At 64.2% G+C, this 55,591-nt stretch carries 54 protein-coding genes and 1 riboswitch (1 of these 55 only partly in view); of the genes, 20 read left to right on the forward strand and 34 right to left on the reverse strand.

Annotated elements, in window-relative coordinates; translation table 11 throughout:
- Positions 1-1,078, reverse strand: partial view of a 2'-deoxycytidine 5'-triphosphate deaminase gene (locus tag IC761_RS34495; protein WP_438265070.1) — the 5' portion only. The gene continues 59 nt to the left of window position 1, outside the view; the window shows 1,078 of its 1,137 coding nt (coding positions 1-1,078); the start codon lies at positions 1,076-1,078; the stop codon falls past the left edge of the window.
- A gap of 80 nt (positions 1,079-1,158) precedes the next feature.
- Positions 1,159-1,238: riboswitch (SAM riboswitch) on the forward strand.
- A 68-nt stretch (positions 1,239-1,306) separates the two neighbouring features.
- On the opposite strand from IC761_RS34495, the gene IC761_RS34500 reads away from it, so the two are divergent.
- Entirely contained in the window at positions 1,307-2,497 is a 1,191-nt protein-coding gene (locus IC761_RS34500; protein WP_195801060.1) for an O-succinylhomoserine sulfhydrylase, read from the forward strand.
- A 67-nt stretch (positions 2,498-2,564) separates the two neighbouring features.
- Here IC761_RS34500 and IC761_RS34505 read toward each other — a convergent pair whose 3' ends face one another.
- The 3 genes from IC761_RS34505 to IC761_RS34515 are packed head-to-tail and all read right to left on the reverse strand — an operon-like array spanning position 2,565 to position 5,608.
- The gene (locus IC761_RS34505; RefSeq protein WP_195801061.1) at positions 2,565-3,560 is read right to left on the reverse strand and encodes an SGNH/GDSL hydrolase family protein; all 996 of its coding nucleotides are present in this window, start codon (positions 3,558-3,560) and stop codon (positions 2,565-2,567) included.
- Between the two features lie 12 nt (positions 3,561-3,572).
- Positions 3,573-4,352: an SGNH/GDSL hydrolase family protein gene (locus IC761_RS34510; RefSeq protein WP_195801062.1), complete on the reverse strand. Its 780-nt coding sequence runs from the start codon at positions 4,350-4,352 to the stop codon at positions 3,573-3,575.
- Positions 4,352-5,608: an OpgC domain-containing protein gene (locus tag IC761_RS34515; RefSeq protein ID WP_195801063.1), complete on the reverse strand. Its 1,257-nt coding sequence runs from the start codon at positions 5,606-5,608 to the stop codon at positions 4,352-4,354. Before IC761_RS34515 ends, IC761_RS34510 begins: the two co-directional genes overlap by 1 nt.
- Positions 5,609-5,803: 195 nt before the next feature.
- Between IC761_RS34515 and apaG the strand changes: the two genes are divergently transcribed.
- Entirely contained in the window at positions 5,804-6,196 is a 393-nt protein-coding gene (apaG, locus tag IC761_RS34520) for a Co2+/Mg2+ efflux facilitator ApaG/CorD (RefSeq protein WP_195804872.1), read from the forward strand.
- Between the two features lie 938 nt (positions 6,197-7,134).
- Here apaG and IC761_RS34525 read toward each other — a convergent pair.
- From IC761_RS34525 to IC761_RS34535, 3 genes are all read right to left on the reverse strand, one after another.
- Entirely contained in the window at positions 7,135-8,154 is a 1,020-nt protein-coding gene (locus IC761_RS34525; RefSeq protein WP_195801064.1) for an Hsp33 family molecular chaperone, read from the reverse strand.
- Between the two features lie 235 nt (positions 8,155-8,389).
- Positions 8,390-9,313, reverse strand: coding sequence for an ornithine carbamoyltransferase (gene argF, locus IC761_RS34530; protein ID WP_195801065.1), 924 nt, complete (start codon positions 9,311-9,313; stop codon positions 8,390-8,392).
- Positions 9,313-10,515: an aspartate aminotransferase family protein gene (locus IC761_RS34535; protein ID WP_195801066.1), complete on the reverse strand. Its 1,203-nt coding sequence runs from the start codon at positions 10,513-10,515 to the stop codon at positions 9,313-9,315. Before IC761_RS34535 ends, argF begins: the two co-directional genes overlap by 1 nt.
- A 467-nt stretch (positions 10,516-10,982) precedes the next feature.
- Here IC761_RS34535 and IC761_RS34540 point away from each other — a divergent pair, with 467 nt between their 5' ends.
- The gene (locus IC761_RS34540; protein ID WP_195801067.1) at positions 10,983-11,492 is read left to right on the forward strand and encodes a GcrA family cell cycle regulator; all 510 of its coding nucleotides are present in this window, start codon (positions 10,983-10,985) and stop codon (positions 11,490-11,492) included.
- A gap of 313 nt (positions 11,493-11,805) precedes the next feature.
- On the opposite strand, the gene phoB is transcribed toward IC761_RS34540, so the two are convergent.
- From phoB to IC761_RS34590, 10 genes are all read right to left on the reverse strand, one after another.
- Entirely contained in the window at positions 11,806-12,513 is a 708-nt protein-coding gene (gene phoB, locus IC761_RS34545; RefSeq protein ID WP_195801068.1) for a phosphate regulon transcriptional regulator PhoB, read from the reverse strand.
- A 14-nt stretch (positions 12,514-12,527) separates the two neighbouring features.
- Positions 12,528-13,244, reverse strand: a complete 717-nt coding sequence (phoU, locus tag IC761_RS34550; protein WP_195801069.1) for a phosphate signaling complex protein PhoU — start codon at positions 13,242-13,244, stop codon at positions 12,528-12,530.
- Positions 13,245-13,255: 11 nt separating this feature from the next.
- Positions 13,256-14,077 carry a phosphate ABC transporter ATP-binding protein PstB gene (pstB, locus tag IC761_RS34555; RefSeq protein ID WP_195801070.1) on the reverse strand — a complete coding sequence of 274 codons (822 nt, stop codon included), beginning with the start codon at positions 14,075-14,077 and terminating at the stop codon, positions 13,256-13,258.
- Positions 14,074-14,919 (reverse strand): phosphate ABC transporter permease PstA, encoded by an 846-nt coding sequence (gene pstA, locus IC761_RS34560; protein WP_195801071.1) that lies wholly within the window; start codon positions 14,917-14,919, stop codon positions 14,074-14,076. Before pstA ends, pstB begins: the two co-directional genes overlap by 4 nt.
- 1 nt (position 14,920) lies before the next feature.
- Positions 14,921-15,910: a phosphate ABC transporter permease subunit PstC gene (gene pstC / locus IC761_RS34565; RefSeq protein WP_195804873.1), complete on the reverse strand. Its 990-nt coding sequence runs from the start codon at positions 15,908-15,910 to the stop codon at positions 14,921-14,923.
- Between the two features lie 141 nt (positions 15,911-16,051).
- Positions 16,052-17,065, reverse strand: a complete 1,014-nt coding sequence (gene pstS / locus IC761_RS34570; protein ID WP_195801072.1) for a phosphate ABC transporter substrate-binding protein PstS — start codon at positions 17,063-17,065, stop codon at positions 16,052-16,054.
- A 145-nt stretch (positions 17,066-17,210) separates the two neighbouring features.
- Positions 17,211-18,509 (reverse strand): ATP-binding protein, encoded by a 1,299-nt coding sequence (locus IC761_RS34575; RefSeq protein WP_195801073.1) that lies wholly within the window; start codon positions 18,507-18,509, stop codon positions 17,211-17,213.
- 35 nt (positions 18,510-18,544) lie between these two features.
- Positions 18,545-19,600: a lysylphosphatidylglycerol synthase domain-containing protein gene (locus IC761_RS34580; RefSeq protein WP_195801074.1), complete on the reverse strand. Its 1,056-nt coding sequence runs from the start codon at positions 19,598-19,600 to the stop codon at positions 18,545-18,547.
- 416 nt (positions 19,601-20,016) lie between these two features.
- A complete protein-coding gene (locus IC761_RS34585; protein WP_195801075.1) occupies positions 20,017-20,313 on the reverse strand; it encodes a hypothetical protein in 297 nt (98 codons plus the stop codon).
- A gap of 2 nt (positions 20,314-20,315) precedes the next feature.
- Positions 20,316-21,710 (reverse strand): OmpA family protein, encoded by a 1,395-nt coding sequence (locus tag IC761_RS34590; RefSeq protein WP_195801076.1) that lies wholly within the window; start codon positions 21,708-21,710, stop codon positions 20,316-20,318.
- A gap of 165 nt (positions 21,711-21,875) precedes the next feature.
- On the opposite strand from IC761_RS34590, the gene IC761_RS34595 reads away from it, so the two are divergent.
- Both IC761_RS34595 and IC761_RS34600 read left to right on the forward strand, forming a co-directional pair.
- On the forward strand, positions 21,876-22,934 hold the full coding sequence (locus IC761_RS34595) for a polysaccharide deacetylase family protein (RefSeq protein ID WP_195801077.1): 1,059 nt from the start codon (positions 21,876-21,878) through the stop codon (positions 22,932-22,934).
- A gap of 98 nt (positions 22,935-23,032) precedes the next feature.
- Positions 23,033-23,833, forward strand: coding sequence for an SDR family oxidoreductase (locus IC761_RS34600; protein WP_195801078.1), 801 nt, complete (start codon positions 23,033-23,035; stop codon positions 23,831-23,833).
- A gap of 78 nt (positions 23,834-23,911) precedes the next feature.
- Here the strand turns inward: IC761_RS34600 and boxB are convergent, their stop codons facing one another.
- From boxB to IC761_RS34625, 5 genes are all read right to left on the reverse strand, one after another.
- Entirely contained in the window at positions 23,912-25,363 is a 1,452-nt protein-coding gene (gene boxB / locus IC761_RS34605; protein WP_195801079.1) for a benzoyl-CoA 2,3-epoxidase subunit BoxB, read from the reverse strand.
- Between the two features lie 97 nt (positions 25,364-25,460).
- On the reverse strand, positions 25,461-27,149 hold the full coding sequence (gene boxC, locus IC761_RS34610; protein WP_195801080.1) for a 2,3-epoxybenzoyl-CoA dihydrolase: 1,689 nt from the start codon (positions 27,147-27,149) through the stop codon (positions 25,461-25,463).
- A 106-nt stretch (positions 27,150-27,255) separates the two neighbouring features.
- The gene (locus IC761_RS34615; RefSeq protein ID WP_195801081.1) at positions 27,256-27,792 is read right to left on the reverse strand and encodes a DUF309 domain-containing protein; all 537 of its coding nucleotides are present in this window, start codon (positions 27,790-27,792) and stop codon (positions 27,256-27,258) included.
- Between the two features lie 18 nt (positions 27,793-27,810).
- Positions 27,811-28,629 carry an alpha/beta fold hydrolase gene (locus tag IC761_RS34620; protein WP_195804874.1) on the reverse strand — a complete coding sequence of 273 codons (819 nt, stop codon included), beginning with the start codon at positions 28,627-28,629 and terminating at the stop codon, positions 27,811-27,813.
- 8 nt (positions 28,630-28,637) lie between these two features.
- Positions 28,638-30,179, reverse strand: coding sequence for a benzoate-CoA ligase family protein (locus IC761_RS34625; protein ID WP_195801082.1), 1,542 nt, complete (start codon positions 30,177-30,179; stop codon positions 28,638-28,640).
- Between the two features lie 138 nt (positions 30,180-30,317).
- Here IC761_RS34625 and IC761_RS34630 point away from each other — a divergent pair, with 138 nt between their 5' ends.
- Together IC761_RS34630 and IC761_RS34635 are read left to right on the forward strand one after the other, a co-directional pair.
- Positions 30,318-31,226 carry a helix-turn-helix transcriptional regulator gene (locus IC761_RS34630; protein ID WP_195801083.1) on the forward strand — a complete coding sequence of 303 codons (909 nt, stop codon included), beginning with the start codon at positions 30,318-30,320 and terminating at the stop codon, positions 31,224-31,226.
- Between the two features lie 15 nt (positions 31,227-31,241).
- Positions 31,242-31,637, forward strand: coding sequence for a group II truncated hemoglobin (locus IC761_RS34635; protein WP_195801084.1), 396 nt, complete (start codon positions 31,242-31,244; stop codon positions 31,635-31,637).
- Positions 31,638-31,679: 42 nt separating this feature from the next.
- On the opposite strand, the gene IC761_RS34640 is transcribed toward IC761_RS34635, so the two are convergent.
- Both IC761_RS34640 and IC761_RS34645 read right to left on the reverse strand, forming a co-directional pair.
- Positions 31,680-32,012 carry a PRC-barrel domain-containing protein gene (locus tag IC761_RS34640; RefSeq protein WP_195801085.1) on the reverse strand — a complete coding sequence of 111 codons (333 nt, stop codon included), beginning with the start codon at positions 32,010-32,012 and terminating at the stop codon, positions 31,680-31,682.
- A 72-nt stretch (positions 32,013-32,084) separates the two neighbouring features.
- Positions 32,085-32,870: an IclR family transcriptional regulator domain-containing protein gene (locus IC761_RS34645; RefSeq protein ID WP_195801086.1), complete on the reverse strand. Its 786-nt coding sequence runs from the start codon at positions 32,868-32,870 to the stop codon at positions 32,085-32,087.
- A 106-nt stretch (positions 32,871-32,976) separates the two neighbouring features.
- Here IC761_RS34645 and IC761_RS34650 point away from each other — a divergent pair, with 106 nt between their 5' ends.
- Together IC761_RS34650 and IC761_RS34655 are read left to right on the forward strand one after the other, a co-directional pair.
- The gene (locus IC761_RS34650; protein WP_195801087.1) at positions 32,977-34,335 is read left to right on the forward strand and encodes an aromatic ring-hydroxylating dioxygenase subunit alpha; all 1,359 of its coding nucleotides are present in this window, start codon (positions 32,977-32,979) and stop codon (positions 34,333-34,335) included.
- A gap of 107 nt (positions 34,336-34,442) precedes the next feature.
- Entirely contained in the window at positions 34,443-35,879 is a 1,437-nt protein-coding gene (locus tag IC761_RS34655) for a glutamine synthetase family protein (protein ID WP_195801088.1), read from the forward strand.
- A gap of 11 nt (positions 35,880-35,890) precedes the next feature.
- Here the strand turns inward: IC761_RS34655 and IC761_RS34660 are convergent, their stop codons facing one another.
- Both IC761_RS34660 and IC761_RS34665 read right to left on the reverse strand, forming a co-directional pair.
- Positions 35,891-37,333, reverse strand: a complete 1,443-nt coding sequence (locus IC761_RS34660) for an MFS transporter (RefSeq protein ID WP_195801089.1) — start codon at positions 37,331-37,333, stop codon at positions 35,891-35,893.
- A gap of 3 nt (positions 37,334-37,336) precedes the next feature.
- The gene (locus tag IC761_RS34665; protein ID WP_246791412.1) at positions 37,337-37,750 is read right to left on the reverse strand and encodes a MarR family winged helix-turn-helix transcriptional regulator; all 414 of its coding nucleotides are present in this window, start codon (positions 37,748-37,750) and stop codon (positions 37,337-37,339) included.
- Positions 37,751-38,203: 453 nt separating this feature from the next.
- On the opposite strand from IC761_RS34665, the gene IC761_RS34670 reads away from it, so the two are divergent.
- Positions 38,204-38,578 carry a hypothetical protein gene (locus IC761_RS34670; RefSeq protein WP_195801090.1) on the forward strand — a complete coding sequence of 125 codons (375 nt, stop codon included), beginning with the start codon at positions 38,204-38,206 and terminating at the stop codon, positions 38,576-38,578.
- Between the two features lie 47 nt (positions 38,579-38,625).
- On the opposite strand, the gene IC761_RS34675 is transcribed toward IC761_RS34670, so the two are convergent.
- The 7 genes from IC761_RS34675 to IC761_RS34705 form a co-directional block, all read right to left on the reverse strand.
- The gene (locus tag IC761_RS34675; RefSeq protein WP_195801091.1) at positions 38,626-39,339 is read right to left on the reverse strand and encodes an ABC transporter ATP-binding protein; all 714 of its coding nucleotides are present in this window, start codon (positions 39,337-39,339) and stop codon (positions 38,626-38,628) included.
- Positions 39,332-40,099, reverse strand: a complete 768-nt coding sequence (locus IC761_RS34680; RefSeq protein WP_195801092.1) for an ABC transporter ATP-binding protein — start codon at positions 40,097-40,099, stop codon at positions 39,332-39,334. Before IC761_RS34680 ends, IC761_RS34675 begins: the two co-directional genes overlap by 8 nt.
- Positions 40,092-41,036, reverse strand: coding sequence for a branched-chain amino acid ABC transporter permease (locus tag IC761_RS34685; RefSeq protein WP_195801093.1), 945 nt, complete (start codon positions 41,034-41,036; stop codon positions 40,092-40,094). The genes IC761_RS34680 and IC761_RS34685 overlap by 8 nt, the downstream gene beginning before the upstream one ends.
- Positions 41,033-41,950: a branched-chain amino acid ABC transporter permease gene (locus tag IC761_RS34690; protein WP_195801094.1), complete on the reverse strand. Its 918-nt coding sequence runs from the start codon at positions 41,948-41,950 to the stop codon at positions 41,033-41,035. Before IC761_RS34690 ends, IC761_RS34685 begins: the two co-directional genes overlap by 4 nt.
- Positions 41,951-42,366: 416 nt before the next feature.
- Positions 42,367-42,585, reverse strand: coding sequence for a hypothetical protein (locus IC761_RS34695; RefSeq protein ID WP_195801095.1), 219 nt, complete (start codon positions 42,583-42,585; stop codon positions 42,367-42,369).
- Between the two features lies 1 nt (position 42,586).
- Positions 42,587-43,246, reverse strand: a complete 660-nt coding sequence (locus IC761_RS34700) for an acyl-homoserine-lactone synthase (protein WP_195801096.1) — start codon at positions 43,244-43,246, stop codon at positions 42,587-42,589.
- A gap of 85 nt (positions 43,247-43,331) precedes the next feature.
- Positions 43,332-44,060, reverse strand: coding sequence for a LuxR family transcriptional regulator (locus IC761_RS34705; protein WP_195801097.1), 729 nt, complete (start codon positions 44,058-44,060; stop codon positions 43,332-43,334).
- A gap of 167 nt (positions 44,061-44,227) precedes the next feature.
- On the opposite strand from IC761_RS34705, the gene IC761_RS34710 reads away from it, so the two are divergent.
- From IC761_RS34710 to IC761_RS34755, 10 genes are all read left to right on the forward strand, one after another.
- Positions 44,228-44,404 (forward strand): hypothetical protein, encoded by a 177-nt coding sequence (locus IC761_RS34710; protein WP_128954487.1) that lies wholly within the window; start codon positions 44,228-44,230, stop codon positions 44,402-44,404.
- 174 nt (positions 44,405-44,578) lie between these two features.
- A complete protein-coding gene (locus IC761_RS34715; RefSeq protein ID WP_195801098.1) occupies positions 44,579-45,517 on the forward strand; it encodes a LysR family transcriptional regulator in 939 nt (312 codons plus the stop codon).
- A gap of 144 nt (positions 45,518-45,661) precedes the next feature.
- Positions 45,662-46,540, forward strand: a complete 879-nt coding sequence (locus IC761_RS34720; protein ID WP_195801099.1) for a shikimate dehydrogenase — start codon at positions 45,662-45,664, stop codon at positions 46,538-46,540.
- A gap of 55 nt (positions 46,541-46,595) precedes the next feature.
- Positions 46,596-47,726, forward strand: coding sequence for an ABC transporter substrate-binding protein (locus IC761_RS34725; protein WP_195801100.1), 1,131 nt, complete (start codon positions 46,596-46,598; stop codon positions 47,724-47,726).
- A gap of 88 nt (positions 47,727-47,814) precedes the next feature.
- Positions 47,815-48,690: a branched-chain amino acid ABC transporter permease gene (locus IC761_RS34730; RefSeq protein WP_195801101.1), complete on the forward strand. Its 876-nt coding sequence runs from the start codon at positions 47,815-47,817 to the stop codon at positions 48,688-48,690.
- The gene (locus tag IC761_RS34735; protein ID WP_195801102.1) at positions 48,687-49,685 is read left to right on the forward strand and encodes a branched-chain amino acid ABC transporter permease; all 999 of its coding nucleotides are present in this window, start codon (positions 48,687-48,689) and stop codon (positions 49,683-49,685) included. Before IC761_RS34730 ends, IC761_RS34735 begins: the two co-directional genes overlap by 4 nt.
- Positions 49,682-50,422, forward strand: a complete 741-nt coding sequence (locus IC761_RS34740) for an ABC transporter ATP-binding protein (protein ID WP_195801103.1) — start codon at positions 49,682-49,684, stop codon at positions 50,420-50,422. Before IC761_RS34735 ends, IC761_RS34740 begins: the two co-directional genes overlap by 4 nt.
- Before the next feature lie 3 nt (positions 50,423-50,425).
- Positions 50,426-51,163, forward strand: a complete 738-nt coding sequence (locus IC761_RS34745) for an ABC transporter ATP-binding protein (RefSeq protein ID WP_195801104.1) — start codon at positions 50,426-50,428, stop codon at positions 51,161-51,163.
- A complete protein-coding gene (locus IC761_RS34750; RefSeq protein WP_195801105.1) occupies positions 51,160-52,218 on the forward strand; it encodes a Gfo/Idh/MocA family protein in 1,059 nt (352 codons plus the stop codon). The genes IC761_RS34745 and IC761_RS34750 overlap by 4 nt, the downstream gene beginning before the upstream one ends.
- A complete protein-coding gene (locus IC761_RS34755) occupies positions 52,215-54,086 on the forward strand; it encodes a bifunctional sugar phosphate isomerase/epimerase/4-hydroxyphenylpyruvate dioxygenase family protein (protein WP_195801106.1) in 1,872 nt (623 codons plus the stop codon). Before IC761_RS34750 ends, IC761_RS34755 begins: the two co-directional genes overlap by 4 nt.
- Positions 54,087-54,202: 116 nt before the next feature.
- Here the strand turns inward: IC761_RS34755 and IC761_RS34760 are convergent, their stop codons facing one another.
- Positions 54,203-55,375 (reverse strand): ABC transporter substrate-binding protein, encoded by a 1,173-nt coding sequence (locus tag IC761_RS34760; RefSeq protein WP_195801107.1) that lies wholly within the window; start codon positions 55,373-55,375, stop codon positions 54,203-54,205.
- Positions 55,376-55,591: the final 216 nt, after the last annotated feature.

Below are 55,591 nucleotides of genomic sequence, written 5' to 3' on the forward strand. Positions count from 1 at the left end.
GCTGGCCGTACATGGCGTCGGGGCGGGCGAGCATCTTCTCGTAGACGAGACGGCCGACGATCTGGCCGTGCTCGAGGATGAACGGCACTTCGCGCGAGCGCACCTCCAACACGGCGCGCGATCCTTGCCCGCCGGCGCCGGCATAGCCGAAGCCGGGATCGAAGAAGCCGGCATAGTGCACGCGGAATTCGCCGACCAGCGGATCGAACGGCACCATCTCCGCGGCGTAGTCTGGCGGCACCTGCACCGCCTCTTTCGACGCGAGGATGTAGAACTCGCCGGGATCGAGGATCAGGCTGCCGTCGGAACGCGCCGAGATCGGCTCCCAGAAGTCTTCCACCGCATAGCCGGAGCGGCGATCGACATCGACGACGCCGGTGTGGCGCTTGGCGCGGTAGCCAACAAATCCATTCGCCTTCTCGCCGGAGAGATCGACGGAAACGGCGACGCCGCCGGCGAGATCGGCATCGTCGACATCGACGAGACGCTCGGACGCATGCAGCGCATCGAGCTCGTCGGCATTGAGGATGGCGTCACCGGTGCGGAAGCGCACCTGCGACAGGCGCGAGCCCTCGCGCACCAGCACCGGAAACGTCTTCGGGCTGATCTCGGCATACAGCGGGCCGTGATAGCCGGCGCCGATCATGTCGAAGCGGCGGGTGCCGTCTGCGATCACGCGGGTGAAGACATCGAGCCTCCCGGTGGAGCTCTTGGGATTTGCGGCCGCGACGATCTCCGGCGGCAGCGCAAGGCTTTCCAGCAGTGGCACGATGTAGACGCAGTTGGTCTCGAGCACCGCACCGTCGGCAAGGCTGAACTCGTGCAGCTTCAACTCGTCGATGCGCTCGGCGACAGTGGCGCCGGGGCCGGGCAGGAAGCTCGCGCGCACGCGATAGGCGATGTCGCCGAGGCGCAAATCGAGGCTTGCCGGCTGGATCTGGCTTTCGACGAAATCGTATTCGGGCAGGATGAGCCCCGCCTCCGCCATCGCCGCGATCATGCGGTCGGGCAGGATACCATTGGCGTCGGCAGCGACCGTGAAGCTCAACCGGGGGTCCTCATCAGGGGTCAAACGCATCCGGACATGCGGAATATGCTGGTCTTTCAGGGCTAGCCGATGGACGCCTTGACGGAAAGGGCATTGCGGAATATGAGCATCACTTATCCCGTGGTGATTTGAGCCGGCCGGCTTGCAGCCACGTTAAATAAATCGCTAAACAGGCCGGGGACCTCTGTGATCCCGGCCAGTGGAGTTATCCAGGCCGGTTTTTTTGTGACCATTTTCGGTGGTCACGCAGGAGGTCCTATGTCGAAGTCGTCCGCCGCATCCTATCGTCCCGAAACCCGCCTGGTCCATTCCGGCACGCTCCGCTCGCAATATGGCGAGACGTCGGAGGCGCTGTTTTTGACCCAGGGCTACGTCTACGCCAGCGCCGAGGAATGCGAGGCGCGGTTCAAGGGCGAGGATCCCGGCTTCATCTATTCGCGCTATTCGAACCCGACGATCGCGATGTTCGAGCGCCGCATGATCGAGCTCGAAGGCGCCGAAGCGGCGCGCTCGGCGGCGACCGGCATGGCCGCAGTGACGACCGCGATCCTGGCGCCGCTGAAAGCCGGCGATCACGTCGTGGCGTCGCGCGCGCTGTTCGGCTCGTGCCTCTACGTCATTCAGGATCTCTTGCCGCGCTACGGCATCGAGACCACGCTGGTCGACGGGCTCGATCTCGACCAGTGGCAGCGTGCGCTGAAGCCCAACACCAAGACGTTCTTCCTCGAGAGCCCGACCAATCCGACGCTCGGCGTGCTCGACATTCCCGGCATCGCCGAGATCGCGCACAGAGGCGGCGCGCGCCTCGTCGTCGACAACGTGTTCGCAACCCCGATCTGGCAGAGCCCGCTCGCACTCGGCGCCGATGTCGTCGTCTACTCCGCGACCAAGCACATCGACGGCCAGGGCCGCTGCCTCGGCGGCATCATCCTGTCGTCGGAAGCCTTCATCGCCGAGCACATCCACAATTTCATGCGCCAGACCGGCCCGTCGATCTCGCCGTTCAACGCCTGGGTCCTGCTCAAGGGCCTGGAGACGCTCGGCGTGCGCGTGCGCGCGCAGACCGATACGGCAGCGCACATCGCCGACGTGCTGGCGAGCCATCCGAAAATTTCGCGACTGGTCTATCCCGGCCGCGCCGATCATCCGCAGGCTTCGCTCGTGAAGAAGCAGATGCGCGGCGGCTCGACGCTGGTCGGCTTCGAGGTGAAGGGCGGCAAGCAGGCCGCATTCCGCGTGCTCAACGCGCTCAAGCTTGCGAAGATCTCCAACAATCTCGGCGACGCCAAGAGTCTGGTGACGCACCCGGCAACGACGACGCATCAGCGTTTGAAGCCCGAGGATCGCGCGACGCTCGGCATCAGCGAGGGCTTCATCCGCTTCTCCGCAGGGCTCGAGCATGTCGATGATCTGATCGAGGATCTGACGGCGGCGCTGGAGAAGGCGTGACGGCGAATGGCGAATAGTGAGTGGCGAATGGATCCTTATTCGCTACTCGCTATTCCCTACTCGCACCTCACATCGGCCGATAGGTCCGCACGTCGGCAGGCACGTTCACCCCGAGCTTGATCTGGCCGACCGAGCGGATGATGTCGTCTCCAAGCAGCTGGGCGAAGCAGGCGTAGCCCCAGTCGTTCATGTGCAGGCCGTCGGCGATGACGAAACTCTCGACCGGGATCGCCTGCTTCTCGTGCCAGTCGCGCATCACCTCGAAGCGCGGGAAGATGCCGACGTGACGGAGCTCGGCGACCTTGCCGAGCAGCTTCACCATCTTGCTGGCGCTTTCGGCGCGCTGCGTCACCTGCGGCGAATATTGCGGATCGACCAGCACGACGTCGGCATCGCCCGCGGCCTGAATGCGGGTGATGCCGTCCTCGACCATCTTGGCGGTGTCGCCGGGATCGAGATTGCGCAGCACGGCGTTGGTGCCGACCTGCCAGATCACGAGATCCGGATGCACGTCGATCACTTCTTTCTGAAGGCGCTTCATCATCTCGGGCGCGTCCTCGCCGCCGATGCCGGCATTGATCACGGTGATGTCGGCGGTCGGATATTTCCGGCGCAGCTGCGCCGCGAGACGGTTCGGATAGTTGAAGTCGGGCGAGCTTGCGCCATAGCCGGCCGTCGACGACGATCCGAACGCGACGATCACGACGGGCTTGCCGGCGACGAGCTTGCCCGCGACATGCGGGAGCGAGCCCATCGTCTTCGAGCCGACCTTCGGCGCCAGACAGGGCACGCGGGCAAAAATGTCGCCGGCGGATTTCGCGACCTGCTTCACCTTGTCGATGGCGCGCGCGGCGATACCGCGCTGCTCAGTCGGCGATGTGGCGGCGACCGTGGTCTGGGACGGCGATGCGGGAGCAGGATTAGCGGCCTGCGCCGGGGCGGGCGCCGCCTGCGCGGCTTGAGCGAGAGCGGGCGTCTGCGAGGCGGGCGTCAGCAACAGCAGGAGAGCCGCTGCGGAGGCAGACAGCGATGTCGACAGCCACAAAGGGCGGAGAGAACTCATTAACGCTAGACCTCAATTTTGCTGCTGGGCCGGTCCCAGATGGGCAGCGTCGATCACAAACTGTGCCAACGCCCGGCCAAGGCAATCATGGACCTGCTTCGCCAGTTCAGGGCCGCGGGACGGGCTGAACAGGTCGAACTGACCCTGATCATTCCACTGCCGCATGATGGCGAAACGGTCGAACAGCGGAACGTCGTGCTCCTGCGCCACCACCCGCATATTGTCGAGATAGGGCGGCGCCGAGATCATGGTTTCGGTACGCGGGCTGTACTGCAAGTTCATCAAGACGACGTCGGCCCCTGCATTTTGCAACGCAGCGACCCCTTCGGTCACGGCGCCGCGAAAATCATCGGGATCGATGGATCGGATAGCATCCACGGTCCCGGTCTGCCAGACGACCAAAGTAGGCGCTTTTGCTTCCATCAGCTTAACGAAGGTGGCAGCGGCCTCCTCCGCGGTTTTCTTGCTCTGTATTTCTACGGAGACGTGCACGGCCTCCGAAGGCGGCAGCTTTTCCTTCAGAATGGCCTGCATTCGCGCCGGATAGGATGCGTCCTCGGAGGCCGGAATCGTGGTCGAACGGCTGCCGATCACAAGGATTTCGAGCGGTTTGCCGGCCTTGACGGCATCGGCGACCTTCGGGAGCTGGCTTTCGCTGGTGAGCAGGTAGGACGGCAATTCGCAGGCGGCAGGCGCGGCCGAGGCCGCAGGCGCAGCATCGTCCGCGCGCGCCGGGGGCGCGGCGACACTACCGCACAGCAGGATCAGGCTCAGGAGAACCTTCGCCTTCATCAGCCCCCTCCCGCCAGATCGGCGTTGCCGACGGCGTTCTTGGTTTTCGCACCGCTCTTGTCAGCCACGCGCTTGTACCACGAAATCACCCATGCAACGCCCCACATGATCAGGATTCCGGAGAGACTAATCAGCGCATGCATGGCGGGGCCGCCGGAGACCTCGGCCAGGATGAAATGTCCGGCGAAGGCCAGGAAGACGCCGAGGCAGAAGATCTCCAGCGAATGCTGGCCGCACAGGATCAGCGGCCGCAGCCAGGGCGATTTCAGGCCCGGCCACTCGCGCGGCAGGAAACGCACGGTGAGCGCGGCCAGCGCCAGGAAATGCGTGAAACGCAACACGTCGAGGTCGGTCTTGTCGATCGGATACATCCACTGCTCGAGCCGCTTCGGCATCAGGTGGGAGAGCTGCGGCACGTACCAGGTCAGCGTCACATAGAACGCCGCGACAATATAGGCGATCGATATCCACATCGTCACGGGCGACGCGAGAATACGCGACATGCGTCGCGCACCTCCGAGCGCGCACCATGCTCCGAACACGAACAGCAATTGCCAGGCCAGCGGATTGAACGCCCAGAAGCCGTTCGGATAGGCCGAGAAGTAGAGATCGTATTCCCAGGTGACGGCGTAAAGCAGGACCGACAGGCCGAGTGTGACGTCGGGCTTCCACTTCATCGACCACAGGATCAGAGGCAGCGCCAGCATCAAGACGATGTACAGCGGCAGCACGTCCATGTTGACGGGACGGAAGCGCAACAAGAGCGCCTGCACGATGGTGACGTCGGGCTGCTTGAGGAAATCCATGATCCCCATCTCTTCGGTGTAGAGCGGGTTTTCGAAGCTGGTCGCGACGTAGGAGATCTCGGCGAGGAAGATCGTGAACAGGAAGACGTGGGCGACATAGATCTGCCAGACCCGGCGCAGGATGCGCGCGGTGGCGATGACGACACCGCTCTCCAGCATCGCGCGGCCGTAGACGAAGGCGGCGGTGTAGCCGGAGATGAAGATGAAGATCTCGGTGGCGTCGCTGAAGCCGTAATTGCGGATCGTGAACCAGGTCAGAAGATTGGGCGGCAAATGATCGATGAAGATCAGCCACAGCGCCAGCCCGCGGAACAGGTCGAGCCTGAGCTCGCGCTCGCCGATGGCGGGCAGCGTGATGGCCGGCGCGGCCACGCGCGGCCTTGCCTCCGCAGGTTTTGCACCCGCGGTTCCCGCAATCGTCGATCCCGTCACTTGATCGGCAATGGTCATCGGGGCCCAAAAACCCTTCCGCAAATCGCGGCGTTGAAACGAGTGTACCGGTCCGGTCGACGCCTCGCAAAGCGGCCGGATCACATCTGGGTGCATTCTTTGGGGTGTACTTCCCTGTCAATTCTGGCGGCACGATGTCGCGAAACCGGTCTCTGGCGTTTGGTTCCCGGCCAGGATTTCGTTATGATGGCAATCATGTACCGCGCCGTGACCCGCCAGATCGAAGTGACCGTCGAGCCGAACTTTGTTCCGGAGCAGTCCTCCGCCGACCGCTCGCGCTATTTCTGGTCCTACACCATCGTCATCACCAATTCCGGCGACGAGACCGTGCAGCTCAAGACGCGGCACTGGATCATCACCGACGCCACCGGCCGGCAGCAGGAGGTCAAGGGCGAAGGCGTGGTCGGTGAGCAGCCGACCTTGGCCCCCGGCGAGCGCTTCGAATACACCTCCGGCGTGCCGCTCTCGACCGCCTCCGGCTTCATGACCGGCCGCTACCAGATGGTCAGCGAAAGCGGCGAACGCTTCGAGATCGACGTTCCGACGTTCTCGCTGGACAGCCCGGATAACAAGCGGGTGTTGAATTAGCGCGGTGCCGTAGTGCCGTAGGGTGGGTTAGCCGAAGGCGTAACCCACCAAGCTTCCGCGTACGCGGTACGAAAGTTGGTGGGTTACGCTTCGCTAACCCACCCTACGATTCCGAGCTACGATTCCGAGCCTGTGGCACGCAGCCTCCCCAACCTCGTCTTTTTGAATCGCAGACGCACCTTCGCGGCCTCGCGGCTGATTTCGCCCGAGCTTTGCTTGATCTCTCCACCCCCTTGTCCAAGAGGGCGCAGGGAAGACCGGGTGCTGACCTCGCACCCGCGGTCTGCTGCGCGAATGTGTAGCGCAAAAAGACCGCACAGCAGCATACAGGTGGTGCCAATCACTCGGCCTTCCCTGCGCGATGGTCGGACGGCTTATGCCGTGCTCTCCCGGGAGCCGAACTTTCCTTCTGGCCTCCCTCGCCCCGCGAATTGGCGGCGCAGTCCACCCGGTTGGGCTCGCTTGCGCCTCCGCGACAGGCTTGACCGTAGCAACGACGGCCAGGACCACACGGTTTTGCCGTACGCACGTTCGTCCGTTGCCACAGGGTCTTCCGGCAGTGTGCACACGCGCCGCAAGAATGTTGGCGAGACGAACTTTCAGCGCCGCTCATCCGCACGCGGTTTCGGGCTCACAGGGACTACCCGCCCTGCCCGCACCTTTTCGTGCCGACGCTGCCGCGTCCACCGCAACCCGGCTCGCAAAACGTGACGACGTACGATCGCCCCTCAAGGTCGAGCCGGGATGGACGACACATACGTCATTTCCGAATTTCGGTAAAGTGGAATATTTTTCCAGTGACGGATTGACAAGCGGACGAAACAGCCGGGGCGGGATCTCGTAGCCGGATGGAGCGCAGCACAATCCGGGAAGGTGCCGCGCCGAAAGAGCCGCCCCGGATTACGCTTGCGCTCCATCCGGGCTGCCGGGCGAGGCGCTTACGCGTCCTCGACGCCGGCCTCATCCGGCGTGAACTGGTACACCGACGAGCAGAACTCGCAGGTCACCACGACCTTGTCGTCCTTGACCATCGCAGCACGATCATCCGACGAGAAGCTCTTCAGCATCGAGGCCACCGCATCGCGCGAGCAGGAGCATTGCGCTTTCAGCACCAGCGGATTGAACACGCGGACGCCGCGTTCGTGGAACAGGCGATACAGCAGCCGTTCGCCGGAGAGATCCGGATCGATCAACTCGACATCCTCGACGGTCTCGATCAGCGAGCGCGCCTCGACCCAGGCATCGTCCTCGGTGACGCTGTGCACCTCGACGCCCTCCGGCGCATCGCCGGGGTGCAGATCGGCCTGGCGCGCGCGCTCCGGCGCCTTCGGCAGGAACTGCATCAGCATGCCGCCGGCGCGCCAGCGATGCTTGCCGCCATCGCTCGAGCGCCACTCCTCGCCGACCGCGATGCGGACGCGGGTCGGGATCTGCTCGGAGCGCAGGAAATATTCGTGGGCCGCATCTTCCAGGCTGCCACCGTCGAGCGCGACGAGGCCCTGATAGCGGCTCATGTCCGGACCCTGGTCGATGGTCATGGCGAGATGGCCGCGGCCGAGCAGCGCGCCGGAATGCGAGCCAGGATTCCTGGTCTCACCGAGCCGCGCCGCGTCGTAGCGGGCATAGGCGCGCAGACGGTCCGGCGCATTGTAATCCACCACCAGGAATGACACCGGGCCGTCGGTCTGGGCCTGGAGGATGAAGCGGCCCTCGAATTTCAGCGCCGAGCCGAGCAGCGTGGTCAGCACGATGGCCTCGCCGAGCAGCTTGCCGACCGGCGCCGGATAATCGTGCTTGGTCAGGATCTCGTCGAGCGCGGGCCCGAGCCGCACCAGCCGCCCGCGCACGTCGAGCGCGTCGACCTCGTAAGGCAGCACGGCATCATCGATCGGAACCGCTGATGGCGCGCGAACCGGGCCTTGAGGCCCGGTTTTCATGTCAGGGGATTGGGAAACCATGGCGCATTATCTGGGGTCGGAGGAGGTGGAATGGAAGAGGGGCGAGTTCCGGATGCAATGATGATCGCATAACGATACCGCACATTCGGTGTCGTCCCGGCGAAGGCCGGGACCCATAACCACAGGCTTTTATTTGGCGAAGATTCGCCGTTCGGTACGCCTGGCTTCGGCAACCGAGAGATCACGCGGTATAGGTCCCGGCTTTCGCCGGGACGACGATCTCTACTTTCCGCGCTTACTTCACCGCGTCAAAACACCAGGCCAGAATGCCCTTCTGCGCGTGCAGGCGGTTTTCGGCCTCGTCGAACACGACCGATTGCGGGCCGTCGATCACCTCGTCGGTGACCTCCTCGCCGCGATGCGCGGGCAGGCAGTGCATGAACAGCGCGTCGGGCTTTGCCAATGACATCAGCTTGGAATTGACCTGGTAGGGCTTGAGCACGTTGTGACGGTGCTCGCCTTCCTTGTCGCCCATCGACACCCAGGTGTCGGTGACGACGCAATCGGCACCCTTCACGGCGGCCTCGGGGTCGGTGCCGAGCACGATCGGCGCGCTGGTCGCCTTGATCCAGTCGCGCATCGCCTTCTTCGGCGCAAGCTCCGGCGGGGTCGCGACATTGAGCTGGAACTTGAAGCGCTCGGCCGCGTGTGCCCAGGACGCCAGCACGTTGTTGTCGTCGCCGGTCCAGGCCACCGTCCTGCCCTCGATCGGGCCGCGATGCTCCTGATAGGTCAGGAGATCGGCCATCACCTGGCAGGGATGCGAGCGCCGCGTCAGTCCGTTGATGACGGGCACCGTCGCGTAGGCCGCAAGCTCGAGCAGCGCATCGTGGTTGAGGATGCGGATCATGATGGCGTCGACATAGCGTGACAGCACGCGCGCGGTGTCGGCGATGGTCTCGCCGCGGCCGAGCTGCATCTCGGCCCCGGTGAGCATGATCGGCTCGCCGCCGAGCTGGCGCATGGCGACGTCGAACGACACGCGCGTCCGCGTCGAGGGACGTTCGAAGATCATCGCCAGCGTCTTGCCTTCGAGCGGTCTGACCGGCTGATGCGCCTTCTGCTTCGCCTTCATGGCCGAAGACGCGGCCAGCATGCTCTTGAGCTCCGACAGCGGAAGCTCGCTGATATCGAGGAAATGTTTGGGCGTACCGCTCATCAGCTTGCCGCCCGCTTGTTGCCGGCAAGCGCCGTGCAGGCGCGTTCGAGCCGCGCGACGCCGTCCTCGAGCTCCGCTTCGGTCACGATCAAGGGCGGTAGGAAACGCACGACATTGTCGCCGGCGCCGACGGTGAGCAGCTTTTCATTGCGTAGCGCTGCGACCAGATCGCCGGAGGGCACCACGGCCTTGATGCCGATCAAGAGCCCCTCGCCGCGCACTTCGCTGACGATGTCGGGATGACGATCGATCACGGAGGCGAGCTTCTGCTTGAGCAGCAGCGACATCTTTTGCACGTGATCGAAGAAGCCGGGCTTGAGCATGACGTCGAGCACGGCGTTCGCCGCCGAAATCGCGAGCGGATTGCCGCCGAAGGTCGAGCCGTGCGAGCCGGGACCCATGCCGGCCGCGGCGTCGGCGGTGGCGAGCACTGCGCCGATCGGGAAGCCGCCGCCGAGCGCCTTGGCGAGCGACATCACGTCGGGTGTGACGCCAGTGCGCCGATGAGCGAAGAGATCGCCGGTGCGGCCCATGCCGGTCTGCACCTCGTCAAACGCGAGCAGCAGGCCCTTCTCGTCGCAAAGCTGGCGCAGCGCCTTGAGGAAGGCGGGCGGCGACGAACGCACGCCGCCTTCGCCCTGGATCGGCTCGATCAGGATGCCGGCGGTCTGCGGACCGATCGCCTTCTTGACGGCCTCGATGTCGCCATGCGGCACCTGGTCGAAGCCATCCATCGGCGGACCAAAGCCTTCGAGATATTTTTCGGAGCCCGTGGCAGCCAGGGTCGCCAGCGTGCGGCCGTGGAAAGCGCCTTCGAAGGTGATGATGCGGTAACGCTCCGGATGGCCCTTGGAGAAGTGATGATGCCGCACCAGCTTGATCACGCCCTCCAGCGCTTCGGCGCCGGAATTGCAGAAGAATACGAAGTCAGCAAAGCTTTCGTTGCAGAGGCGGACAGCGAGCTTCTCGCCGTCCGGGCTCTGAAACAGGTTCGACATGTGCCAGAGTTTTGTGGCCTGCTCCTGCAGCGCCTTGACCAGCGCGGGATGGGCATGACCGAGCGCGTTCACCGCCACGCCCGAGGTGAAATCGAGATAGCGATCGCCATTGGTCGCGATCAGCCAGACGCCCTCGCCGCGCTCGAAGCCGATGTTGGCCCTGGCGAAAACGGGAAGCAGATGCGGCGCGGCGCTGTTGGTCATGACCGTCTCTTTTGGCTGTCATTTGGGCGTTTCGGATGGCCTGAGGCGCCTTACGCAGCGCACCATTGACCGGTCCGGAAAACGAAACGTGCCGCCTTTTAAGGGCGGCACGCGTCACTATCTTATGCTTGGCGCCACGGGTGTCAATGCCACCGGACAGCCTCGCGAAACGCTGAATCCGTAGTCTTGCGGTGGCGAATTTGCGGAGTTTTCGCCACGGAACATGTGGAAGCGAGTCGGCGGACTCTTGCGCGCGAGTCACGCCATATTGTAGCGTTTGGCTTGTCAGATACGACATCTCGTGCGGCAGTTCTGATCCCAAAAGTCCTCATGTACCGGCGTAAACGTTCGGGCGCATTGTTGTGCCCGGCGAGCCTTAAGGGATTCTGGCGGCATGGGTTTTTCGAGGCTTAGGCATTCGTCGTGCCGCCCCAGGATGGCTGGCGCGCGACGAAGGAAAGGGTGCAATGACGGTTTTGACCTGGTCCGACGATCGCGTCGAGCAGTTGAAAAAGCTCTGGGAAGCAGGACTTTCGGCCAGCCAGATCGCGGCCGAGCTCGGCAATGTGACCCGTAACGCCGTGATCGGCAAGGTGCACCGGCTCGGCCTGTCCGGCCGTGCCAAGAGCCCGTCGTCGGCGGCTCCCCGGCCGCGCAAGGCGCGTCCCGCGCAGCATATGATGCGGGTGAGCCGTCCCATTGCGCGCGGCAACACCGCCTTGGCGCAGGCCTTCGAGATCGAGGTCGAGGCCGAACCGGTCACCTACGACAACGTGGTGCCGATGAGCCAGCGGCTGTCGCTGCTGGAGCTGAACGAGGCGACCTGCCACTGGCCGGTCGGCGATCCCTCGAGCCCGGATTTCTTCTTCTGCGGCGGCAAGGCGCTCTCCGGCCTGCCCTATTGCGCCCAGCATTCGCGGGTGGCGTATCAACCGGCCGCGGATCGGCGGCGGGCGCCCGCGAAGCCGCCGCGCTGAGATAGATCTGAGTCAAGTTTAGGAGCCGTCGTGATAACGGCTCAACAAACTCCGCTGTCGTCCCGGCGAAGGCCGGGACCCATAACCACCGGCAGATGTGGTTAAGGAGACTCGGAGTTACCCTCTTCGCGCAACAACTACGCCCTGGGGTTATGGGTCCCGGCCTTCGCCGGGACGGCACCGATTTTGTAGCGGCAGCTCGCTAAAGCATGATCCGGAAAAGTGCGCAGCGGTTTTCCGAAAAGATCATGCTCGAACAACAACCTAAAGCGCGATGACGATTCATCCCAATCTCATCGCGCTTCAGGTCGGCTTACGTCTGCTCGGCCTTCGCGAACCGATCATCCAGCGCATAGCCGGCGCCGCGGACGGTGCGGATCGGGTCCTGCTCGCGGCCGAGATTGAGCAGCTTGCGCAGGCGGCCGATATGCACGTCGACGGTGCGCTCGTCGATATAGATGTCGCGGCCCCAGACGCTGTCGAGCAGCTGCTCGCGCGAGAACACGCGACCGGGATGCTCCAGGAAGAACTCGAGCAGGCGATATTCGGTCGGGCCAAGATCGATCGGCCGGCCCGAGCGCGCCACGCGGCGCTTTTCACGGTCGAGCTCGATGTCGCCGAAAGCGAGCACCGTGGCGAGCCGCTCGGGGCTTGCGCGCCGCAGCAGGCCTTTCACGCGGGCCAAAAGCTCGGGGACCGAGAACGGCTTGACGATGTAGTCGTCGGCGCCGGTCGCGAGCCCGCGAACCCGCTCGCTCTCCTCGCCGCGTGCGGTCAGCATGATGATCGGCAGCTGCTTGGTGTCGGACCGGGCGCGCAGCCGTCGGCACAGCTCGATGCCGGAGAGACCCGGCAGCATCCAGTCGAGCACGATCAGATCGGGGATGTGCTCCTTGAGACGGGTGTCGGCGTCGTCGCCGCGCATCACCGTCTCGACGTCATAGCCGTCGCCTTCGAGGTTGTAACGCAGAAGCTCGGTCAGAGCTTCCTCGTCTTCAACCACCATAATGCGTGCGCCCATGGGGTCGTCGCTCCTTACGTATTCGGGACCGGCGCGGCGAAGGTCGTCATGTCGCCCTTCGGCCGCTTGTCGGTGATGGCCTGACCTTCGATCATGTAGAACACCGTCTCGGCGATGTTGGTGGCATGGTCGCCGATCCGCTCGATGTTCTTGGCGCAGAACATCAGGTGAATGCAGAACGAGATATTGCGCGGATCCTCCATCATGTAGGTGAGGAGCTCGCGGAACAGCGAGGTGCAGATGGCGTCGACTTCCTCGTCGCCCTTCCACACCGCCATCGCCGCCGGCAGATCGTGCGCGGCATAGGCGTCCAGCACCGACTTGACCTGCTGCTGCACGAGATCGGTCATGTGCTCGAGGCCGCGGAACAGCTTCAGCGGATGAAAATCGGTCTCCAGCGCCGCGACGCGCTTGCCCATGTTCTTGGCGAGGTCGCCGATCCGCTCGAGATCGGTCGCAACCCGCATGGCGCCGACGATCTCGCGCAAATCGACCGCCATCGGCTGGCGGCGGGCGATGGTGAGCACGGCGCGTTCCTCGATCTTCTTCTGGAGCGCGTCGATCTCGACGTCGGTTGCGACCACGCGCTGGCCGAGCGCGACGTCGCGCCGGATCAGCGCGTCGACGGAATCGACGATCATGCGCTCGGCGAGGCCGCCCATCTCGGCGACCAGCCGGGTCAGCTCCTGAAGGTCGGAGTCGAAGGCTTTTGCGGTATGTTCCGAACCCATGTCCTGTCTCCTCAGCCGAACCGGCCGGTGATGTAATCCTGCGTGCGCCGGTCGGTCGGCGACGTGAAGATCTTGCTGGTGTCGTCGAACTCGATCAGCTCGCCGAGATACATGAACGCGGTCTTGTCGGAGACGCGCGCCGCCTGCTGCATGTTGTGGGTGACGATCGCGATGGTGTAGTTCTCGCTCAATTCCTGGATCAGCTCCTCGACCTTGGCGGTCGAGATCGGATCGAGCGCCGAGCAGGGCTCGTCGAACAGGATCACCTCGGGCCGCACCGCGACGGTACGGGCGATGCAGAGGCGCTGCTGCTGGCCGCCGGAGAGCGACAGGCCGCTCGCATTCAACTTGTCCTTGACCTCGTTCCACAGCGCGCCGCCGCGCAGCGCCTTCTCGACGCGGTCGTCCATCTCGGACTTCGAGATCTTCTCGTAGAGACGGATGCCGAAGGCGATGTTCTCGTAGATCGTCATCGGGAACGGCGTCGGCTTCTGGAACACCATGCCGACGCGCGCGCGCAGCAGATTGAGGTCGAGCTTGGGGTCGAGGACGTTGGTCTGGTCCAGCATGAGCTGGCCGGTGACGCGCTGGCCCGGATAGAGGTCGTACATCCGGTTGAAGATGCGCAGCAGGGTCGACTTGCCGCAGCCGGAAGGCCCGATGAACGCCGTGACACGGTTGGCGCCGAGCACCAGGTTGATGTTCTTCAGCGCATGGTGCTCGCCGTAATAGAAGTTGAGGTTGCGCACCGTCACCTTGGCGGGGGCTTCGGGCAGCGTGGGGGCCTGGGGCAGTCCACCGGACGCGCTCATCGATACGGAAAGATCACTCATTTTGCGGTCCTTTCGGCGCCAAGGATGCGCGCGCCAATATTCAGGGCAAGCACGGTCAGGGTGATGAGCAGCGCGCCACTCCAGGCGAGCTGCTTCCAATAGGCGTAGGGGCTCTGCACGAAGTTGTTGATGGTGACCGGCAGGTTCGCCATCGTCTTGTTCAGGCTCAGGCTGAAGAACTGGTTCGACAGCGCGGTGAAGAGCAGCGGCGCGGTCTCGCCGGCGACGCGGGCGGTGGCAAGCAGCACGCCGGTGATGAGGCCGGAACGGGCGGCGCGATAGGCGATGCGCTTGATCACCAGCGAGCGCGGCAGGCCGAGCGCGGAGGCCGCCTCGCGCAGCGCGTTCGGCACCAGCAGCAGCATGTCCTCGGTCGTGCGCAGCACCACCGGGATCACGATGACGGCGAGCGCGAGACAGCCGGCGATCGCCGAGAAGCCGCGCATCGGCACCACCACCGCGCCGTAGATGAACAGGCCGATGATGATCGAGGGCGCCGAGAGCAGGATGTCGTTGATGAAGCGGATCACCGAGGTCAGCTTGTCGTTGCGGCCGTACTCGGCGAGGTAGGTGCCGGCGAACATGCCGAGCGGCGCGCCGATGCCGACGCCGATCACGGTCATGATGATCGAACCGACGATCGCGTTGCGCAGGCCGCCTTCGGTCGAGCCCGGAGGCGGAGTGTCGGCGACGAATAACTCTGGGCTGAGACCGGCCACGCCGTTGTAGAGCAGCGTGATCAGGATCAGCGCAAGCCAGGTGACGCCGAAGGCGGCGGCACCGATGCAGAGCCCGCGGATGACGATGTCCTTGCGGCGGCGGCGTACGTAAATCGGGTTCATGTTACTTCCCCGCCTTCTTCTCGAGACGCAGCAGCATCAGCCGCGCGCCGGCGAGCACGAAGAACGTCAGCACGAACAGCAGCAAGCCGAGCAGGATCAGGCCGGACTGGTGCAGACCGTCGCTCTCGGCGAACTCGCTCGCGATCGCCGCCGAGATCGTGGTGCCGGGCGCGAAGATCGAGGACGAGATCCGGAACGAGTTGCCGATGATGAAGGTCACCGCCATGGTCTCGCCGAGCGCGCGGCCGAGCGCCAGCATGACGCCGCCGATGATGCCGACGCGGGTATAGGGGATCACCACGCTGCGGACGACTTCCCAGGTGGTGCAGCCGACGCCGTAGGCGGCCTCTTTCAGCACCGGCGGCACCGTCTTGAACACGTCGACCGAGATCGAGGTGATGAAGGGCAGCACCATGATGGCGAGGATCAGCGCGGCGTTGAACAGGCTGAGATAGGACGGCGGACCGGCGAAGATCGCGCCGAGGACCGGGACGCCGTCGAAGATCTTGATCATGAAGGGCTGGAAGGTGTTGGCCAGGAACGGGCCGAGCACGAAGAAGCCCCACATGCCGTAGATGATCGAGGGGATGCCGGCGAGCAGCTCGACGGCCATGCCGATCGGGCGGCGCAGCCATTGCGGGCAGAGCTCGGTCAGGAAGATCGCGATGCCGAGACCGACCGGGATCGCGATCAGCATCGCGATGAAAGAGGTCACGAGCGTGCCATACATCGGGCCGAGCGCGCCGAGCACGGGCGGATCGGCGGACGGCGCCCAGCGCTGCGTCCACAGGAACGCGAAGCCGTATTCCTTCATCGCCGGGAAGGCGCCGACGATCAGCGACAGGATGATGCCGCCGAGAATGAGAAGCACCGAGATCGCGCTGATGCGCGTGATCCAGTAAAAAGTGAGGTCACCGAGCTTGAACGCGCTCAAGGCCTTGGCGCGATCATACGGTCCGGCGGCGTCAACTACATTGCTCTCGACAGCCATTTCTGCCACGCCGATCCCCTGTACAAACGATACTTGTTTTTGTGTCACCGGTCTCGGCCCCGGATGCAGCACTGGGCTGATCCGGGGCCGAGGTCTTGCGGTCTCTGATGCGGCCGTTGCCGGCCGCACAGACTTAAGAGCTCAGCTCTTGATGTCGGCCGACCAGGTCTTCTCGATCAGGGTCACGACGCTGTCGGGCATCGGGATGTAGTCGAGTTCCTCGGCAGCCTTGGCGCCGTTCTTGAACGCCCAGGCGAAGAACTTGAGGGCTTCCTTCGACGCCGCCTTATCAGCCGGCTCCTTGTGCATCAGGATGAAGGTCGCAGCCGTGATCGGCCAGGACTTGTCGCCGGGCTGGTCGGTCAGGATGACGTAGTAGCCGGGAGCCTTGGCCCAGTCGGCGTTGGAAGCGGCCGCCTGGAACGCCTCGACCGTCGGCTGCACCGTCTTGCCAGCCTTGTTGACGAGGCCGGTATAGGTCAGCTTGTTCTGCTTGGCATAGGCGTACTCGACGTAGCCGATCGAGTTCTTGGTCTGGCTGATGTTGCCCGACACGCCCTCGTTGCCCTTGGCGCCGACGCCAACCGGCCACTCGACGGCGGTGCCCTCACCGACCTTGCTCTTCCAGTCGGCGCTGGCCTTGGAGAGATAGTTGGTGAAGTTGAAGGTGGTGCCCGAACCGTCCGAGCGGCGGACCACGGTGATCGCGTCCGACGGCAGCTTCACGTTCGGATTGAGCTTCTTGATTGCGGCGTCGTCCCACTTGGTGATCTTGCCGAGATAGATGTTGGCGAGCGTCTCGCCATCGAACACCATGTCGCCAGCCTTGACGCCCTCGATGTTGACGACGGGAACGATCGCGCCCATCACCATCGGCCACTGCACCAGGCCGTCCTTCTCGAGCTGCTCGGCCTTGAGCGGCGCGTCGCTGGCGCCGAAGGTCACGGTCTTGGCCTGGATCTGCTTGATGCCGCCGCCGGAACCGATCGACTGGTAATTCAGACCGTTGCCGGTCTCCTTCTTGTAGGCGTCAGCCCACTTCGAATAGACCGGGAAGGGGAAGGTCGCACCGGCACCCGTGATGTCGGCAGCAAAAGCCGCCGTCGTCGTTGCGGCGACCAAGCCAGCAGCGACGATAGTTTTGATGAAATTCATGCTGGTCTCCATACAGGGGAGCGAAGCGCCGTCCGCGCCCGATCGCGCTCCCCGCGCCGCTCGCTTTAGGAGCGGTCGGCTGTGCTTTTACGAAGGTTTCGTGACAGTCGGATGACGCGGTTAAGCTAATGAAATCGCTTAGATTTCAGCTTGCGACGGAAGTCTTCACCTGGGGAAAACAGGCGGTGAAAACGGCGCCCTGCTTGGGCACGCTTTCGATCAAAAGCCGGCCGCGATGACGGTTAAGAATATGTTTCACAAGGGATAATCCGAGGCCCGTCCCGCCCTGCGAGCGGCTGTCGCCGACATCAACCCGGTAGAAGCGCTCGGTCAGGCGTGGCAAATGTTCCGGCGCGATGCCGGGCCCGAAATCGCGCACCATGACCTTGATTTCCTGAGTTCCATCAGGGACTGGCGTCGCCGTCAGCGACACGATGACGCGTCCGCCGGAAGCGCCGTATTTGAGGGCGTTCTCGATCAGGTTCTCGAACAGCCGCAGCAGTTCCTCGCGGTCGCCGGCGATCATCACCGGCGCCTGCGGCAGATTGGTCTCGACATCGACCTGGCGCTCGCGCGCGAGCGGCTCGAGCCCGTCGGCCACCTGGAGGATGATCGGCAGCAGGTCGACCAGGGTGTCGGGCCGCACATGGGCCGACAGTTCCACCCGCGACAGCGACAGGAGATCGTCGATCAGGCGCGCCATGCGGGTCGCCTGGTTGTGCATGATGCCGAGGAAGCGCTCGCGCGCCTTGGGATCGTCCTTGGCCTGGCCCTGGAGCGTATCGATGAAGCCGGAGAGCGCGGCGAGCGGCGTGCGCAGCTCGTGGCTGGCATTGGCGACGAAGTCGGCGCGCATCTCCTCGACCCGGCGCAGCGGCGTCTGGTCGTGGAAGGTCATCAGCATGCATTTGTCGGCGCCGCCGAAATTGGTCGGCACCGGCACCGGCGTGATGATCAGCTCCATCCAGCGGTCGACCGGGACATGGTCGAGATAGGTCGCCCGCCGCGGCTCGGTGGTCGCAATCGACTCGCGCAGCGCCGTGATGATCTCCGGCGAGCGCAGCGCGAATTGCGCGAGCTCGTTCTTGCGCAGCGCCGGCGCGAGCTGGGCGGCGGCGGCGTTGAGATGGATGACCCGGCCGGCGCGGTCGAGCAGCACCGCAGGATCCGGCATGCCCGCGACGACCGCGGCCACTGGCGCGCTTTCGACCGGATTGACACGACGGGTGTCCTCGCGCGAGGCGGCGGTATCATGCAGCCGCCAGGGGATCAGCGCCGCGGCCGCGATGCAGAGGAATACCGTCACCGCCCGCACCACCGATAATTCGCCGAGCGAAACCACGACCGAGAGCGCCAGCGCCGCGGCGATCAGGATGATGGTCGAATGCCGCAGCCGGTCGGACCAGGGCTGGACCGAGGGAGACGAGGGAGCGTCGATCGCCATCGGGGCGGGCTTCTCCTTGTTGACTTTGCGCGCAGTCAGGCGCCGCCGTCGCTGCGCTCTCTTACATAGGCGGCTTCACGTGCCGGGCCTGGATCGAGCTTGAGCGCCGCCTGCTGCAGGCGCTTCGATCGGGCACCGATGATAACCTCGCGAAACGTCAGCAAGATTACAGATATGACGAAGGGCGACAGATAATAGAGGACCCGGAACAGGAGCATGCCGCCCAAAAGCTCCTCGCGGTCCATCTGCCAGAGGCCGACCAGCATGGCGGCGTCGAACACGCCGAGCCCGCCGGGCGAGTGGCTGGCGAAGCCGAGCAGCGTCGCCGAGACGAAGATCACGGCGACCACGACGAAGCCGAGATTGGGCTCGTCCGGCACCAGCACATACATCGCGAGCGCACAGAAGCCGAGATCGATGATGCCGATCGCGATCTGGAGCAGCGTCAGCGGGCCGCCCGGCAACATCACGGTCCAGGGCCCACGGCCGACCACGCGCGGCTGGGTCCAGACCCAGACCACATAGGCGACCAGCGCCACGATGATCATCATCGCGATCGTCCGGTTCAGCCAGGGCGGAAGCTGGTCGATCGCGGAGGCAGCTTCCGGATGATAGGAGATGCCGAGGCCGAGCACGGCGGCGTTGCCGAGCCAGAAGGTCAGGCCGGCCAGGAAGCAGATCTTCGCGACGTCGATCGCGTTCAACCCATAGGCCGAATAGATGCGATAGCGCACCGCACCGCCGGTGAAGACGCTGGCGCCGACATTGTGGCCGATCGAATAGGAGGTGAAGGCGGCGAGCGCATTGATGCGATAGGGCACGTGGGCGCGGCCGATCGCGCGCACGGCGAACCAATCGTAGAAGGTCAGGGTGAAATAGCCCGCGGCCACGAACAGCGCCGCCATCGCAATCTGGCGCGGCTCGGTGCTCTTGATCGCCTCGATCACTTCGTTGGAATCGATGCCGCGCAGCATGTGGTAGAGCACATAGCAAGCGATGCCGATGACCGCGACGCTGATCACAACTCCAAGCTTATGCAGGATTTGCTTCTGGCGCAGAAACGACATCGCCCTGCGTATGGCTTCCAGCATCTAAACCTCGAACAACGCTTCAGCAGCCAGGCTGGCCGGCGAACAGGCGGACGACACGCAGGTCAGCAACGAACCCTTGAACGAACCCTTGCCGCCGGCTCCTGCACCGCGCATGCCCCCCGTCCCTCCACTAGCGCGTTTTGGGGCGGAGTGGAATTCGCCAATACGAACAAAAACACGTGCCTTCAATATTTTAGGCAGGTTTGCGGGCTCAGGATGCACGGTTTGGCGCTTTCGGCGGCAGGCTCGACGCGAATCTCTGTGGCAATCCTGCGCAGGGCCCGTGAAGTTTTGATGATTTCGGCCGCACAATGTTCCGCCACGCCTTAAGCCGAAATCAATCTATGGGCCGCGCCCGCCTGTTGTAAGAGGGGGATCCGATCGCCGTCGACGGATTTTCCGATTTCCGCGAGGTCTCAGGCCGCCGGCTGGCTCCGCGCGACCACGCGGTCGCGAAGCCATGCGCCGATGGTGCATCCGACAAGGTAGCAGGCGAACATGATCAGCCCGAGGTCGAGCCAGTAACCGAACCGGCCGGGGACGACATGCGCGCACGAGGCCGCGACCAGCCCCGCGACGAGAACGGCAAGCCACCACGCGGTGACCTTCGAGGTGCCGCTGCCGCGCTGGACCACCGAGATCCAGCCCATGCAAAAGCCCAGCACCAGCGAGCCGATCAGCCAGCCCATGTGAAACGAGATAAGATAGGGCATCGTCACCTCACCAGAAATTCGATGCGGCGGTTTTGCGCCTTGCCGTCGTCGGTGTCGTTGCCGGCGACAGGCTGCGTGCTGCCATAGCCGACAGCGGTGAAGCGGTCGGCGGGCAGGCCAGCCTTGACCAGATAATCGATCACCGATTGCGCGCGCTTTTCGGAAAGAGCCTGGTTGAAGGAATCCTCACCGTCGGAATCGGTGTGGCCGGCGACCTCGATATTGCTGGTCGGACAGCGTAGCGCCGTCTCGATCAGATGATCGAGAATGCCGGCGGAGTCGGGATCGATGTCGGCGCGCTTGGACTCGAAGCGAATCTTGCCCTTGGCCAGCAGCTCCGAGAACAATTGCTGGCAGACGGTGCCGTCGACCGGCCCCGCCGCAGGCTTCACCGTGATCTCCGGCTTGTACTGCCAGGTCTTCGGAAAGTCCTTGCCGAGGCCTGCGCGGATGTCGTTGGCGGCACCCTCGTACAGCGCATCGCCCGACAGCTTCACCTCGCGATCGGAGACGACGAGCGTGCCGGTCGACAGCCGCGACAGCGCACCGAGCGCTGCGACCACGGCGGTGTTGAAGGCGCTGGGTGCGCCGATACTGGCCTTGAGATTGTCGACGACCTTTTCGTTGAAGAATTTTCGCGACGCACTCATCGCAATGGTGGCGTGCACATTGTTGTCAGGCACGTAGCCGGTCAGCGTCACGGTCGCTGCCACCGGATCCTTGTAGGCCTGGAAGATGTAGGGCGGCGCCTTGATGTCGTTGCCGGCAATCGAGAAACCTTCAGGCAGATTCTTCAGCGCAGCCGCGATCGCCTCGCGGCCGCCGAGATCGCGCGCCATGCCCGACAGATTGACCTTGGTGTCGGAGATCGTGATCTTGCCGTCCTTGAGCTTGCCGATCTGGTCAAGCAGCAGCATGGCTGCGGCTTCGAAGCGCGGCGGCGCACCGCGCGCCAGGCCCATCTGATCGGCCACCTCGACGCCGGCAACCTCCTTGCGCGCCGCCTCCATCAGCCGGCCCTTCATCGACGGCAACGGCGCTGAACCCGACAGCGTCACCCGCACCACGTCCCGCTCGGCGTTCCAGACGAAGGGCTTTGCCTCGGGAACCAGGCGGGTCAGGTCGTCGACCAGGCGGACGCCCGGAACATTCTCGACCGCGACCACCGCGTCACGGCGGCCCTCTTCGGAGAAGGCATCCGCCGCCAGGCTGACGTCGCGGCCGTCGACCGCGATCCGGGTCTTGTCCAGGACGGTGTCCTTGAGGGCGGCCGAGCTGCGGGCCGACAGGCCGGCCTCGACCGGCAAGGTGTTATTCCAGGCCGCAAATCCCCACATGACGGCCAGGGGGATCAGCCCCGGCCACCATTTGCTGGCCCACCTGAAAAGCTTCTTCATTCGACGACCCGAACTCTGGAACCGGAGACAAAACAAACCCTTGGCAGGCTGTCAAACCGGAAATGGGGCCGTTCCGGGCGCCTTGCGTGGACAATTGGAATAACTTTTTCTTCAAGGGTCACACCCTAAGTTGAGGGCGGAATGCCAGGGGTCGGCCAGCCGGTCATGAAACAACTCCGTAACAACGTCATTCGCGCCGGGCTGGGAGCACTCTATTTCAGCGGGGCGCACCACCTGCTGCGCCCGCTTTTGTCGGGCGTCGGCGCCATTTTCATGCTGCATCACGTCCGACCGGCCCGCGCGGGCGCGTTCCAGCCGAACCGGCACCTCGAAGTTGCCCCCGAATTCCTGCGCGCGACCTTATGCCATCTGCGCTCGCGCGAGATCGACATCGTCAGCATGGACGAGCTGCATGAGCGGTTGGTGCAGGGCCGGTTCGACCGCCGCTTCGCTGCTTTCACGCTCGACGACGGCTATCGCGACAATCTCGACTATGCCCTGCCGGTGCTGCGCGAATTTGACGCGCCCGCGACCGTTTATGTCGCCAGCGATTTTGCCGAAGGCATCGGGCGACTGTGGTGGGCCGCGCTTGAAGCCGTGATCGCCGCGACCGAACAGGTCGACGTGCAGATCCGCAATTCCGCGCTGCGGCTCGACGCAACCACGCCCGCCGCAAAGCAGGCAACATTCGACCGCCTGCATGACTGGCTGCGCGCGTTGCCGGGCGAGCATGATCTCGCGCGCGAGATCGAAGCGCTCTGCGCAAAATACAATGTCGACATGGCCGCGCTGTGCCGCAGCCTGTGCCTATCCTGGGGCGAGGTCAAGGAGTTCGCCGCCGACCCGCTGGTGACGATCGGCGCCCATACCATCAGTCATTGCAACCTCGCCAAGCAAAGCGAAGAGATCGCAGCACAAGAGATGGCGGTGAGCCGCGTGAGGATCGAGCACGCGCTGGATCGCCCAGTGCAGCACTTCGCCTACCCTTATGGCGATCGCGACGCTGCCGGCGATCGCGAGTTCGCTCTCGCCGCATCCGCCGGCTTCAAGACCGCGGTGACGACACGGCCCGGCATGCTGTTCGCCGAAGACGCCGGCCACATGACCGCGCTGCCGCGCGTCTCGCTCAACGGCAATTACCAGGACACGCGGATTTTGCCGGTGCTGACCTCGGGCGCCGCGACCGCGATGTGGAACGGCTTGCGGCGGATCGCGGCGGCTTGAATATTGTCCCGGCCTTGGCCGGGACAACACCGAGTTGACTCCCCTCCCCTCGGCGCTCAAAACGTCGCCAACCCAAGGAAGGCGTCAAGGGAGGCACCATGTTCAACGATCTGTTCTCGCTCAAAGGCCGCGTCGCGCTCGTGACCGGCGGCTCGCGCGGCATCGGCAAGATGATCGCCGCGGGCTTCCTCGCGCAAGGCGCGGCGAAGGTCTACATCACCGCGCGCAAGGCCGGGCCTTGCGAAGCGACCGCCAAGGAGCTTTCAGCACAGTATGACGGCGAATGCATCGCACTGCCGATCGACATCTCGACCGTCGAAGGCTGCGACAGGCTCGCCTCCGAAATCATCAAGCTGGAGCCGAAGCTCGACATCCTCGTCAACAATGCGGGAGCGGCCTGGGGCGCGGAGTTCGACGAATTCCCTGAAAGCGGCTGGGACAAGGTGATGGACCTCAACGTTAAGTCGCTGTTCTTCCTGACCAAGGCGCTGGCGAAACCGCTGCGCGCGGCGGCCTCGCACGAGCGGCCGGCGAAGGTCATCAACATCGCCTCGGTCGACGGCATCTTCGTTAATCCGGGCGAGACCTATTCCTACGCCGCCAGCAAGGCCGCCGTGATCCACCTGACGCGGCGCCTGGCGACGAAACTGATCAAGGACAACATCAACGTCACCGCGATCGCGCCGGGCGCGTTCAAGTCCGACATGAACCGCGCCGCGCGCGATCACTCCGACGAAGTCGCAAAGCGCATTCCGGCGCGGCGCATCGGGACCGACGAGGACATGGCGGGCGTGGCGATCTATCTCGCCTCGCGTGCAGGCGATTATGTGGTCGGCAACACCATCGCGGTGGATGGTGGCGTAGTGTACGCCAATGCCGGGCTGGAGATTGCGGGGTAGCAGTGCGCGCGAATGGTAAGTAGCGAATGGCGAATAGGCGTTACCTCGCTACTCGCTACTCGCTACTCGCCAACTACCTCACGACTCGATCTTCACATACTCGAAATCGCCGGGCTTGTTATCGATGCCGACTTTCGGCGGCGAGATCCAGGAGGCGAACTGGCCGGTTTCGGTGACGGGCTGCATCAGCGAGGTGATGAAGTCGCCGTCGGCGGTCGAGGGCAGCCACTCGTCCTTGCGCTTGGCCCAGGTCGCATCATCGATCAAAATGCCGTCGGGCGTCGCGTGCACGTCCTTGAACTCGCCGATGTGGCGATGGAAGGCAACGTTGGGCAGTTTGAGCTGGAAATCATAGCCCGCGGTCGAGATCACCTTGTTCCAGCGCAGCATACCCTTGACGCAATCCTGGCTGTAATCGTCGCGCAGGCGCATGTTGAGCGCGGTCAGCGCCGGCTCGTCGACCAGCTTGATCTCGCCGTTGATGAACTTCAGCACCGGATAGGTGGCGTTCTTGAGCTGGTGATCATCGTCAATTTGCGTCTCGTGATAGCGGCCCTTGATGCCGGTGTTGAAGGCATTGGCCGCATTGGTCGAGACCTCCGAGCCGAACAGGTCGAGCGACAGCGTGTAGTGCAGGTTCAGCTTCTTCTGGATCGTCGGCAGGTCGATGACACCGAGCGCGCGAACCTTGGCGACATCGGTGGGATCGGTGATGCCGGCCTCGCGCATCGCATCGCAGGTGCGCTGCACGACGCGGGTGATGCCGGTCTCGCCGACGAACATGTGGTGCGCTTCCTCGGTCAGCATGAAGCGGCAGGTGCGCGACAAGGGATCGAAGCCCGACTGCGCCAGCGAGTGCAGCTGCATCTTGCCGTCGCGGTCGGTGAAATAGGTGAACATGAAGAAGGACAGCCAGTCCGGCGTCGCCTCGTTGAAGGCGCCCAGCATGCGTGGGCTATCCGCGTCACCCGAGCGGCGGCGCAGCAAATCGTCAGCCTCTTCGCGACCGTCGCGGCCGAAATATTTCTGGAGCAGGTAGACCATCGCCCAAAGATGGCGGCCTTCCTCGACATTGACCTGGAACAGATTGCGCATGTCGTAGAGCGAGGGCGCAGTCTTGCCGAGATGACGCTGCTGTTCGACGGAAGCGGGCTCGGTGTCGCCCTGGATCACGATCAGGCGGCGCAGCATGGCGCGATACTCGCCCGGCACTTCCTGCCAGGCCGGCTCGCCCAAATGCTCGCCGAAGGGAACGACGCGGTTCTCTTCCTGCGGCGCAAGCAGGATGCCCCAGCGGTATTCGGGCATGCGCACGTAATCGAACTTGGCCCAGCCACGCGGATCGACGGAGTAGGCGGTGCGCAGATACACCAGCGACTCCTGGAAGCCCTCCGGCCCCATGTCGCTCCACCAATCCATGTAGCCGGGATGCCAGCCTTCCAGCGCTTTGAGCACCTGGCGGTCTTCGGCGAGATTGACGTTGTTCGGAATCTTGGTCGAGTAGTCGACGTTCATGATGTTCATATTCATTGGGAACTCTCCCGCGTTGAACCTGATCGTTTCCCGCGAATGGCGAGTAGCGAATGGCGAATGAAATCCCTATTCGCTATTCGCCACTCCGTATTCGCTACACCCTTGTCATATCGAATTTCGGCTTCTGGCCGCTGCCGTAACGGCGCAGCGCGCCTTCCTCGCCGACTGCGTTCGGGCGCTGGAAGATCCAGTTCTGCCATGCGGTCAGCCGCGCGAAGATCTTTGATTCCATCGTCTCCGGACCGACGAAGCGCAGGCTCGCCTCCATGCCGGTGAGACTGTCCGGCGAGAAGCTGGCGCGTTCCTCCAGGAACACGCGGACCTCGTCGTCCCAGTCGATGTCGTCGAGCGCGAAAGTGACGAGGCCGAGCTCTTCCGCCTGCTCGGCGTCGAGCGCGGTGCCCATCGTGGCCTCCGCGCGCTCGACGTCAGCCGGATCGGCCTGGAAGCGCGACTCCAGCCGCGTCAGGCCATGGCTCATCGGGAACGGGCCAAAGTTCATGGCGGAGAGCTCGATCGACGGCGGCGGACGGTTGTCGCCCTGGCGCGTGCCGATCAGCATGTAGGAGCGGTCGGCGGCGAACACGAGCTCAGCCAAGGTGCCGGCAAAGCAGGAGCCGGGCTCGACCAGCGTCACCAGCGTGCGCGAGGTGACGTCGATGCGCTTGAGCACGCGCTTCCAGTAATGGCGGATCTCATTGACCAGCCAGTGCGCCTTGTTGGCCTCGAGGAAGGCGTCGCTGGCCAGCACATGGGCGCGGTCGCCATGGCTCTTGAACACCAGCATCGCGATCTCGAGCTCGTTGATGCGCAGATGCAGGATGGCATCGTCGATCTCGCGCGCCACTTGCAACGGCCAGAACGAGGCGCCCTGCGCCATCATGCCATCGATGTCGGCCGGCGGCGCGGCCTCTGGCGCCTTGATCGAGATGGTGGCGATGCGGGCAGCGCGATCGATATCCACGGTGACGAAGCCGTAGCGGATGCTGGTTTCGTCGATGACACGCTTGAGCGGGGTGAGTGCAACGCCCTTGCCGCTGCCGGCGCGCTTCGAGGCGCCCGCGAATTCCTTGGCCCGTTCGGTGATCTTGGCCTCTAACTTGCTGTTCGGCGCGATCTCGTCGACGAGACGCCATTGCACGGCGCGCTTGCCCTTCACGCCTTCCTCGATGGTGCAGAAGAAATCGGCGTGGTCGCGGCGCACCTTGCGCTTGTCGACGACGCGGGTGAGGCCGCCGGTGCCCGGCAGCACCGCGAGCAGCGGCACCTCGGGCAAGGCAACCGCAGAGGCGCCGTCATCGGCGAGGATGATGTGATCGGTGGCAAGCGCGAGCTCGTAGCCGCCGCCGGCGGCCGAGCCGTTCACCACCGTGATGAAACGCTGGCCGGAATTCGCTGACGAATCCTCCATGCCGTTGCGGGTCTCGTTGGTGAATTTGCAGAAGTTCACCTTGTGGGCATGGGTCGAGCCCGCGAGCATGCGGATGTTGGCGCCGGCGCAGAACACGCGGTTCTTGGCCGAACGCATCACCACGACCTTCACCTCCGGATGCTCGAAGCGCAGGCGCTGGATCGCGTCGGCCAGCTCGATATCGACGCCGAGATCATAGGAATTGAGCTTGAGCAGATAGCCCTCGAACAGGCCGCCATTCTCGTCGACATCCATGGTCAGCGTCGCGACGTCACCGTCGACCGCGAGCTTCCAGTGCTTGTAGCGGGACGGCTCGGTCTGGAAATCGATGAATGTCGCACCGCCTGCGAGGCGCCGATCTTCCCCGGCCATGGGCCACCCTTAAGCTTGTTTAGCGTTTTGGCTGTCGTGTTAGATGCACAATAGTGCATCTTTTGGAGCGTGTCTAGCCCTTAACGGCCAACGTATGCACTTTGTTTCATGAATTCGATTGGGAGCGCACGATAGCTCCGAGCGCGATCCAGTCGGCCTTGGAGAGCTGGGGACGGTCGAGCTTGGCCTGAAGCAAGGCCATCAGCGCCGGAACCGGAAAGCTCTCGACAAAGCCGTCGCCGGCCGGGACCGCCTTGCGCGAGCTCAGCGTCCGCAGTTCGGCCAGTGCCTCGCCGAACAGGCGCGCGGCCGAGTGCGCCTTCTGCATGCGCAGCCGCAAATTCGCATTGGCGATCTGGATGCAGGCCCGCAGCAGAATACGCTCGCGGCCGCCCTGCGGCGCCGCCGCCCATACCGCTTCCAGCACCTCCTGCGATTCCCAGAAATAGCCGCGGTCGTTCAACGCGAGCCCGTAGCGCAGCGCCGGATGACGCACCGGCACGTAGCCACGGAAGGCCGAGGGCACCAGCGCCTTGGCCAGATCGAGGGTTTCGTAGTCGGCATCCGGTTCGCCCGTCGCTCCCGGCACATAGGCCCATTGCGGCCATGGCAACGGGCCGCTCACACTTGGAGGCACATTCATGAATGTGCCCCCAAATGATCATGCGGCGCGCCCCTGGAGTCCCTGATCGTCGCGCAGGGCCGCCTTGGCAAATTGCTCAATCGCGTCAAGCGTCACCCCTGGCGCTTCACGATGCGGGGAATGGCCCGCGTCTGAAATAATTTTCAAATCTACCGGACAGTAACACTCTTCCTGCGCAATCTCGACCTGACGCAGTGTCCCATATTGGTCGTTTTTACCTTGCAGGACCATGACAGGAACGCGGATATAGGCGAGATATTCCGAGATGTCCCAGTCGCGGAATTTCGGGTCGAGCCAGGCCCGATTCCAGCCATAGAATGCGTTGTCGACGTCCTTGTGCCAGCGCGCGAGCTTGGCTTTGAGATCCGTGGTCTCGTAGGCCGTCTTGATCTCCGCGATCGATGTCACGGAAATGTCCTCGACGATGAAATGCGGCGCGATCAGGGCTATGCCCTGCAACCGGCGATCCTGGTGCGACCCGGCATAGATCGCCGCGATCGAGGCGCCGTCGGAATGGCCGAGCAACAGGCCGCGCTTGAAGGAGATCGCGTCGAGCACTTTTGGCAGCATGTCCAGCGCTTCACGCTGCATGTAGTCGAGCGGCCGCGGCAGCGTCACCGGGCTCGACTGGCCGTAGCCGGCCCGCGAATAGGCGAAAATGCCGGCGCCGGTGGCCTGATGAAGCTTTTCGGGGAAGTCGCCCCAAAGCCCGACCGAGCCCAGGCCTTCGTGCAGCATCACGATAGTCGGCGCGTCGGCGGCGAGCGACGCGAGCCATTTGTATTCGAGGCTGGCGCCGTCGATCGTGAGCAAGCCGGTGCGGGCGAGATTGGTCATACTGTCAGTCAATTCGTGCCCTCGCGCAGCTTGAAACGCTGGATCTTTCCCGTCGCGGTCTTCGGCAAGGACTCCACCACGTCGATCCAGCGCGGATATTTCCACGGGCCGATCTTCTGCTTGACGTGCTCCTTCAGCATCTCCTGAAGGTCGCTGGTCTTCGCGCCCGGGCGCAACACGACGAAGGCTTTGGGCTTGAGCAGGCCTTCCGGATCGGCCTCGGGCACGACGGCGGCTTCCAGCACAGCCGGATGTGTGATCAGCGCGCTCTCGACCTCGAACGGCGAGACCCAGATGCCGGAGACCTTGAACATGTCGTCGGCGCGGCCGCAGAAGGTGTAGCGGCCCTCCGCGTCCCTGACATATTTGTCGCCGGTGCGGGTCCACGGCCCCTCAAAGGTGCGGCGGCTCTTGTGGCGCTGGTTCCAGTAGCCCTCGCCGGCCGAGGGCGCATCGACCAGGAGTTCGCCGACCTCGCCGTCAGCCACTGCCTCGCCGGCTTCGTTGACGAGCCGCACCGCATAGCCCGGCACCGGCTTGCCGGAGGAGCCGTACTTGATGTCGCCCGGCGCATTCGAGAGAAAAATGTGCAACAGCTCGGTCGAGCCGACGCCGTCGAGGATGTCGACGCCGAAGCGCGATTTCCAGCTATTGCCAACGGATTCCGGCAGCGCCTCGCCGGCCGAGGTGCAGATCCGCAAGGCGCCGCCGCCGCGCTCGGCCTTCATCGTCTCGTCGTTGAGCATCGCCGCAAACAGCGTCGGCACGCCGTAGAAGATCGACGGCTTGTAGCGGTTCATCAGATCGAACATGCGCGCCGGCGTCGGGCGCTCGCTGTTGAGCACCACGGTCGCGCCGACCGACAGCGGAAACGTCAGCGCATTGCCGAGGCCATAGGCGAAGAACAGCTTTGCCGCGGACAGGCAGACGTCGTTCTCGCGGATGCCGAGCACCTGGCTCGCGTAGGTATCCGCGGTCGCCTGCAGATTCGAATGCAGATGGCGCACGCCCTTGGGCATGCCGGTCGAACCGGACGAATAGAGCCAGAACGCCGGCTCGTCCGGATGCGTCGCGGCGGTCGTAAACCGGTCGCTCTCGCGCGCGAGTTCTTCCGCGAGCTGTTTGTGGCCGTTGGTCTTGGCGCCGCAGACGACGACATGCTCGAGATCTGGCATGCGGCCGACCACGTCCTTGATGACGGGGTAGAGCGCGTCCGAGACGAACAGCACGCGCGCGCGGCAGTCGGCGAGGATGTAGGCGTATTGATCCGCGGTCAGCAGCGTGTTGAGCGGCACCGGAACGATGCCGGCGCGGAGCGCGCCCAGGAACAGAACCGGGAAATCGACCGTATCCAGCATGATCATCGCCACGCGCTCCTCGCGGCGGACGCCGAGCCGGCGCAGCATGTTGGCGGCGCGGTTTGTCTGTTGCTGGAGCTCGCCATAGGTGAGCCGCGAGACGGTGTCGTCGAACACCAGCTTGTTGCCCCTGCCCTCCTCGACGTTGCGGTCGAGCAGCCAGGTCACCGCGTTATAGGATCCCTCGCTCACGGACGTCTCCCCCGAATTTAGAATTATAATTCATAGAAAGACACTGCAACAGCTTGCTGTCAATGCCAGCAGGCACTATGTTTCATTAAAACGCGCCGCAGGGCCTGCTTCCAGGAAGGCACCTGCTAAAGAAGGCTCATGACCGACAGTCCCGACGCCGAATCCCGCTTTCTCGAACAGCTCGGCCAGCGCGTGCGCACCATGCGCGCACTGCGCGGCATGTCGCGCAAAGTGCTCGCCAAGGTATCAGGAATTTCGGAGCGCTACATCGCGCAGCTCGAGAGCGGCAAGGGCAATGTCTCGATCGTGCTGTTGCGCCGCGTCTCCGACGCGATGGGCGCGCATCTCGAAGATCTGCTCCCCTCAGCCGATCCGACGCCGGACTGGCAGATGTTTCGCGATCTCTTGCGCAAGGCGACACCGGCGCAGATCGCACAAGCCAAGGATCTGCTCGCCGGCGGCAGCGCATCGGCGCCGCGGCGCGCGCCGTTCTGCGGCATCGCGCTGATCGGCTTGCGCGGCGCCGGCAAATCCACGCTCGGCAAGATTTTGGCGAAGAAGGTCGGCTGGAGCTTTGTCGAGCTCAACAAGGAGGTCGAGCGGCAGAACGGCCTCTCGGTCGCCGAGATCATCGCGCTCTACGGCCAGGAAGGCTTTCGCCGCATGGAGCAGGCGGCACTGCAACAGCTGCTGGCGCGCAACGAGCTGATGGTGCTGGCCACCGGCGGCGGCATCGTCTCCGAACCCCTGACCTTCGACCAGATCCTGTCGTCGTTCTACACGATCTGGCTGAAGGCCGAGCCCGAGGAGCACATGGCCCGCGTGCGCCGCCAGGGCGATCTCCGGCCAATGGCGGACGATCGTTCGGCGATGGCGGAGCTGCGCAACATCCTCTTGAGCCGCGAGCCGCTGTATTCGCGCGCGACGGCCGTGGTGGATACGGCCGGCCTCTCGGTCGACGCAGCGGCAGCGCGGCTGATCGATGCGGTCCGGCCGGTGCTGCAAAACGAAGCCCGCAGCTTCGGGCTGCGCAGCGTGGCGCTGTAGGGTCATCGCCGCAAAATGACCGACAGCGACGTCGCAATCTCCATGTTCGAGCGGATCGGCGGCAGCGCCACGATCGACCTGCTGGTCGAACGCTTCTATGAGCGCATGGACCGGCTTCCGGAGGCGCGGGTCATCCGCGCCATGCATGCCGCCGACCTCGGCCTGATCAAGGACGTGCTGAAGCGCTATCTCGCTGAATGGACCGGCGGCCCAAAACTCTATTCGGTCGAGAAGGGCCATCCGCGGCTGCGCCAGCGGCACATCGGCTTTGCCATCGGCGATGCCGAGCGCGACGCGTGGCTGCTCTGCATGCGCGGCGCGCTGGAGGAGACGGTGATCGACATTGCCGCGCGAAAAGACCTCGACCGCGCGCTGTCCGGTCTCGCCGACTGGATGCGCAACCGGCCATGAGCGCGTCGATCGCTCGCCCGGGCGACAACGATGACGGCGCCGCTAGATCGACCAGTAATTCGGATGCTGGTAGGGCCGCGAGCGGTCGCCCCAATCGAACTCCTCGCCATCGACTTCGCAGGGACCGCTGCTCAATCGCTCCGGCGTCAGCTCGACCTGGAAGGCCTGACGTCCCGGATCATATTTCAGTGCGCTCCACTGCACCGGATAATGGTGATGAGTGCCGAGCAGCCCCCCGGTCTTGATTACGACGTAGGCGACCGTTCCGCTCACCTTGTCGAGCATCAACCGCTCGATCGTGCCGAGCTTCGTGCCGTCGCAACCATAGACGGCGACGTGCTGCACGCGATCACTGGGAACCATGGTGTGTTGCATGGCGTGCTCCCTGGATTTGTGTGGAGCGCATCATAACACAGACGGCGGGCATTGAGGGTGGATTAGCGTCAACTACAGCAATTGCGACCGCACCGCCTCCGCGCCCTCGCGCAGCAGCGGCAGAAAGCGGTCGATCAATTCCTGCGCGGGCACGCGGTCGACATGCGCGCCCATGTTGATCGCGGCGACGATCGCGTCGTCATAGCGCCGCACCGGCACCGAGATCGAGCGGAAATGCGGCTCGGCTTCGCGGTCAACGAGCGAATAGCCCCGCGCGCGATCGGCCGAGATGTGCGCGAGCAGCGCCTTGGGATCGGTCACCGTCTGCGGCGTCAGCGCCTCGCGCTTCATTTTCTTCAGGCGCGCGAGCAGGTCGGCATCGTCGAGCTGGCCGAGCATGGCGCGGCCGACCGAGGTGCAGAACGCGGGTAGCCGGTAGCCAATCTCCAATCCACCGGAAAACATCCGGGCCGGGCTGCTGCGCGCGATGAACACGACTTCGTCGCCGTCGAGGACCGAGAGCGATGAGATTTCGTTGGCGGCGGTCGCGACGCGATCGAGCACGGGCTGGAGCACGGTGACGAGCTGGTTGGAGCGCAGGTAGGACGCGGCGAGCGTCAGCACATGCGGCGTCAACGTGAACAGCTTGCCGTCGCTGGCGACGAAGCCGCCGTGCTGAAGCGTGAACAGGATGCGCCGCGCGGTAGCGCGCGGAAGGTCGGCGGCACGGGCAAGATCGCTCAGCGTCATCGGGCCGCTGGTGACGCCGAAACATTGCAGTAGGCGCAGGCCGCGATCGAGGCTCTCGACGAAATCCGTCGCGCGTGCGTCGGCGTCACTCCGCTTCAGCTTGGGCATCGGCTCGGGACATCCTGCAAAATAGTGCTTGCTGCCGGTCCAAGGCATGGCATAATTCGCCCATTAGTTCAATAGGCGAACAAATCCGGAAAAGGACGTAACCGCCATGATGAGCCCGGAGCAGAACGACCTGATCACCCGCACCGGGCTGAAAGACCCCTGCGGAAAGCTGATGCGGAGCTACTGGCAGCCGGCGGCGCTGGTCGACGAGCTCGAAGGCGCGCGGCCGATCCGCCCCGTCAGATTGCTCGGCGAGAACCTGGTGCTGTTTCGCGACGAGACGGGACGCTACGGCCTGATCGATCGCCACTGCGCGCATCGCGGCGCCGACCTCGCCTTCGGCCGGCTCGAGCATGGCGGGCTGCGCTGCGCCTTCCATGGCTGGCTGTTCGATGCGACCGGCCAGTGCATCGAGACGCCGGCCGAGCCGAAGGAGTCAAAGCTCTGCCAGAACATCCGCCAGCGCTCCTATCCCGTGGTGGAGAAGAGCGGCATCCTCTGGGCTTATCTCGGCGAAGGTGAGCCGCCGGCATTTCCCGAGCTCGATTGCTTCGTCGCGCCCGGCACGCACACCTTCGCGTTCAAGGGCCACATGGCCTGCAACTGGCTCCAGGCGCTCGAGGTCGGCATCGATCCCGCGCACGCCTCCTATCTGCATCGCTTCTTCGAGGACGAGGACACCTCCACCGCCTACGGCAAGCAGTTCCGCGGCGCTTCGGCCGGCTCCGACCTGCCGATGACGAAGATCCTGCGCGAATACGACCGCCCGATCATCAATGTCGAGCACACCGAATACGGGTTGCGGCTGATCGCGCTGCGCGAGATCGACGAGGAACGGACGCATGTACGCGTCACCAACCAGCTGTTCCCGCACGGCTTCGTCATCCCGATGAGCACGGAGATGACGATCACGCAGTGGCATGTGCCGGTCGACGACGAGAACTGCTACTGGTACGCAATCTTCACCAGCTATTCGAATCCGGTCGACAAGCAGAAGATGCGCGACCAGCGGCTCGAGCTCTATGAGCTGCCCGACTACAAGTCGCGCAAGAACAAAGCCAACGAGTACGGCTTCGATCCGCACGAGCAGCAGACCGCGACCTACACCGGCATGGGCAACGACATCAACGTTCACGACCAATGGGCGGTGGAATCGATGGGCGCGATCCAGGACCGCACCAGGGAACATCTCGGCTCGAGCGACAAGGCGATCGTGCAATATCGCCGGCTGCTGCGGCAGGAGATCGAGAAGGTTTTGGGCGGCGAGAAGCCGATGCTATTCCTTGACGAAGCCAACGCGCGGTCGATCCAGGGACCGGCCACCATGGACGGCATCGGCCCGACGCGCGGCTGGGAGACCTATTGGATGGAGGTCGACGTCAGGCGCCGCCGCGGCGCGCCCTGGACCGCGCCGGTGCCGAAGGAAATTGCGGACAATGTGCACCGGCTGACGGCGGCGGAGTGAGGGTCGTGCTGGCCTCTCCTCCGTCATTGCGAGCTGAGCTCGCAATGACGGAGAATGTGGCGGGCGTCTTGCAGACGTCGGGCATTGGTGACTGAGGAGCAACGATAGTGACTTTCGTCGCGCGTCATGCGCTGTGGTCGGACGAGCAGAAGGACGCAGCGGTGCGCATGCGCCGCATCGTCGAGGAAAAGAATCTCGAAGTCATCCGCCTCGCCTTCCCCGACCAGCACGGCATCTTGCGCGGCAAGACCATCATCGCCGCCGAGGCGATCGCCTCGCTGGAAGGCGGCTGCTCCATCACGACGACGATGCTCGCCAAGGACACCTCGCACCGCACGGTGTTCCCGGTCTTCACATCAGGTGGCGGCTTCGGCATGAAGGAGATCGAGGGCGCAGCCGACGTGCTGATGGTCGCCGATCCCACCACCTTCCGCGTGCTGCCCTGGGCGCCAGCGACCGGCTGGGTTCTCTGCGATCTCTATTTTGGCGATGGCCGCCCGGTGCCGTTCGCGACGCGCGGGCTCTATCGCAAGGTGCTCGACGAGCTCGCAAGCCGCGGCCACGATTTCATCGCCGGCCTCGAGGTCGAATTCCACATCTTCAGGCTCGACGACCCGCATATGCGTGTGGAGGACGCCGGCCAGCCCGGCACACCGCCCTCGGTGAGCCTGCTGTCCCACGGCTATCAATACCTCACCGAGCAGCGGTTCGATCAGATGGAGCCGGCGCTCGAGATTCTTCGCCGCGACATTCTGGCGCTCGGGCTGCCGCTGCGTTCGGTCGAGGTCGAGTTCGGGCCGAGCCAGTGCGAGTTCACCTTCCAGCCCAGACAGGGTCTGGAGCCCGCCGACAACATGGTGCTGTTCCGCTCCGCCGTGAAGCAGGTCGCGCGACGGCACGGCTATCACGCCACGTTCATGTGCCGGCCGAAACTTCCGAACGTGGTCGCGAGCGGCTGGCATCTGCATCAGTCGATCGTGTCACGCACGAGCGGCGAGAACCTGTTCATGGCCAAGGAAGGTGCCGCGCCGCTCAGCGAATTCGGCCGCTGTTATCTCGCAGGACTGCTCGACCACGCCCGTGCGGCCACCGTTTTCACGACGCCAACCATCAACGGCTACAAGCGCTACCGCTCCTACTCGCTGGCACCGGACCGCGCGATCTGGGGTCGCGACAATCGCGGCGTGATGATCCGCGTGCTCGGTGGCGCCGGCAACGCCGCCACCCGCCTGGAAAACCGTGTCGGCGAGCCCGCCGCCAATCCCTATCTCTATATGGCGGCCCAAATCCTGTCCGGGCTCGACGGCGTCGACCGCAAGCTCGATCCCGGCCCTTCAGCGGATACGCCCTACGAGACCGAGGCGCCACTCTTGCCGAAGTCGCTGCGCGATGCGGTTTCGGCGCTGAAGGACGATCCCTTCTTCCGCGAAAAATTCGGCGCCGAGTTCATCGACTATTACGCCCACATCAAGAACGCAGAGATCGATCGCTTCCTCGCCGAGGTGACCGACTGGGAACATCGCGAATACTTTGAGATGTTCTGAGGCGTCCCCCGTTATCCGGCCTTCGGCTTCTGCCTGAGATAATAGTAGGTCGGCAACAGGCCGAGCGCGACGATCGCGACCATCACCCACCAGCCGCGCTGGAATGCGACGAGGCGCTCCGGCAATGACGCCGGCGAGCCGATGATGGCGACGAAGATCGCGACACCCACCGCGAGCGCGGCCTGACGGATCATGTTGATCACGCCGGAGCCGGTCGCAAAGGACGAGGGCGGCAGACCTGCGGCGCTGACGCCCATCAGCGTCGGGAAGGTCAGGCCGACGCCGATGCCGGTCGGGATCATGCCAAGGATCACGAAGGCCGGGTGCGGCTCGGGGCCGATCAGGGTTGCCCAGGCGACCAGGCCGGCTGCAAAGACCACGATCCCTGCCGTGACGACGGGCGCAGCGCCGAAGCGCGCGATCAGACGTCCCGCGAACAACAGCGAGGTGATCGGCACCATCAGCGGCCCCGGCGCGATCGCGAGCCCGGTCTGCAACGCCGACCATCCCCACGCTGTCTGCTCCCACAGGGCCACTGACAGCAGCATGGCGCCGAAGGCTGCCGAATAGGGCGCCATCACCAAAGCGGCGCCGGTGAACTGCCGGATGCGAAACAGCGCCGGATCGACGAACGGATTTTCGGTGCGGAGGCAGCGCCAGATGAACACGGCCAGCAGGATCGCGGCAGCGGCGAAGCTGTAGCCGATCGCCGGTGCGCGCAATCCCCAGTCGCTGACCTTGACGATCGCGAAGACGAGCGCGCCGATGCCACCTGTGACCAACATGGCGTCGAGGAATTTGGGGCGCGGCGCATCATGGCCCTCGATTTCCGGAAGCTTCCACCAGCCGATCACCATGGCCACAAGGCCGATCGGGACGTTGACGAAGAAGATCCAGCGCCAGTTGACCGCGACGAGCACGCCGCCGACGACGGGCCCAAGCGCCGCGGCGAGGCCGCCGATCGCAGTCCAGGTCCGCACCGCACCGCCACGCTTCTCCGGCGCGAACACCGCCAGCAGCAGGCCGAGCGAGGTCGGCGTCATCAGCGCGGCGCCGGCGGCCTGCACGAGACGGAACGCGGTGAGCATCGCGACATTGTTGGCGGCAGCGCAAGCCGCCGACGCCACGGTGAAGAGGCCGACGCCGAGCAGGAAGCTGAGATTCCTGCGGTGACGTTCGGCCAGCCGGCCGAAGAACACCAAGAGCGCCGCATAGGCGATGGCGTAGCCGTTCAGCACCCACGACATGTCGTCGAGCGAGGCGTCCTTGAAGTCCTGCCCGATGCTCGGCAGTGCGACGTTGACGATAAAGAGATCGAGATTGGCGAGACATATGCCGACGCAGACGATCGCCAGCACCACATTCGGGGACGTCGCCTTGCGAGGCTTCGGCGGCTGCGCGGGGTCGTCAAGCGGCACCGCGCGGGCAAACGTGCCGCGTTCTAGACTGTTCATGGCTTATGCCTTTTCCGTCGGAGTGCTGGTGCGGTCGACCGTCAGCGATGGATCGCCGGCGATGCCGGCCAAAACATTTCGCAGCTCGGCGGCCGCTCGCTTGCCGAACCCGTTTTCGAATGTCTCCTGCGCCGCGAGCCAGAGTGGCCGCGCGTCGGCAAGGCGCGAGCGCCCCGCGCGTGTCAGCTTGACCAGGCGGCTGCGACGATCGGCCTCGTCGTGCTCCAGCGTGACCAGACCGTCGCGCTGGAGCGGGCGCAGGTTCTGGCCGATGGTGGACTGGTCGATCACCAGCGCCTCGGCGAGGTCGCCGATCGACGGCGGAGCGTCGCCGCGGCGATGGATTTCGGTCAGAAGGGCATACTGGGTCGAACGGAGCCCCGAGGCCTCCAGTGCAGCGTCGTAGAACAGCGTCATGTGCCGCGACGCCTTGCGCAAGGCCGCGCAATTGCAGCGGTTTCGCTCCAGCACAGGCAGCTCTTGCTCAGCCATCACACCCCCAATAGCGGGATATCCCGTTATCTTGATATAGGGATATCCCGATATTTCGCGGCCGTCAACCCGGGAGTCCTCGGCCTCACGCCTCACACCCCCGTGAGGCGGTTTCGTCGGGGATGATCCAACGACATCGAGACGCAGGCGGACGAAGCCGTTTTCCCAAACCCTCGAAAAACGCAGGAAAGATGCGGGGTCTAGGCTGCGCCCCATGATCAACAATGGAGTTCGATCATGTTGGGTCAATTGTTCAGTCTGATCTATCGCCTGTCCTGCCGGACCACCCTGATCGAGATCGGGACGCATCGCCTCGCCCGCTGACAATGCGGGGCCGCGCTTTAGGTAAGACGGATTGACCGGATAACGGGGGTTATCATGCGCAAGCTGATCCTGATCGCCGCAATGACGCTGATCGCGACCCAGGCCCATGCCGGCACGCGGAGCCTGAGCCTCGCGGCAACCAACGGAAGCCAGCAGACGACCGAGCAGCCGGCCCCGGAGACTGCGCCGCAAGCAACGCAAGCTCCGGCCACGACGCCGACGGTCAATGTCCAGACAGCGACCACGACACCCGCGCCGAGCGCACCGGCGACACAAACGGAAACAGCGACAGTTCCAGCCGCGACACCTTCTCGCGCAACCAATACGACCGTCGCCAGCTCGACCGAAATCGTCAAACCGAAGCGCGGACAGCCGTCGGTCGAAACCCAGGTGATCCGCGAGCTGCATCGGCACGGGATCTATTGGTGAGAGCGCACAACTCGCTCTTGCGAAGCAGTGACGGGAAAGAGCGGGGGCTAAATCCCCAAATATTTGTGCTGCAGATCCGGCTCGGCCATCAGCTGGTCCGACGTGCCGTTCCACACGGTCTTGCCGCGCTCGATGATGTAGTGGCGGTCGCAGATGCGGGCGAGGTGGTCGACATTCTTGTCGACGACCAGGATCGACTGACCCCGACTCTTCAGAAGCGACAAGCAGTTCCAGATCTCGTCGCGGATCAGCGGCGCGAGGCCCTCGGTCGCTTCATCCAGGATCAGGAGTTTTGGGTTGGTCATCAGCGCGCGGCCGACGGCCAGCATCTGCTGCTCACCGCCGGAGAGCTGGTTGCCCATGTTGGCGGCGCGCTCGGCAAGCCGCGGGAAGAGAATGTAGATGGCGGCCAGTGTCCAGGGATTGGCGCTGCTGAAGCGATCGGCGGCGGCTGCGACCAGATTCTCGCGCACGGTGAGGTTCGGGAAGATCTGGCGTCCCTCAGGGACGAGGCCGACGCCGAGCTTGGCGATGCGATAGGACGGCAGCTGCCTGACCTCGGCGCCCGCAAAGCGGATAGCTCCGGCGCGTGCCGGCGTCAGGCCCATGATGGAGCGGATCGTGGTGGTCTTGCCCATGCCGTTGCGGCCCATCAGCGAGACCATCTCGCCGGGCTTGATCGACAGCGACAGGCCAAACAGCACCTGCGAAAGGCCATAGCAGGTCTCGATGCCGTCGACCTCGAGCAGCGCGTCAGCCATGGTGCGTCACCACATGCGCCTCGCCGAGATAAGCGCGCTTGACGTCTTCATTGGCGCGGATCGCCGAGGGATCACCGGAGGCAATGACGCGACCATAGACCAGCACCGAGATGCGGTCGGCGAGCGCGAAGACTGCCGGCATGTCGTGCTCGACCAGCACGATCGAGACCTCCTTGCGCAGCTCCTGGAGCAGTTTCACCATGCGCTGGGATTCGGTGACGCCGAGGCCGGCCATCGGCTCGTCGAGCAGCAAAAGCTTCGGCTTGCTTGCGAGCGCGACCGCCAGCTCGAGCTCGCGCCGCTCGCCATGGCTGAGCCTGGACACCACGATTTCGGCACGATGGCCGAGGCCGACGCGATCGAGCGCGGCGTGCGCAGCGTCGCGCAGGCTCTTTTCCTTGCGTGCGTTGGCGAAGAAGCGGAACGAGTGGCCCGCATGCGCCTGCGCCGCCAGGGCGACATTGTCGGCCGCGGTGAAGTCGAGCAACAGCGAGGTGATCTGGAACGAACGCGCCAGGCCCAGCGCGCAGCGGCGATAGGCCGGAAGGTACGTGATGTCGCGGCCACCGAGCGAGACGCTGCCGGCATGCGGTTCGAGATGCCCGGTGAGCTGGCTGATCAGCGTGGTCTTGCCGGCGCCGTTCGGGCCGATGATGGCGTGCAGCTCGCCGGCCGACACATCCAGCGAGACGTTGTCCGTCGCGGTAATGCCGCCGAAGCGGCGAACCAGCTTTTCGACGCGGAGCAGCGGTTCAGCCACGGCCAACCCTCCCCAACAGGCCCATGATGCCGCCGCGACCGAACAGCACGATCAGCAGCAAGAGCGGCCCCATGATCAGCGCCCAATATTCCGTGATCTGCGACAGGAATTCTTCCAGCAAAAGATAGACCACCGCGCCCATCACCGGGCCGAACAGCGTACCCATGCCTCCCAGGATCACCATCACCATGAGGTCGCCGGAGCGTGTCCAGTACATCACGGCCGGGCTGACGAAATCCGTGTTGTTGGCGAGCAGCGCGCCGGCAAGGCCGCACATGGTGCCAGAGATGACGAAGCAGACCAGCTGGTAGCGTTTTGCCGGAAAGCCGATCGCCTGCATGCGCTGCTCGTTGGAGCGCAGGCCCTGCACGACAAGGCCGAAGCGCGAGTTGACGATGCGCCAGATCAGGAAGATCACGCCGAGCAGACAGGCGAGGCAGAGATAGTAGAACTGCGTGCGGTTCGACAGGTTGATCAGTCCGGAAAAGTCGCTGCGCTTGTAGACGGTCAAGCCGTCGTCGCCGCCGTAACGCGCGAGGCCCGAGGCGACGTAATAGGCCATCTGCGCGAACGCAAGCGTGATCATGATGAAATAGACGCCGCGGGTGCGCAAGCTGAGCGCGCCGATCACGAGCGCGTAGGTCGCGGATGCTGCAAGCGCGACCGGAAACTGGATGAAGCCGCTTCCAACGCCTTCCTGTGCCAGCATGCCGACGGCGTAGCCGCCGATACCAAGATAGGCGGCGTGGCCAAAGCTCATCATGCCGCCATAGCCCATGATGAGGTTGAGGCTGGCGGCCGCCAGCGCCAGGATGACGATGCGGGTAAACAGCGTCAGGATGAAGATGTTGCCGCTAAGCTGCGAATAGAGCGGCAGCAGCACGAGGCCCGCCAGCATCAGGGCCGTGACGGCCTTGCTCACCGTGAAAGCCTTCATCGACGGTTGGCCGGAAACAGCCCCTCCGGCCGCACCACCAGCACGATCGCCATCAACAGATAGATCAGCATGGACGACAGCGCGGGCGCGGCGGTGGAGGCAGCGGCGCCGCTCAGCACCTGCCGCAACAGATTGGGCAGGAAGGCGCGGCCGAGCGTGTCGATCATGCCGACGAAGATCGCGGCCAGGAACGCGCCGCGGATCGAGCCGATCCCGCCGATCACGATGATGACGAAGGCGAGGATCAGAATGTTCTCGCCCATGCCGATCTGCACGGTGAGGATCGGCGCCTGCATCAGACCGGCCAATCCGGCGAGCGCGGCGCCGAGGCCGAACACCAGCGTGTAGAGCAGCTTGATGTTGATGCCGAGCGCGCCGATCATCTCGCGGTTGGAGGCGCCGGCGCGGATCAGCATGCCGATACGGGTGCGCATCACGCCGAGATAGAGCAGCAGTGCCACCAGCAGCGCGACGACGATGATGGCGAGGCGGTAAGCAGGATAGTGAATGCCGGGCAGGATCGGCACCGGCACGGTGAGCCAGGCCGGCAGCGGCAGCGCGAGACCCGCGGGGCCCCAGATCAGCCGCACGGCTTCATTGAAGAACAGGATCAGGCCGAAGGTCGCGAGCACATGGTCGAGATGGTCGCGCCCGTAGAGATGCCTCAGCGCACTCATCTCCAGCACGATGCCGAGGAGCAGCGTGGCGCCGAGCGCCAGCAGCGCGCCGAGCAGGAAGCTGCCGGTCCAGGCCGCGAAGGTCGCGGCGAAATAGGCGCCCATCATGTAGAGCGAGCCGTGCGCGAGGTTGACGAGATCCATGATCCCGAACACCAGCGTCAGGCCGGCGGCGAGCAGGAATAGCAGCAGACCGAACTGCAATCCGTTCAAGAACTGTTCGACGACGAGCAGCATCAAAACTCTCTCAGGCGCACGCGGACGCGCGCCGATGTTCGAACACAGTCGCCATCAGTGAAAGAGCTCCCCCTGCCTCTTCAAGGCCGAAAAATGGGTAATGGCAGTATCGTTCCGAGGCAAGAGCGATTCCACGCCAAACATGCACTTTGTTGCATCCTGGCGCATGAGGTCGAGCGTACCGTGCAAGAAGGCTGCCGCAGCTTGTGGGTCAACCTGCCGCAGGACGTGATGCCCGGGCTTGTCCCGGGCATCCACGTTCTTCATGCCACGTGGCTTAACGTGGATGGCCGGGACAAGCCCGGCCACGACGCCGTGGAGGCCTCATGGCCTAGTCTGTCGATTCATATGCCATCGCCCTCCCCCCGTTGCCCGGGGAGAGGGTGCAATCTTGTCCACACGAAACAGGGATGTTTCTAGTGCGACGTGATCTGGTGGGAAAGATTATCCGGCTCGGCGAGCTCGCTGTTGGCCGTCGAGGCCTCCAGCGCGGCCATCCGGAACAAATAGGCCAGCGTCGCCAACCCGGTGTCTTCCGCCATCTGCGCAAGCTCGAGCGCCATGTCGGACATATAGCCGAGGTTCTCGTCCTTGCTCTGCGCCATGATTTGGCTATCCCGCATCATGTTCGACATCTCAGGCGCTCTTTCGTTGCGCGGCAGTGCGGCCGCAGAGGTTGGCACGGGCGATGCAGTCGAGACGTGGACCGTCCTGTTGGACGACGTTCTTCATCCCAATGCGATCGCACACGGTATCGAGCGAGTCCTGACGGACCTCGATGGTTGCGGCCATGGTCCAGGAGCCCTCGACCAGCGCCGGCAATCCCAGCGGCGTGACGACGAAGCCGATGTCGTGGAATCGCGGCAACCACCATGTCTCCATGACCAGGCAGAGACGCTCGATCCCCTGATCGAGGCAGAACTCCTGCATCGCCGCCATCAGTTGCAGGTTGAGCGCGCCGTCGCGTCGCTCGCGCGACACGAAGAAGCGCGACCATTCCCAGACCAGCGGATCCGACGGGCAGCCCCGCACTGCGGCGAGATGGGGGAACACCTCGCTCATCATGGTCGGCTTGGTGGTTGGATAAAGGCGATAGCCGCCGAGCACACGGCGGTTGTCGAGAGCCAGCAGATAGATCGTGTCCTCATTGTCGTAGGCGTCGACCTCGCGGCCGTCGGGCTTGCGCAGCGCCTCCCATTTGCGCTCTTCGACGAAAATCTCGTGACGCAGCCGGAAATGTTGCTCGATGACGTCCTCGTAGCGGTGCCGGTTCTCGGCAGAAATGACATGAATCATGAACTCCCCCATGGCTTGAAATGGGGGAAGCGTCGGGGAAAAAGGCGTAATCGACTATTGGGAAATTTCCCAGTAGGCGACGATTTCAGGGAGTGATGATTCTCTGGCGGATCGCGATCGCGACCGCATGCGTCCGGTTGACGGCACCAAGCTTGCGCGCGGCAGTTGCAAGATGCTCTTCCGCGGTGCGTTGCGTGATGTTGAGAATCTCGCCGATCTCCCAGGCGGACTTGCCCTGCGACGCCCAGGCGATCACCTCGCGCTCCCGTGGGGTGAGGCGCGCCGACGGATGCGGCGGCGGCGCGAGCAGACGACGGATGTGATCGAAGCCGTACATCGCGATCAGGTGCAGTGCCGGCTTGCTGCGGGCATTGAGATCGAGATGGACGCCACCGAGCGAGACACCGGCCTCGTAGCCGGTCAACCCGTGGATCGGCACGACGAAGCCATGCGACATGCGGAAATCGGCGGCGCGCCGCATCACCTCCACTGCGCCGGGCTCAGCTTCCGCATCGTAAGGAGCTTCCGACCATTCGAACGGATTCACGGTGTGCCGGCATTTGCGGATCACGGGATCGACGCGGTCGTAGCTCTTCTCGGTATAGATGCTGAACCATTCGGCCGGCCACTTCTTGGCCAGCACCATCTGGGAAAAGCGCTGTTCGGGATTCGGCAAGCCGGTGACGATGATGTGCTCGAAGCCGTACCGGCCGAACGCGACCGCAAGCGCATCCATGGCGTCCGGAACCTTTCCATAGGTTCCGAGCCCTTCGATGAAGTCCAGCGCTTCCCGGCCATAATCCACGGCGGACATCGGTGCGTTCCCCGACCCTCGCCGTTCGGTATAGCACGTCTTTGGGGGCCGCCTCAATTCACCGCTTCCGTAGTTTTCCGGTGAGCCATTGGCTCTGAAGATTTAATCTACTTGTGGAGGAAGTGACGTCAAGATACACCTAAGACGTCTAGAGCGGGAAAGCCACGATGGAAGACGAGAACATCGCCCTCAACAGCGTGCTCGGCCTGGAATTGAACCGCGTGTTTTTTGCCGTCCGCGATACGGCAAACAAGCAGAAGATCATCGAGTTCGCGCGCGACGTGCTGCAAAGCGAGCGCGCGGAGCGGCCCGGCAGCGTGTCGCCCGAGGGACCGGCGAGCTAGGGCTACGCAGGTGCAGCAAACGCGGCGCGACACGCGTCGATGCCCTGTCATTCGAACGGGCTGATTTTAGTCGAAATACTCCAACCGCACACACCAACAGGCATTTGCCGCTGGATGACCTTGCATCCGACGTGAGATGATCGCAGCTTCGATCGTCTTTTGGATACCAAGGACATGATGACGCTGCGCCAGGTTGAAGTGATCCGTGCCGTAATGGTGACGGGCACCATTGGCGGCGCGGCGAAGCTTTTGAACGTGTCGGCGCCGGGCATCAGCCGTCTGGTCAAATACACCGAGCGCTCGCTCGGCATCCGCTTCTTCCAGCGCCAGAACGGACGCTATTTCCCGACGCCCGAAGCCGAGAACATCTTTGAGCAGATCAACGGCGTCTACAAGAAAGTCGACGACCTCTCCGAGATCATCTCCAAGATCGGCCGAGGCGGCTTGTCGGAGCTGCGCATCGGCTCGGTGCCGAGTATCTCGCAGGTGATGGTGCCGCGCGCGATCGAGCGGGTCCGGCGCCGCTATCCCGACCTCGGCATCGACATCAACATCCTCAAGCTCGAGGAAGCCATCGACTATCTCTTGCTCGGCCGCGGCGAATGCGTGGCGATGAGCTACCGGCTGGAGCATTCCGGGCTGGAGTTCATGCCGCTCGCCTCGGGCGAGCTCTATTGCATCGTGCCGCCCGGCCACGAGCTTGCCGGCCGCAAGCAGGTCTCGGCCGCCGAGATCACCCGCTATCCGCTGATCGGCATCGATCCGAACGATCCCTACGGCCGGATCATGGCCGAGATCTTTGCGCGACACCGGCTCGCCTACAACATCACCATCCGCGCCCGCTTCGGCACCACGGTCTGCGCGCTGGTGAAGGCGGGGCTCGGCATCGCCATCATCGATCAGTTCACCGTGGCCCATGGCGGCTATCCCGGCATCGAGCTGTTGAAGATCACCGAGCCGACCCGGTTCGACACCTACATCGCGGTCAAGCGCGGCGCGCCGCTGTCGCTCCATGTCGAGCATTTCATCGAATCCCTGCGCGCCGAGATGCGAGCAGTCGAGCCGTCCCGGGGCAACGGCAAGGCTCCCGCAGGGCGCGGACGCCGAAAATAACATTATGTTAGGTTTGCCAAATAAATGGGTAATTGTGTTAGGCGGGGGAAAGACTATCGTCCCCCACCGAAGCCCCCTTGGAATTGCGCAGATTTCACGGCTAATGGCCGGAAATCAGCGCACCTCACCAGGCGATAGTGGATCATGTCAAAGCGCGGACCTGCCGCTTCCAAAAAGCTCCTGACCGGCCTGATCGGCGCGCCGATCGCCCATTCCGCCTCTCCCGCCATGCATGAACGCGCCGCCCAGGCGCTCGGCTTGCGCGGCCACTACCAGCTCATCGAGGTCGCAGGAGCCGACGCGACCGGGCTCAGCATGATGCTCGAAGGCGTGCGGCGGCTCGGCTTTGCCGGCGTCAACGTCACATTTCCCTACAAGGAAGCGGTCGTCCCACTGCTCGACGGGCTGGCGCCGGGTGCCGCCGCCATGGGCGCGGTCAACACCGTCGTCGTCAAGGGCGGCCGGCTGATCGGCCACAACACCGACACGACCGGGTTCGCACACGCCGTCACGCCGCTGCTGGCGGCTTCCGGAAATGCGGTGGCCGTGATCGGCACCGGCGGCGTCGGCAAGGCGATCGCCTTTGCGCTCGCAAGCCTAGAGGTCGCCGACCTCCGCGTCTTCGATAGCGAGCCGGCGCGGGCCGAAAAGCTTGCCGCGCTGCTGGTCAAGCATGGAGGTGCGCGGGTGGCCACGAGCGTCAAGGACGCGCTCGACGGCGCAACCGGTCTCGTCAACGGCACGCCGGTCGGCATGCTGCCGAACCGGGACACCCCGGTCCCAGCCACGCTGCTGCGCGAGAACCTGTGGGTCGCCGACGCCGTCTATTCGCCGCTGATCACACCGCTCCTGGCGGCAGCGCAAGCCAAGGGCGCGCGGATCATGACCGGGCGCGAGCTTGCGATCTACCAGGCCGCCGACGCCTTCGAACTGTTCACAGGCCTTGCCCCGTCGACCGAGGTCATGGGAGAGGCATTCGACGAAGTGATGGCGGCACGAAGCGCAGCCTATCAGTCAGCGTAACCGAAGCGGCCGGCACAAGGTCGCGGGGAATATCAAAGGAAACGGGAGGAGAGACATGAGATCGACCTTACTGGCAGGCGCCCTGCTTGCCTTCGCCGCTACAGCCAGCGCCCAGGCGCAGGCGATCAAGCTCGCCGACGTCGCCGAGCTGTCCGGCGGCGGCGCCACCGTCGGCACCAACTGGAAGAATGGCATCGACCTCGCGATCGAGGAGATCAACGCCAAGGGCGGCGTGCTCGGCCGCAAGCTGGAGGTCACCCACGCCGACTCGCAATCCAATCCCGGCGTCGCCCGCGCGCAGGTGCAGAAGGCGCTCGACGCCGAGCCCTACGTGCTGCTCGGCCCGGGCTATTCCGGCTCGGTCAAGGTCACCGCCCCGCTCGCAGCCGAAGCCGGCATCGCGCAGATCATGGGCGGCGAAGCCGCCGAATTGACGCAGGCCGGCAACAAGTTTCTGTTCCGCACCTCGTTCGGCCAGCAATCCTCGATGCCGAAGGTGGCAAAATACATCCACGACGAGATGAAGGCGAAGTCGGTCGCAGTGGTCTGGGTCAACAACGACTTTGGCCGCGGCGGTCGCGACGTGGTGGTCAAGGAGCTCGACCGGCTCGGCTCCAAGGTTGTCGCCGATCTCTCCACTGAGGCGGGCCAGGCGGATTTCGCCGCCGACGTCAGCAAGATCAAGACCGCCAATCCCGACGCCGTGTTCGTCTATCTCAACGAAGAAGAGAGCGCGCGCATCCTGAAAGAGCTGAAGCGCCAGGGCGTCACCGCGCCGTTGATGGGCGAGACCACGCTGATCGGACAGAAGGTGATCGAGCTCGCAGGTGATGCCGCCAACGGCGCGCGCGGCCATGTCGGCCTCACCACCGATGCGCCGGTCGACCTGATCAAGGCGTTCCGCGAGAAGTTTGCGAAGAAGTACAATTACGTGCCCGACCATAACGGGTTGAAGGGCTATCTCGCCGTCTACATGGTGAAGGCGACCACCGAAAAGATGGGCAAGGTCGATTCCAAAGCCTTCGCCGACACGCTGCACGGCCTGACCATCAAGGCTGCCGACGAGCCGGGCATCCTGATGGACGTGACCTTCAGCGACACCGGCGACATCGACCGCCAGAGCTTCCTGGTCGAGGTGGTCGAAGGCAAGCAGGCGGTGAAGCAGGTGCTGCCCAAGGTGAAGTGAGAGTTTGCTTCGCCTCTCCGCGCGCGCGGGGAGAGGCCGGAATATGCGAGAGCAAATTCCGGGTGAGGGGGAGAAGAAAGAGGGGAAAATGTCCAATCTGTTCGATCTTCTGGTTGCGGGACTGGCCACCGGCGCGATCTATGCGCTGGTCGCGGTCGGCTTCACGCTGCTGTGGCAGACCTCGCAGACCATCAATTTCGCGCAAGGCGAGTTCGTGATGCTGCCGGCGTTCCTGATGCTGGCTGCGATGCACGCCGGCGCGCCGTTCTGGCTCGCGATCATCCTCGGGATTCTGCTGTCGATGATCCTGCTCGGCCTCGCCTTCAAGATGCTGCTGGTCGATCCGATGATGCGTCATGGCGTGCTGCCTCTGGCGATTGCAACGATGGCGCTGGCGATCGGCATCAAGGAAGCCGTGAAACAGTTCTTCAGCGCGGAGGCCTCGCCCTTTCCGTCGATCGTGCCGACGGGTGATGTCTCGATCCTCGGCCACGCCGTGTCGCTGCAAAGCATCGGCGTCCTCGTCGTCGCCATTTTCGCCGTGCTCGGCCTGACCACGCTGCTCAACCGCACCTCGCTCGGCCATCAGATGCAGGCAGCAGCTCAGAATCCGACCGTCGCGCGCATCATCGGCGTGCCGGTCGAGCGCATGATCCTCTTGACCTTTCTGATCAACGCCTTCCTGGTCGCGCTGGCCTCGCTGCTGATCACGCCGATCTATCTCGCCAAATTCTCGAGCGGCGAAGTGCTGGGCCAGGCGGCTTTCATCGCCGCGATCGTCGGCGGCTTCAACCAGGTGCGTGGCGCGATCGCCGGCGGCCTGCTGATCGGCGTCCTCGACAATCTCGCGGCAAGCTATGTCTCGACGCAATATCGCGCCGCGGTGCCATTGATCTTCCTGATCGTCGTGATCCTGTTCCGGCCGCAAGGATTGCTTGGTCGCGCCGAGGAGCGCACGGTATGAGCGGCTTTGCCAAACCCCTGAAGATCGCGCTCGGCCTCATCGTCATCGCCGGCCTGATCTCCATTCCCATGAACTTCAACCGCTACGGCCTGTTCATCCTGAGCCAGTGGGCCGTGATGACGATTGCCGCGATGGGGCTCAACCTCACGCTCGGCTATGCCGGCCAGGTTTCGCTGGCGCAGGGCGCCTTCGTCGGCATCGGCGCCTACGCGGCCGCGATCATGACGAGCCATGGCTGGCCGCTGCCGGCCGCGATCGTGGTCGCTATTATCTTGAGCTTCGCGGTCGGCTGGGTGCTCGGCTATCCCGCGCTGCGCGTCCAGCATCATTACCTCGCCTTCGTCACGCTCGCCTTCTCGACCTTGGCCTTCCTGGTGTTCCGCAACGAGAGCTGGCTCACCGGCGGCATCTACGGCATCTCCAATATTCCGCGGCCCCACTTTTTCGGGATCGCGACCAACAAGCCGCTGCCGTTCTACTATGTCTGCCTCGGCTCGCTCGCAATCGTGTCGCTGGCGGTGTGGTGGCTGATCCGCTCGCCCTGGGGCCGCGCCTTCATGGCGCTGCGCGAAAACCCGCTGCGCGCACAGTCGCTTGGCATCGACACGCGCCGCTATACGCTGATGGCGTTCGCGATCGGCTCGTCGCTGGGCGGCGTCGCCGGTGCCCTCTATGCGCCGCTGACGCAATATATCGATCCGGTGCCGTTCAATTTGTCGCTCTCGCTCGACCTGCTGATGATGGTGATCGTCGGTGGCGCCGGCTTTTATTTCGGGCCGTTCCTCGGCGCCATGATCGCCGTGCTGCTGCCGGAATGGCTGCGCTTCACCGAGGGCTACTACTTGATGCTGTACGCGGTCGCGGTGATGGGGCTTTTGATCTGGTCGCCGACCGGCATTTTGGGAATCCTCGACCGCTATCTCGCCGAGCGCCGCACCAGGGCGGCTTCCGCGCTGCGCGCCGTCGCAAAGTCCCGATTGGAGACCGCGCAATGAGCGTGCTCGAAGTCACCAACATCAAGAAAAGCTTCGGCGGCATCACCGCGGTCGACGGCGTGTCCTTCGACGTCCGCGAAGGCGAGATCCTCGGCCTGATCGGCCCGAATGGTTGCGGCAAGTCCACGCTGTTCAATTGCATCCTCGGCCAACTCACGCCCACCGGCGGCGAGGTCAAGCTCGACGGCAAGGTGGTCACGGGCCTGCGCCCCGCCGAGCTCAACAAGCTCGGTGTCAGCCGCACCTTCCAGCTCTTGCAGGTGTTCCCAAAGCTCTCGGTGCGCGAGAACCTGATTCTCGCAGGACAGGAGCACCAGGGCAACATGGCCTCGCGCCTGGTCGGCCGCTCCGACGCCGGACTGACGGATACCGCCAACCAGATGATCGGCTTCTTCAAGCTCGATCATCTCGCTGCCGAGCCGGCCGGCGGATTGTCCTACGGCCAACAGAAGCTGCTCGATGCCGCCATGGCGTTCATGGGCGGCCCGCGCCTGGTGCTGCTCGACGAGCCCGCCGGCGGCGTCAACCCGTCGATGCTGACGGATTTGAAGGAGCGGCTGGTCGCGATCAACCGCGAGAAGAACGCCACCTTCGTCGTGATCGAGCACAATATGGAATTCGTGATGTCGCTGTGCTCGCGCGTGATGGTGATGGCGGAAGGCAAGGTGCTGGCGATGGGTCGGCCCGACGAGGTCCGCAAGGACCCCGCCGTGATCGAAGCTTATCTGGGACATTAGACCATGAGCGACCCGATCCTCTCGGTTCACAATCTCGTCGGCGGCTACGGCAAGATGACGATCTTGAACGGCACGACCTTCGTTGTGCCGGAGGCGACCATCACCACCATTATCGGCCCCAACGGCGCCGGCAAGTCGACCGTGTTCAAGGCGATCTTCGGCCTGTTGAAGCTGCGCGACGGCAAGATCAACTTTGCGGGCAGAGACGTCACCAGTTTGAGCCAGCGCGCGCTGCTCAACGCCGGCATCTGCTACGTGCCACAGGGCCGCAACATCTTTCCCGAGCTCTCGGTCCGCAGCAACATCGAGCTTGGCGGTGTCTCGGCCGGGAAAGGCATCGACCTGCCCAAGCGGATCGAAGCTGCGCTCGATCTGTTTCCGGCGCTGCGGCGCAAATCGACGCAGCAGGCCTCCACGCTCTCGGGCGGCGAGCAGAAGCAGCTCGAAATCGCCCGCTCGCTGCTGCTCGAGCCAAAGCTCGTGCTGATCGACGAGCCCTCGATCGGCCTGTCGCCACTGATGGTGCAGCAGACCTTCGATATCCTGAAGAGCCTACGCGACCGCGGCGTCACCATCCTGATGATCGAGCAGAACGCGCGCTCGGCGCTGGAGATCTCGGATTTCGGCATCGTGCTCGAGCTTGGCCAGACCCGCATCGTCGACAAGGCGGAACGCATTTTAAACGACCCGCGCATCGGCCAGCTCTTCCTCGGTGGTGCCATGGAGGAGAGCGCGGCATGAGCGCGAAAATGCGCATCGCCGTTGCCGGCGCCGGCCTGATCGGTCGCCGCCACATCGAATTGATCGCGGCATCGCCGGATTGCGAGCTGGCGGGCATCGCCGACCCCTCGCCGTCTGCAAAGGACTATGCGCAGACACGCAGCGCGCCCTGGCATGCGGATCACCGCGCGCTGCTGCAGCAGGAGAAGCCCGACGGCCTGATCATCGCCTCCCCCAACACGCTGCATTTTCAGATGGCGCTCGACTGTGCAGATGCCGGAGCGCCCGCACTGATCGAGAAGCCCGTGACCGACACTGTCGCGGCTGCGCAACGCCTGTGCGCCGCGATCAGGCGGACCGGCGTGCCGATGCTGGTCGGTCATCACCGCCGGCATAATCCCATCATCAAGGCCGCGCGCGAGGCGGTGACGACCGGCAGGCTTGGCCAACTTACCGCCGTAGTCGGACTGTGGCTGTTGAAGAAGCCCGATGATTATTTCGAGGTGGCGTGGCGGCGTGAGCGGGGCGGGGGCCCGCTGCTGATCAATCTCATCCACGATATCGACAACCTCCGCTTCATCTGCGGTGAGATTGCTGAAGTGCAGGCGCTGACCTCGAACAAGGTTCGCGGCTTTGCCGTCGAAGACACCGCGGCGCTACTGTTGCGCTTTACGAGTGGCGCGCTGGGAACCGTGACCGTGTCGGATGCAACACCGGCGCCGTGGAGCTGGGAACTGGCGGCGGGCGAGAACGCGGCGTACCCGAAGCAGGATCAGCCCTGCTACATCTTCTCCGGCACCAAGGGATCGCTCTCCGTGCCGAACATGGAGCTGTGGTCCTACGCGCAGCAGCCCGGCTGGTACGCGCCGCTGTCGCGCGAGACCATCGCACCGGCGGCGTTCGATCCGCTGGCCGAGCAGCTCCGGCATTTCTGCGCGGTGATCGCGGGCCGCGAACAACCGCTGATTTCAGCCGAAGACGCGATGGGAACGCTCGCCGTCGTCGAAGCCGTCAGCGAGGCCGCGCGCACGGGCCAAAAAATCTCACCGGGCCGAATCCTGGAGCAGGCAGCATGAACAAGCGCTCGATCGCGACCGTTTCTCTCTCGGGGGCGCTGGACGAAAAGCTTCGCGCCATCGCATCCGCCGGCTTCGAGGCGGTCGAGATTTTCGAGAACGATCTGCTGTCGTTCGGCGCGGGGCCGCGCGACATCGCGAAACTCTGCAAGGACCTCAACCTCGAGATCTGCGCGTTCCAGCCGTTCCGCGATTTCGAGGGCATGCCGGAGCCGCAGCGGTCGCGCAACTTCGCCCGCGCCGAGCGCAAGTTCGATCTGATGCAGGAGCTCGGCACCGATCTGCTGCTGATCTGCTCCAATGTCTCGCCCAGCTCACTCGGCGGCATCGACCGCGCTGCGGATGATTTTCGCGAGCTCGGCGATCGTGCGGGCAAGCGGGGCTTGCGTGTCGGGTACGAGGCGCTGGCCTGGGGACGCCATGTCAACGACTACCGCGACGCCTGGGAGATCGTGCGGCGCGCCGACCACCCGGCGATCGGCGTCATCCTCGACAGCTTTCATGCACTCGCCCCGGGCTTCCCGGTCCGGGCGATGGCCTCGATCCCCGGCGACAAGATCTTTCTGGTGCAGCTTGCAGATGCGCCAAAGCTCGAGCTCGACATCCTGTCGCGGAGCCGGCACTTCCGCTCCTTCCCCGGGCAGGGCGATCTGCCGGTCCGCGAATTCATGCAGGCGATCGCGGCGACCGGCTATTCCGGTCCGTGGTCGCTGGAAATCTTCAACGACCAGTTCCGTGCCGGCTCGGCGGCGCAAACCGCGGTCGACGGCCTGCGCTCGCTGATCCTGTTGCAGGACCAGCTCGCCCCGGACTGGCCGAAACTCGTCGGCGAGCCTTTGGCGCCGAAGGCCAGGAGCAGCGGCACCGGCTTTATCGAGTTTGCCGTCAACGAGACCAAGGCCGGCGAGCTCGCGCATCTGTTCTCACAGCTCGGCTTCCGCAAGACCGGCAAGCATCGCAGCAAGGCGGTGGAGCGTTGGTCGCAGGGTAAGGTCGAGCTCGTGATCAACTCGGAGACCGACGGTTTTGCACATTCGCATTACGTCACACACGGCCCCGGCGTCTGCGCCATTGCGCTCGACGTCGACAATGCGGGCCTCGCGATGCAGCGCGCCGAGACGCTGAAGGCACGTACCTTCTATCAACCGGTCGGGCCCGGGGAGCTGGAGATCCCGGCGATCCACGGCGTCGGCGGCAGTCTTCTGTATTTCCTCGACCAGGCCGGCAAGAACTGGGATACGGATTTCGAAGCCGTTAAAAGCGATGCGAGCGCGGACGCACTGCTCGCCGTCGATCACATCGCGCAGTCGATGCCCTATGACGAGATGCTGTCCTGGCTGCTGTTCTACACCGGCATCCTCGACCTGACGCGGCTGCCGCAGATGGAGATCGCCGATCCCAGAGGCCTGGTGCAGAGCCAGGCCGTCATCAACGGCGACCGGAGCCTGCGCTTCGTGCTCAACGGCTCCTCCGCCAATCGCACGCTGCCGGCGCGCTTCATTTCGGAATTCTTCGGCTCAGGCGTGCAGCACATCGCATTCTCGTGCAACGACATCTTTGCCACCGTCGCTGCGATGCGCGCCCGCGGCGCGGACTTCCTGGATATTCCCGATAATTATTACGACGACATCGAAGCCAAATACGACCTTGCACCCGATATCATGGCAAAACTGCGCGCCAACCACATCCTCTACGACCGCGAGGGCGACGGCGAGTTCTTCCAGGTCTACACCCACATTTTCGACGAGCGCTTCTTCTTCGAGATCGTCGAGCGGCGGAGCTATCAGGGCTTTGGCGCGGCCAATGCCGGCATCAGGCTCGCGGCACAGGCCCGCGAGGTGCGGCCTGCAAGCATGCCGCGGATGTAGGCTCGATCCACAACGTCATTGCGAGGAGCGAAGCGACGAAACAATCCAGAGTCTTCCCGCTGAGGGATTCTGGATTGCTTCGCTCCGCTCGCAATGACGGAGGAGAGAGCTAAGCCTCACTTCATCGGGCACTTGTCGTGGAAGCGGTCCTGATCGTTGGTGACGATCGTGGCAACGGTCTTCAGCGAAAGCTCGCCCCCGGCACCCTTCACCACGTCCTGCAAATAGAAGTTCTGGATCGGGATGTGGTTGTTGCCATATTTGAACGCGCCGCGCAGCGACTTGAAGTTGGCCTTCTCCATCTCGGCCTTCATCGCATCCTTCTTGGCGGTGTCACCGCCGACGGCAACCACCGCGCTGTTGATGAGCTGCGCCGCGTCATAGGCCTGCGCGCCGTAATAGCTCGGCCGGGCGCCTGGATATTTCGTGCGGTAGTCAGCGACGAACTTCTTGTTCTGCTCATTCGGGAGGTCGTTCACCCATTCCTGTGCACCGGGCACCCCGAACGCATTCTCCTTCTGCAACGGCAACGTCGTCTCGTCGACGGTGAAGGCGGTGTAGAGCGGCATGGTGCTCTTCATGCCGGCCTGGACATATTGATTGAGGAACTGCGCGCCGGCCGCACCGGGATAGAACACGAAGATCGATTCGGCGCCGGAGGCACGGGCTTTCGCCAGCTCGGCCGAGAAGTCGAGCTGGCTCGGCCACACCGTGTATTCCTCACCCTTGATCTCGCCCTTGAACGTACTCTTCACGCCCGCAAGCATGTCCTTGCCGGCGGCGTAGTTCGGGCCGATCAGGAACACGCTCTTGACGCCGTTCGCGTTCATGTTGAGGCCCATAGCGGCCGGCGTCTGGTCGTTCTGCCAGGAGGTCGAGAACACGTATTGCGAACACAGCTCGCCTGCGAGCTGCGACGGGCCGGCATTGGCCGAGATCAGGAAGGTCTGCGAGTCCACCGCGGTCTTGAGCGAGGCGAGCAGCACGTTCGACCAGATGTAGCCGGCGAGGAAATCGACCTTGTCGGACTGCACCAGCTTCTCGGTCTTCTGCTTGCCGACATCAGGCTTCTGGCCATCGTCCTCGTAGATCACCTCGACCGGCTTGCCGCCCATCTTGCGGCCGAGATGATCGAGCGCGAGCTCGAAGGAGTTGCGCATGTCGTTGCCGATCACAGCGGTCGGGCCGCTGAAGGTCGAGACGAAACCGATCTTGATGGTGTCGCCGGCGAATGCCGGGTTTGCCAGCGCGAGCGCAGCCGCGCCCGCCAGCCAGAATGCTGTCCTCATAACCATTCCCCTCCTCAATTCTCATTGTCCCGGAAGCGAGGCGATCGCCGCCCCGGGTCGTCTCTATTGAACGCAAAATCTGTCGAGCCGCCAATGGTTCAGCGCCTGCCCCTGCACCATATTTCGCCTCAAACGGGGATGGCAAGAAATATAATTCTACTCACTTCGACCAAGTCTGCGGCGCTTTTTCGCGGCAGTTCGATACACGCCGCCTAT

This window comes from Bradyrhizobium commune, assembly GCF_015624505.1.
Lineage (GTDB): Bacteria > Pseudomonadota > Alphaproteobacteria > Rhizobiales > Xanthobacteraceae > Bradyrhizobium > Bradyrhizobium commune.

Excerpts from the sequence above, each read along its gene's own strand:
- IC761_RS34500 (WP_195801060.1), top strand. The coding sequence starts at position 1,307 with ATGTCGAAGTCGTCCGCCGCATCCTATCGTCCCGAAACCCGCCTGGTC.
- IC761_RS34505 (WP_195801061.1), bottom strand. The coding sequence starts at position 3,560 with ATGAGTTCTCTCCGCCCTTTGTGGCTGTCGACATCGCTGTCTGCCTCC.
- IC761_RS34510 (WP_195801062.1), bottom strand. The coding sequence starts at position 4,352 with ATGAAGGCGAAGGTTCTCCTGAGCCTGATCCTGCTGTGCGGTAGTGTC.
- IC761_RS34515 (WP_195801063.1), bottom strand. The coding sequence starts at position 5,608 with ATGACCATTGCCGATCAAGTGACGGGATCGACGATTGCGGGAACCGCG.
- apaG (WP_195804872.1), top strand. The coding sequence starts at position 5,804 with ATGTACCGCGCCGTGACCCGCCAGATCGAAGTGACCGTCGAGCCGAAC.
- IC761_RS34525 (WP_195801064.1), bottom strand. The coding sequence starts at position 8,154 with ATGGTTTCCCAATCCCCTGACATGAAAACCGGGCCTCAAGGCCCGGTT.
- argF (WP_195801065.1), bottom strand. The coding sequence starts at position 9,313 with ATGAGCGGTACGCCCAAACATTTCCTCGATATCAGCGAGCTTCCGCTG.
- IC761_RS34535 (WP_195801066.1), bottom strand. The coding sequence starts at position 10,515 with ATGACCAACAGCGCCGCGCCGCATCTGCTTCCCGTTTTCGCCAGGGCC.
- IC761_RS34540 (WP_195801067.1), top strand. The coding sequence starts at position 10,983 with ATGACGGTTTTGACCTGGTCCGACGATCGCGTCGAGCAGTTGAAAAAG.
- phoB (WP_195801068.1), bottom strand. The coding sequence starts at position 12,513 with ATGGGCGCACGCATTATGGTGGTTGAAGACGAGGAAGCTCTGACCGAG.
- phoU (WP_195801069.1), bottom strand. The coding sequence starts at position 13,244 with ATGGGTTCGGAACATACCGCAAAAGCCTTCGACTCCGACCTTCAGGAG.
- pstB (WP_195801070.1), bottom strand. The coding sequence starts at position 14,077 with ATGAGTGATCTTTCCGTATCGATGAGCGCGTCCGGTGGACTGCCCCAG.
- pstA (WP_195801071.1), bottom strand. The coding sequence starts at position 14,919 with ATGAACCCGATTTACGTACGCCGCCGCCGCAAGGACATCGTCATCCGC.
- pstC (WP_195804873.1), bottom strand. The coding sequence starts at position 15,910 with ATGGCTGTCGAGAGCAATGTAGTTGACGCCGCCGGACCGTATGATCGC.
- pstS (WP_195801072.1), bottom strand. The coding sequence starts at position 17,065 with ATGAATTTCATCAAAACTATCGTCGCTGCTGGCTTGGTCGCCGCAACG.
- IC761_RS34575 (WP_195801073.1), bottom strand. The coding sequence starts at position 18,509 with ATGGCGATCGACGCTCCCTCGTCTCCCTCGGTCCAGCCCTGGTCCGAC.
- IC761_RS34580 (WP_195801074.1), bottom strand. The coding sequence starts at position 19,600 with ATGCTGGAAGCCATACGCAGGGCGATGTCGTTTCTGCGCCAGAAGCAA.
- IC761_RS34585 (WP_195801075.1), bottom strand. The coding sequence starts at position 20,313 with ATGCCCTATCTTATCTCGTTTCACATGGGCTGGCTGATCGGCTCGCTG.
- IC761_RS34590 (WP_195801076.1), bottom strand. The coding sequence starts at position 21,710 with ATGAAGAAGCTTTTCAGGTGGGCCAGCAAATGGTGGCCGGGGCTGATC.
- IC761_RS34595 (WP_195801077.1), top strand. The coding sequence starts at position 21,876 with ATGAAACAACTCCGTAACAACGTCATTCGCGCCGGGCTGGGAGCACTC.
- IC761_RS34600 (WP_195801078.1), top strand. The coding sequence starts at position 23,033 with ATGTTCAACGATCTGTTCTCGCTCAAAGGCCGCGTCGCGCTCGTGACC.
- boxB (WP_195801079.1), bottom strand. The coding sequence starts at position 25,363 with ATGAATATGAACATCATGAACGTCGACTACTCGACCAAGATTCCGAAC.
- boxC (WP_195801080.1), bottom strand. The coding sequence starts at position 27,149 with ATGGCCGGGGAAGATCGGCGCCTCGCAGGCGGTGCGACATTCATCGAT.
- IC761_RS34615 (WP_195801081.1), bottom strand. The coding sequence starts at position 27,792 with ATGAATGTGCCTCCAAGTGTGAGCGGCCCGTTGCCATGGCCGCAATGG.
- IC761_RS34620 (WP_195804874.1), bottom strand. The coding sequence starts at position 28,629 with ATGACCAATCTCGCCCGCACCGGCTTGCTCACGATCGACGGCGCCAGC.
- IC761_RS34630 (WP_195801083.1), top strand. The coding sequence starts at position 30,318 with ATGACCGACAGTCCCGACGCCGAATCCCGCTTTCTCGAACAGCTCGGC.
- IC761_RS34635 (WP_195801084.1), top strand. The coding sequence starts at position 31,242 with ATGACCGACAGCGACGTCGCAATCTCCATGTTCGAGCGGATCGGCGGC.
- IC761_RS34640 (WP_195801085.1), bottom strand. The coding sequence starts at position 32,012 with ATGCAACACACCATGGTTCCCAGTGATCGCGTGCAGCACGTCGCCGTC.
- IC761_RS34645 (WP_195801086.1), bottom strand. The coding sequence starts at position 32,870 with ATGCCCAAGCTGAAGCGGAGTGACGCCGACGCACGCGCGACGGATTTC.
- IC761_RS34650 (WP_195801087.1), top strand. The coding sequence starts at position 32,977 with ATGATGAGCCCGGAGCAGAACGACCTGATCACCCGCACCGGGCTGAAA.
- IC761_RS34660 (WP_195801089.1), bottom strand. The coding sequence starts at position 37,333 with ATGAACAGTCTAGAACGCGGCACGTTTGCCCGCGCGGTGCCGCTTGAC.
- IC761_RS34665 (WP_246791412.1), bottom strand. The coding sequence starts at position 37,750 with ATGACGCTGTTCTACGACGCTGCACTGGAGGCCTCGGGGCTCCGTTCG.
- IC761_RS34670 (WP_195801090.1), top strand. The coding sequence starts at position 38,204 with ATGCGCAAGCTGATCCTGATCGCCGCAATGACGCTGATCGCGACCCAG.
- IC761_RS34675 (WP_195801091.1), bottom strand. The coding sequence starts at position 39,339 with ATGGCTGACGCGCTGCTCGAGGTCGACGGCATCGAGACCTGCTATGGC.
- IC761_RS34685 (WP_195801093.1), bottom strand. The coding sequence starts at position 41,036 with ATGAAGGCTTTCACGGTGAGCAAGGCCGTCACGGCCCTGATGCTGGCG.
- IC761_RS34690 (WP_195801094.1), bottom strand. The coding sequence starts at position 41,950 with ATGCTGCTCGTCGTCGAACAGTTCTTGAACGGATTGCAGTTCGGTCTG.
- IC761_RS34695 (WP_195801095.1), bottom strand. The coding sequence starts at position 42,585 with ATGTCGAACATGATGCGGGATAGCCAAATCATGGCGCAGAGCAAGGAC.
- IC761_RS34700 (WP_195801096.1), bottom strand. The coding sequence starts at position 43,246 with ATGATTCATGTCATTTCTGCCGAGAACCGGCACCGCTACGAGGACGTC.
- IC761_RS34705 (WP_195801097.1), bottom strand. The coding sequence starts at position 44,060 with ATGTCCGCCGTGGATTATGGCCGGGAAGCGCTGGACTTCATCGAAGGG.
- IC761_RS34710 (WP_128954487.1), top strand. The coding sequence starts at position 44,228 with ATGGAAGACGAGAACATCGCCCTCAACAGCGTGCTCGGCCTGGAATTG.
- IC761_RS34715 (WP_195801098.1), top strand. The coding sequence starts at position 44,579 with ATGATGACGCTGCGCCAGGTTGAAGTGATCCGTGCCGTAATGGTGACG.
- IC761_RS34720 (WP_195801099.1), top strand. The coding sequence starts at position 45,662 with ATGTCAAAGCGCGGACCTGCCGCTTCCAAAAAGCTCCTGACCGGCCTG.
- IC761_RS34725 (WP_195801100.1), top strand. The coding sequence starts at position 46,596 with ATGAGATCGACCTTACTGGCAGGCGCCCTGCTTGCCTTCGCCGCTACA.
- IC761_RS34730 (WP_195801101.1), top strand. The coding sequence starts at position 47,815 with ATGTCCAATCTGTTCGATCTTCTGGTTGCGGGACTGGCCACCGGCGCG.
- IC761_RS34735 (WP_195801102.1), top strand. The coding sequence starts at position 48,687 with ATGAGCGGCTTTGCCAAACCCCTGAAGATCGCGCTCGGCCTCATCGTC.
- IC761_RS34740 (WP_195801103.1), top strand. The coding sequence starts at position 49,682 with ATGAGCGTGCTCGAAGTCACCAACATCAAGAAAAGCTTCGGCGGCATC.
- IC761_RS34745 (WP_195801104.1), top strand. The coding sequence starts at position 50,426 with ATGAGCGACCCGATCCTCTCGGTTCACAATCTCGTCGGCGGCTACGGC.
- IC761_RS34750 (WP_195801105.1), top strand. The coding sequence starts at position 51,160 with ATGAGCGCGAAAATGCGCATCGCCGTTGCCGGCGCCGGCCTGATCGGT.
- IC761_RS34755 (WP_195801106.1), top strand. The coding sequence starts at position 52,215 with ATGAACAAGCGCTCGATCGCGACCGTTTCTCTCTCGGGGGCGCTGGAC.
- IC761_RS34760 (WP_195801107.1), bottom strand. The coding sequence starts at position 55,375 with ATGAGGACAGCATTCTGGCTGGCGGGCGCGGCTGCGCTCGCGCTGGCA.